The organism is Paenibacillus xerothermodurans (genome assembly GCF_002220865.2).
Classification (GTDB): Bacteria; Bacillota; Bacilli; order Paenibacillales; family NBRC-103111; genus Paenibacillus_S; species Paenibacillus_S xerothermodurans.
Genome location: NZ_NHRJ02000003.1, coordinates 114,561 through 172,231 on the forward strand (window position 1 = coordinate 114,561; position 57,671 = coordinate 172,231).

General features: G+C 51.2%; 54 protein-coding genes and 1 riboswitch (1 of these 55 only partly in view). Of the genes, 40 read left to right on the forward strand and 14 right to left on the reverse strand.

The window, feature by feature from the left end:
* From CBW46_RS07900 to CBW46_RS07945, 10 genes are all read left to right on the forward strand, one after another.
* A protein-coding gene (locus CBW46_RS07900; RefSeq protein WP_089199478.1) for a transglutaminase domain-containing protein crosses the window boundary here: on the forward strand, positions 1-570 show its 3' end. The gene continues 591 nt to the left of window position 1, outside the view; only the last 570 of its 1,161 coding nucleotides appear in the window; its start codon lies off the left edge, out of view; it ends in the stop codon at positions 568-570.
* An 81-nt stretch (positions 571-651) separates the two neighbouring features.
* On the forward strand, positions 652-2,676 hold the full coding sequence (locus tag CBW46_RS07905; RefSeq protein WP_089199718.1) for a peptidoglycan D,D-transpeptidase FtsI family protein: 2,025 nt from the start codon (positions 652-654) through the stop codon (positions 2,674-2,676).
* A 239-nt stretch (positions 2,677-2,915) separates the two neighbouring features.
* Complete coding sequence (asnB, locus tag CBW46_RS07910; RefSeq protein WP_089199479.1) at positions 2,916-4,793, forward strand: asparagine synthase (glutamine-hydrolyzing); 1,878 nt, start codon at positions 2,916-2,918, stop codon at positions 4,791-4,793.
* Positions 4,794-4,812: 19 nt separating this feature from the next.
* Entirely contained in the window at positions 4,813-5,547 is a 735-nt protein-coding gene (locus CBW46_RS07915; RefSeq protein ID WP_089199480.1) for a Cof-type HAD-IIB family hydrolase, read from the forward strand.
* Positions 5,548-5,640: 93 nt separating this feature from the next.
* A complete protein-coding gene (locus CBW46_RS07920; protein WP_089199481.1) occupies positions 5,641-6,120 on the forward strand; it encodes a DUF456 domain-containing protein in 480 nt (159 codons plus the stop codon).
* 26 nt (positions 6,121-6,146) lie between these two features.
* Positions 6,147-7,835, forward strand: a complete 1,689-nt coding sequence (locus tag CBW46_RS07925; RefSeq protein ID WP_089199482.1) for a putative polysaccharide biosynthesis protein — start codon at positions 6,147-6,149, stop codon at positions 7,833-7,835.
* Positions 7,836-8,309: 474 nt separating this feature from the next.
* Complete coding sequence (locus CBW46_RS07930) at positions 8,310-9,908, forward strand: extracellular solute-binding protein (protein WP_243633223.1); 1,599 nt, start codon at positions 8,310-8,312, stop codon at positions 9,906-9,908.
* 75 nt (positions 9,909-9,983) lie between these two features.
* Positions 9,984-10,949: an ABC transporter permease gene (locus CBW46_RS07935; protein ID WP_089199483.1), complete on the forward strand. Its 966-nt coding sequence runs from the start codon at positions 9,984-9,986 to the stop codon at positions 10,947-10,949.
* An 18-nt stretch (positions 10,950-10,967) separates the two neighbouring features.
* The gene (locus CBW46_RS07940) at positions 10,968-11,849 is read left to right on the forward strand and encodes a carbohydrate ABC transporter permease (protein WP_089199484.1); all 882 of its coding nucleotides are present in this window, start codon (positions 10,968-10,970) and stop codon (positions 11,847-11,849) included.
* Positions 11,850-11,942: 93 nt separating this feature from the next.
* Positions 11,943-14,315: an AraC family transcriptional regulator gene (locus CBW46_RS07945; RefSeq protein WP_089199485.1), complete on the forward strand. Its 2,373-nt coding sequence runs from the start codon at positions 11,943-11,945 to the stop codon at positions 14,313-14,315.
* 119 nt (positions 14,316-14,434) lie between these two features.
* On the opposite strand, the gene CBW46_RS07950 is transcribed toward CBW46_RS07945, so the two are convergent.
* Positions 14,435-14,872 carry a small multi-drug export protein gene (locus CBW46_RS07950; protein ID WP_089199486.1) on the reverse strand — a complete coding sequence of 146 codons (438 nt, stop codon included), beginning with the start codon at positions 14,870-14,872 and terminating at the stop codon, positions 14,435-14,437.
* 145 nt (positions 14,873-15,017) lie between these two features.
* Here CBW46_RS07950 and CBW46_RS07955 point away from each other — a divergent pair, with 145 nt between their 5' ends.
* Positions 15,018-15,803 (forward strand): Cof-type HAD-IIB family hydrolase, encoded by a 786-nt coding sequence (locus CBW46_RS07955; protein WP_133253942.1) that lies wholly within the window; start codon positions 15,018-15,020, stop codon positions 15,801-15,803.
* Positions 15,804-15,914: 111 nt separating this feature from the next.
* Positions 15,915-16,454, forward strand: coding sequence for a hypothetical protein (locus tag CBW46_RS07960; protein ID WP_089199488.1), 540 nt, complete (start codon positions 15,915-15,917; stop codon positions 16,452-16,454).
* 458 nt (positions 16,455-16,912) lie between these two features.
* Here CBW46_RS07960 and CBW46_RS07970 read toward each other — a convergent pair whose 3' ends face one another.
* The gene (locus CBW46_RS07970) at positions 16,913-17,134 is read right to left on the reverse strand and encodes a cold-inducible protein YdjO-related protein (protein ID WP_089199720.1); all 222 of its coding nucleotides are present in this window, start codon (positions 17,132-17,134) and stop codon (positions 16,913-16,915) included.
* Positions 17,135-17,183: 49 nt separating this feature from the next.
* Positions 17,184-18,461: a DUF2515 domain-containing protein gene (locus CBW46_RS07975; protein ID WP_243633224.1), complete on the reverse strand. Its 1,278-nt coding sequence runs from the start codon at positions 18,459-18,461 to the stop codon at positions 17,184-17,186.
* 159 nt (positions 18,462-18,620) lie between these two features.
* On the opposite strand from CBW46_RS07975, the gene CBW46_RS07980 reads away from it, so the two are divergent.
* Positions 18,621-20,198 carry a copper amine oxidase N-terminal domain-containing protein gene (locus CBW46_RS07980; protein WP_089199490.1) on the forward strand — a complete coding sequence of 526 codons (1,578 nt, stop codon included), beginning with the start codon at positions 18,621-18,623 and terminating at the stop codon, positions 20,196-20,198.
* Between the two features lie 474 nt (positions 20,199-20,672).
* Here CBW46_RS07980 and CBW46_RS07990 read toward each other — a convergent pair whose 3' ends face one another.
* Both CBW46_RS07990 and CBW46_RS07995 read right to left on the reverse strand, forming a co-directional pair.
* A complete protein-coding gene (locus CBW46_RS07990) occupies positions 20,673-20,870 on the reverse strand; it encodes a type II toxin-antitoxin system antitoxin (protein WP_089199492.1) in 198 nt (65 codons plus the stop codon).
* Positions 20,871-20,877: 7 nt separating this feature from the next.
* Positions 20,878-21,720, reverse strand: a complete 843-nt coding sequence (locus tag CBW46_RS07995; RefSeq protein ID WP_089199493.1) for an SPFH domain-containing protein — start codon at positions 21,718-21,720, stop codon at positions 20,878-20,880.
* A 127-nt stretch (positions 21,721-21,847) separates the two neighbouring features.
* Here CBW46_RS07995 and CBW46_RS08000 point away from each other — a divergent pair, with 127 nt between their 5' ends.
* From CBW46_RS08000 to CBW46_RS08020, 5 genes are all read left to right on the forward strand, one after another.
* The gene (locus tag CBW46_RS08000; protein ID WP_279386460.1) at positions 21,848-22,273 is read left to right on the forward strand and encodes a thioredoxin family protein; all 426 of its coding nucleotides are present in this window, start codon (positions 21,848-21,850) and stop codon (positions 22,271-22,273) included.
* A 350-nt stretch (positions 22,274-22,623) separates the two neighbouring features.
* Positions 22,624-23,553 (forward strand): COX15/CtaA family protein, encoded by a 930-nt coding sequence (locus tag CBW46_RS08005; RefSeq protein WP_089199495.1) that lies wholly within the window; start codon positions 22,624-22,626, stop codon positions 23,551-23,553.
* A 139-nt stretch (positions 23,554-23,692) separates the two neighbouring features.
* A complete protein-coding gene (locus CBW46_RS08010) occupies positions 23,693-25,462 on the forward strand; it encodes a UbiD family decarboxylase (RefSeq protein WP_089199496.1) in 1,770 nt (589 codons plus the stop codon).
* Positions 25,463-25,832: 370 nt separating this feature from the next.
* Positions 25,833-26,549, forward strand: coding sequence for a Cthe_2314 family HEPN domain-containing protein (locus CBW46_RS08015; protein WP_089199497.1), 717 nt, complete (start codon positions 25,833-25,835; stop codon positions 26,547-26,549).
* Between the two features lie 133 nt (positions 26,550-26,682).
* On the forward strand, positions 26,683-27,468 hold the full coding sequence (locus CBW46_RS08020; RefSeq protein ID WP_089199498.1) for an SDR family oxidoreductase: 786 nt from the start codon (positions 26,683-26,685) through the stop codon (positions 27,466-27,468).
* A 117-nt stretch (positions 27,469-27,585) separates the two neighbouring features.
* Here CBW46_RS08020 and CBW46_RS08025 read toward each other — a convergent pair whose 3' ends face one another.
* Positions 27,586-27,831: a NifU family protein gene (locus tag CBW46_RS08025; protein ID WP_089199499.1), complete on the reverse strand. Its 246-nt coding sequence runs from the start codon at positions 27,829-27,831 to the stop codon at positions 27,586-27,588.
* 79 nt (positions 27,832-27,910) lie between these two features.
* On the opposite strand from CBW46_RS08025, the gene CBW46_RS08030 reads away from it, so the two are divergent.
* Positions 27,911-28,165, forward strand: a complete 255-nt coding sequence (locus tag CBW46_RS08030) for a YuzB family protein (RefSeq protein ID WP_089199500.1) — start codon at positions 27,911-27,913, stop codon at positions 28,163-28,165.
* A gap of 4 nt (positions 28,166-28,169) precedes the next feature.
* On the opposite strand, the gene CBW46_RS08035 is transcribed toward CBW46_RS08030, so the two are convergent.
* The 3 genes from CBW46_RS08035 to mqnE (CBW46_RS08045) all read right to left on the reverse strand — a co-directional run bounded on the left by CBW46_RS08035 (position 28,170) and on the right by mqnE (CBW46_RS08045) (position 31,576).
* Positions 28,170-29,234, reverse strand: a complete 1,065-nt coding sequence (locus CBW46_RS08035) for an NAD(P)/FAD-dependent oxidoreductase (RefSeq protein WP_089199722.1) — start codon at positions 29,232-29,234, stop codon at positions 28,170-28,172.
* A gap of 76 nt (positions 29,235-29,310) precedes the next feature.
* Complete coding sequence (gene mqnE / locus CBW46_RS08040) at positions 29,311-30,411, reverse strand: aminofutalosine synthase MqnE (protein WP_089199501.1); 1,101 nt, start codon at positions 30,409-30,411, stop codon at positions 29,311-29,313.
* Positions 30,412-30,469: 58 nt separating this feature from the next.
* The gene (mqnE, locus tag CBW46_RS08045; protein WP_089199502.1) at positions 30,470-31,576 is read right to left on the reverse strand and encodes an aminofutalosine synthase MqnE; all 1,107 of its coding nucleotides are present in this window, start codon (positions 31,574-31,576) and stop codon (positions 30,470-30,472) included.
* Positions 31,577-31,786: 210 nt separating this feature from the next.
* On the opposite strand from mqnE (CBW46_RS08045), the gene CBW46_RS08050 reads away from it, so the two are divergent.
* The 3 genes from CBW46_RS08050 (at position 31,787) to sda (ending at position 33,468) form a co-directional block, all read left to right on the forward strand.
* The gene (locus CBW46_RS08050; protein WP_089199503.1) at positions 31,787-31,987 is read left to right on the forward strand and encodes an aspartyl-phosphate phosphatase Spo0E family protein; all 201 of its coding nucleotides are present in this window, start codon (positions 31,787-31,789) and stop codon (positions 31,985-31,987) included.
* 95 nt (positions 31,988-32,082) lie between these two features.
* Positions 32,083-32,454: an iron-sulfur cluster insertion protein ErpA gene (erpA, locus tag CBW46_RS08055; protein ID WP_089199504.1), complete on the forward strand. Its 372-nt coding sequence runs from the start codon at positions 32,083-32,085 to the stop codon at positions 32,452-32,454.
* An 870-nt stretch (positions 32,455-33,324) separates the two neighbouring features.
* Positions 33,325-33,468, forward strand: coding sequence for a sporulation histidine kinase inhibitor Sda (sda, locus tag CBW46_RS08065; protein ID WP_424446118.1), 144 nt, complete (start codon positions 33,325-33,327; stop codon positions 33,466-33,468).
* Positions 33,469-33,562: 94 nt separating this feature from the next.
* On the opposite strand, the gene CBW46_RS08070 is transcribed toward sda, so the two are convergent.
* The gene (locus CBW46_RS08070) at positions 33,563-34,549 is read right to left on the reverse strand and encodes an NAD(P)/FAD-dependent oxidoreductase (protein WP_089199507.1); all 987 of its coding nucleotides are present in this window, start codon (positions 34,547-34,549) and stop codon (positions 33,563-33,565) included.
* Positions 34,550-34,974: 425 nt separating this feature from the next.
* On the opposite strand from CBW46_RS08070, the gene CBW46_RS08075 reads away from it, so the two are divergent.
* From CBW46_RS08075 to CBW46_RS08105, 7 genes are all read left to right on the forward strand, one after another.
* Positions 34,975-36,165: an NAD(P)/FAD-dependent oxidoreductase gene (locus CBW46_RS08075; protein ID WP_089199508.1), complete on the forward strand. Its 1,191-nt coding sequence runs from the start codon at positions 34,975-34,977 to the stop codon at positions 36,163-36,165.
* Positions 36,166-36,167: 2 nt separating this feature from the next.
* Positions 36,168-36,440: a hypothetical protein gene (locus CBW46_RS08080; protein ID WP_089199509.1), complete on the forward strand. Its 273-nt coding sequence runs from the start codon at positions 36,168-36,170 to the stop codon at positions 36,438-36,440.
* Between the two features lie 283 nt (positions 36,441-36,723).
* Positions 36,724-37,509, forward strand: a complete 786-nt coding sequence (locus CBW46_RS08085; protein ID WP_089199510.1) for a hypothetical protein — start codon at positions 36,724-36,726, stop codon at positions 37,507-37,509.
* Between the two features lie 3 nt (positions 37,510-37,512).
* On the forward strand, positions 37,513-37,881 hold the full coding sequence (locus tag CBW46_RS08090; protein WP_089199511.1) for a GntR family transcriptional regulator: 369 nt from the start codon (positions 37,513-37,515) through the stop codon (positions 37,879-37,881).
* An 18-nt stretch (positions 37,882-37,899) separates the two neighbouring features.
* The gene (locus CBW46_RS08095) at positions 37,900-38,613 is read left to right on the forward strand and encodes an ABC transporter ATP-binding protein (RefSeq protein ID WP_089199512.1); all 714 of its coding nucleotides are present in this window, start codon (positions 37,900-37,902) and stop codon (positions 38,611-38,613) included.
* 66 nt (positions 38,614-38,679) lie between these two features.
* The gene (gene sppA, locus CBW46_RS08100; protein ID WP_089199513.1) at positions 38,680-39,660 is read left to right on the forward strand and encodes a signal peptide peptidase SppA; all 981 of its coding nucleotides are present in this window, start codon (positions 38,680-38,682) and stop codon (positions 39,658-39,660) included.
* A gap of 66 nt (positions 39,661-39,726) precedes the next feature.
* Positions 39,727-40,197 carry an RDD family protein gene (locus CBW46_RS08105; RefSeq protein WP_165842231.1) on the forward strand — a complete coding sequence of 157 codons (471 nt, stop codon included), beginning with the start codon at positions 39,727-39,729 and terminating at the stop codon, positions 40,195-40,197.
* A 335-nt stretch (positions 40,198-40,532) separates the two neighbouring features.
* Here CBW46_RS08105 and hemQ read toward each other — a convergent pair whose 3' ends face one another.
* On the reverse strand, positions 40,533-41,279 hold the full coding sequence (gene hemQ / locus CBW46_RS08110) for a hydrogen peroxide-dependent heme synthase (RefSeq protein ID WP_089199515.1): 747 nt from the start codon (positions 41,277-41,279) through the stop codon (positions 40,533-40,535).
* A gap of 180 nt (positions 41,280-41,459) precedes the next feature.
* Here hemQ and CBW46_RS08115 point away from each other — a divergent pair, with 180 nt between their 5' ends.
* From CBW46_RS08115 to dnaI, 4 genes are all read left to right on the forward strand, one after another.
* A complete protein-coding gene (locus CBW46_RS08115; RefSeq protein WP_207802260.1) occupies positions 41,460-41,744 on the forward strand; it encodes a YuiB family protein in 285 nt (94 codons plus the stop codon).
* Positions 41,745-41,795: 51 nt separating this feature from the next.
* Positions 41,796-41,993, forward strand: a complete 198-nt coding sequence (locus tag CBW46_RS08120) for a YwbE family protein (RefSeq protein ID WP_089199517.1) — start codon at positions 41,796-41,798, stop codon at positions 41,991-41,993.
* Positions 41,994-42,553: 560 nt separating this feature from the next.
* Positions 42,554-44,050, forward strand: a complete 1,497-nt coding sequence (locus CBW46_RS08125) for a replication initiation and membrane attachment family protein (RefSeq protein WP_089199518.1) — start codon at positions 42,554-42,556, stop codon at positions 44,048-44,050.
* A gap of 211 nt (positions 44,051-44,261) precedes the next feature.
* A complete protein-coding gene (dnaI, locus tag CBW46_RS08130) occupies positions 44,262-45,212 on the forward strand; it encodes a primosomal protein DnaI (RefSeq protein WP_089199519.1) in 951 nt (316 codons plus the stop codon).
* A 130-nt stretch (positions 45,213-45,342) separates the two neighbouring features.
* Here dnaI and CBW46_RS08135 read toward each other — a convergent pair whose 3' ends face one another.
* Positions 45,343-45,489: a YqzM family protein gene (locus CBW46_RS08135; protein ID WP_165842232.1), complete on the reverse strand. Its 147-nt coding sequence runs from the start codon at positions 45,487-45,489 to the stop codon at positions 45,343-45,345.
* 305 nt (positions 45,490-45,794) lie between these two features.
* On the opposite strand from CBW46_RS08135, the gene trxA reads away from it, so the two are divergent.
* On the forward strand, positions 45,795-46,112 hold the full coding sequence (trxA, locus tag CBW46_RS08140; RefSeq protein WP_089199521.1) for a thioredoxin: 318 nt from the start codon (positions 45,795-45,797) through the stop codon (positions 46,110-46,112).
* 151 nt (positions 46,113-46,263) lie between these two features.
* On the forward strand, positions 46,264-48,522 hold the full coding sequence (uvrC, locus tag CBW46_RS08145) for an excinuclease ABC subunit UvrC (protein WP_089199522.1): 2,259 nt from the start codon (positions 46,264-46,266) through the stop codon (positions 48,520-48,522).
* Positions 48,523-48,809: 287 nt separating this feature from the next.
* On the opposite strand, the gene CBW46_RS08150 is transcribed toward uvrC, so the two are convergent.
* Positions 48,810-50,471: a CPBP family intramembrane glutamic endopeptidase gene (locus CBW46_RS08150; protein ID WP_089199523.1), complete on the reverse strand. Its 1,662-nt coding sequence runs from the start codon at positions 50,469-50,471 to the stop codon at positions 48,810-48,812.
* Positions 50,472-50,710: 239 nt separating this feature from the next.
* Positions 50,711-50,860: riboswitch (cyclic di-AMP (ydaO/yuaA leader) on the forward strand.
* A gap of 65 nt (positions 50,861-50,925) precedes the next feature.
* On the opposite strand from CBW46_RS08150, the gene CBW46_RS08155 reads away from it, so the two are divergent.
* Together CBW46_RS08155 and CBW46_RS08160 are read left to right on the forward strand one after the other, a co-directional pair.
* Positions 50,926-52,281 (forward strand): TrkH family potassium uptake protein, encoded by a 1,356-nt coding sequence (locus tag CBW46_RS08155; protein WP_089199524.1) that lies wholly within the window; start codon positions 50,926-50,928, stop codon positions 52,279-52,281.
* 13 nt (positions 52,282-52,294) lie between these two features.
* Positions 52,295-52,957: a potassium channel family protein gene (locus tag CBW46_RS08160; protein WP_089199525.1), complete on the forward strand. Its 663-nt coding sequence runs from the start codon at positions 52,295-52,297 to the stop codon at positions 52,955-52,957.
* A 64-nt stretch (positions 52,958-53,021) separates the two neighbouring features.
* On the opposite strand, the gene CBW46_RS08165 is transcribed toward CBW46_RS08160, so the two are convergent.
* A complete protein-coding gene (locus CBW46_RS08165; protein WP_089199526.1) occupies positions 53,022-53,927 on the reverse strand; it encodes a LysR family transcriptional regulator in 906 nt (301 codons plus the stop codon).
* A gap of 307 nt (positions 53,928-54,234) precedes the next feature.
* Between CBW46_RS08165 and CBW46_RS08170 the strand changes: the two genes are divergently transcribed.
* From CBW46_RS08170 to sdhB, 3 genes are read left to right on the forward strand one after another with little or no spacing between them, the layout of a single operon-like run.
* Positions 54,235-54,888: a succinate dehydrogenase cytochrome b558 subunit gene (locus CBW46_RS08170; RefSeq protein ID WP_089199527.1), complete on the forward strand. Its 654-nt coding sequence runs from the start codon at positions 54,235-54,237 to the stop codon at positions 54,886-54,888.
* Positions 54,889-54,904: 16 nt separating this feature from the next.
* Positions 54,905-56,662, forward strand: coding sequence for a succinate dehydrogenase flavoprotein subunit (gene sdhA / locus CBW46_RS08175; RefSeq protein ID WP_089199528.1), 1,758 nt, complete (start codon positions 54,905-54,907; stop codon positions 56,660-56,662).
* A gap of 2 nt (positions 56,663-56,664) precedes the next feature.
* Positions 56,665-57,429 carry a succinate dehydrogenase iron-sulfur subunit gene (sdhB, locus tag CBW46_RS08180; protein ID WP_089199529.1) on the forward strand — a complete coding sequence of 255 codons (765 nt, stop codon included), beginning with the start codon at positions 56,665-56,667 and terminating at the stop codon, positions 57,427-57,429.
* Positions 57,430-57,671: the final 242 nt, after the last annotated feature.

Genomic DNA, 57,671 nt, shown 5'->3' on the forward strand with positions numbered 1-57,671 from the left:
CTATATCAGAAAGGTGCAGACGAGGTTATCAAGCCTGTCACCGGTGATTTTATAACCGCTCAGCTGCCTGTGTTCACCAAAGCTGCCGAACAAGAATTCATGAACATTCTGCAGCGGAAATATGAGGTTGTGGACGCGCACGTACCGAAAGACATTGCTGCGGCTGCCCAAGAAGTGACAGCCGAAGGAGACACTGATGAGGAAAAGGCGAAGCTGTTGTATAGCTGGGTTGGCAGCCGAGTGAAGTATGATTGGGAGAAAGTGAGGCTGTATGAGGAGCAGCGGATCTGGAAGGAGCAAACCCCGGAGGAGACATTTGCGACCAGGCAGGGAGTTTGCATTGATTATTCAAGATTGTATGCGGTAATGGCCCGTTCTATAGGACTTGATGTAAAAGTGGTCACCGGACTTGGCTATGACGGCAAGGGCAGCTACGGCCCGCATGCTTGGAATGAAGTGTATCTCGCTGACCAACACAAATGGGTGCCTCTTGATTCCACCTGGGTCGCAAGCGGTGGCAACTGGTTCAATCCTCCGAACTTCAATGAGACACACATCAGGGAAGCCTAACGAACATACCTCGGCGGCCGCCCGAATATCAGCATGGATCAAAGGAGCTGGACTGCAGTGAAATTTAGAAAGACAACGTCGATGGACGATCCGTCGCAGCAGGAGACCACCAAACGGCGTCATTTTACATTGCGTATTAATCTGTTATTTTTCATTGTGTTTATTATGTTTTCAGTATTAATAGTCAGGTTAGCGATTCTCCAGTTTGTGGAGGGCCAGCAGTTGAAGGCTGCAGAGGCCCAGACTACCAAACGCGATTCGCCTATCGCGCCGATACGGGGGAATATATACGACAGCAACGGGGTTCCGCTGGCCTACACGTCTTCAGCCCAGACGCTCTATTTCCGGATGGAGTCCGGCCAGGACAAGGACGCGGTTATCGCGCTCGCATATGAACTGGAAAAGCTGTTCAAGGAATATGGAGATCCAAGCAAAGCTCCTATGACGGCAGCCGAGATTATAGAGGCGATGGATGTTGGTTATGATTTGACCAAGGAACGAACGAACGCACCCAGCTATTCTTTTGTGCCTCGACGAATTAAGTCGGGGTTATCTCCCGAGGAGATCGCCTATTTGTCCGAGCACCGTGACGTGTTTAAGTGGCTGGAGATTATGGAGGAGAGCATCCGTACTTACGATCCAAGCAATGTAGCTGTGCAGCTGATCGGTTATATGCGGCCTTTCTCCCGGGGCCGAGAGCCGAATCACGGACTTGATTTTTACCAAAACAAAGAAAACACGCAGGGTTACCTGGACACGGAGGATGTTGGCTACGACGGCATTGAACTGATGTATCAGGAACAGCTGCGCGGGAAAAACGGATATAAGTCGTACCCGGTGAATGCGTCCCAGAAGATCATCGGCAGAGTGGAAATCCAGCCGCCGACGAAAGGGCACAACCTGTTTTTGACCATCGATAAGGAAGTGCAGCAGGTCACCGAGCAAGCTGTTATGGATCAGCTGGAGTACGCAAAATCGCCGGCAGCGCGTGCCAGCCGGTACGGCTACGCGCCGAATGCCAAGGCCGGCTATGCCGTCGCGATGGAAGTGGATACGGGACGCGTAGTGGCCATGGCAAGTATGCCGGACTACAATCCGAGCATCTGGCGTGAGGGTCTGTCAACAGCTGAGTATAACCAGATTCAACCGTTCATCAATAACGGTACCATTACGACGGCATACCCGGATTACCCGGACAACGAGTTGAAAAACCATCCGACTTCGATAGTATACGTTGGGTCCATCATTAAGCCGTTATCGGTATTGATCGGATTAAACGAAGGCTTATTTGGCATCAATACGACCTACAATGACACGGGGGTGTTCACCTTTGGCCGGGGCAATAGTGCACGGCTTACTAACTCCGACCGCAAGGCGTACGGACCCATCAATGGATCCGACGCGATCTGGCACTCCTCCAATACATTTATGTCGGCGATGATCGGTAATAAATTATATGAGCGTAATGGCGCTAAGGCAGTGGAAATCTGGGAGTCATACTTAAATAAATTCGGGCTTGGCGTGTTGACGGGCAGCGGCCTGCACCGTGAAAACCCGGGTCTCAGTGAGTTTAAGACTAATACGCGTGAGACGCTTCAATCGCGGATGGTGTACGCTTCCTGGGGACAGAACGAGAAATACACGACTCTGCAAATGGCACAGTATGCTACAACATTGGCGACCCGCGGCAAGAAGCTAAGACCGCTCTTGGTAGACAAGATAGAGACTTATGAAGGCCAGCTGGTGAAAACGATGACGCCGGAAATTCTGGAGGCTACCGAATTTCCCAAGCCGTATTGGGACAGCGTGATTGAAGGCATGCAGAAGGTTTCCGTGCGGGGCTTTGAAGACTTCCCTTACAGCTTTGCGCGCAAAACGGGCACCTCAACGCAATCGGTTGGCGGAAAGCTCATCGATAACGCCGTGTTTATCGCCTTTGCACCGGTTGAAAATCCGAAGCTGGCGGTGGCGGTTGTCATGCCGGAAGGCGGATTCGGTGCGTGGAACGCAGCGCCGATCGCAAGAAAGATGTTCGACGCATATGATCAACAATACGGGTTGGACGGTGTGCCGAAAGGCACGAAAGCCGAAACACCGGCGCCGTAAATATTGGTTGGCACCGCGCCCTCGGCATAACACTCAGCATGCAAGTTTGCATCTGTCCCTCTTTTGGTATGCCGGTGTGATCAGGGACTCCCTGCTGGGGGGTCCTTTCATTTTACCCATGTTTTGGGTGGAACAGGGTGGCTGATTAACTGCTCGCGACGCTAATATGTTATACTGTTGTATCGTATTTATTTTTAAGACCAGCATCATGGACGTTTTCTGAGGAGGAAATATAATTTATGTGCGGAATCACAGGGGCAATGTACTTTGAAGATAGAGAGCCGTCGCAGACCATGCTGAAGGCCATGACTGATTGCATCGTACACCGGGGACCCAACGATTTTGGGTTCTGGGGCGAGAACCGCATCGGGTTAGGCTTTCGCCGACTGTCCATTATCGATATTCAGGAAGGCCATCAACCACTGGCTAACGAAGATGATAGCGTTTGGATCGTATTTAATGGAGAAATTTACAATTATAAATACCTGCGGCATGAGCTTCAGGAAAAAGGACATCAATTTAAAACTCACAGTGATACCGAGGTCATTGTTCATCTGTATGAGGAATACGGTGAGGATTGTGTGACGCGGCTGCGCGGGATGTTCGGTTTTGTTATTTGGGATCGTCGCAAAAAACTGCTGTTCGGCGCACGCGACCATTTCGGCATCAAGCCGTTCTACTACTACAAGGATGACAAGCAGTTCGTGTTTGGTTCCGAGTTGAAAAGCGTGCTCGCAGCGGACGGAATCGGCCGGACAGTTGACACAGAAAGCCTGTTGAATTATTTGACATTCCAGTATGTTCCTGAGCCGGACACCATGTTTCGCGGTATCAGTAAACTGCCCCCGGGCCACTACATAACACTGAGCTATGACGGGGACATGCAAATCCGCCGCTATTGGGATCCCATGTTCGAGCCGGAAGAGCGTCCGTTCGAGGAATATGTCGAGCGTATCCGCGAGGGATTGAAGGATTCGGTCATTCATCATATGCAGAGCGACGTGGAGCGGGGCTGCTTCTTGTCGAGCGGCATAGATTCCACAGCGATCGCCACGCATATGAGGGCGGTTGAGCCGATTCGGACCTTTTCGGTCGGCTTCGAAGGGCCTAACAATGAAACGCAGATCGCCCATCAGACCGCGGCGGCTCTGGACACGGAGCATTATTCCAAGATCATCACGCAAAATGACTTTTTTGCCGCAGTGCCTAAAGCTGTCTGGCACCAAGATGAACCGGTCGCCGATCCTTCAGCTATCGCGCTGTATCACGTGGCGAAGCTTGCGCGTGAACACGTGACCGTGGTGCTGTCGGGCGAAGGAGCGGACGAGCTGTTCGGCGGTTACCGCATTTACCGTGAACCGCATTCGCTGCGTGCAATCGAACGCCTGCCTCTGCCGCTCAAGCAGCTGCTGCACGCTGTGGCGCGAATGCTGCCGCAGGGTGTCTACGGGAGAAACTATCTGCTGCGGGGCACCACTCCGCTCGAGCAGCGTTTTCTCGGCAATGCTAAGATCTTCACGGAAGACATGAAAGCGGAGGTTGTCCGCATCGATCAGGAAACGCTCGGCAGATACCGCAATCCGTGGCAAATTGCAGGGCAATTCTACGAGAAAACGGTACACCAGGATCCGGTGACACGCATGCAGTATATTGATATGAATCTGTGGCTGCCGGGTGACATTTTGATGAAAGCTGACAAAATGACGATGGCGAATTCGCTCGAGCTCCGGGTGCCTTTTCTGGATGTTGAATTGTATGAAATCGCACGTAAAATTCCAGCCCGCTACAGACTGGCAGAGGGCACAACGAAATATATTTTCCGTAAGGCGATGGAAGGGATTATTCCCGACTTTATCCTGAATCGGCCTAAGCTCGGCTTTCCGGTGCCTCTCCGGGATTGGCTCAAGGGCAATATGGGCACAGTGATTATGGAACAGATTGAAGCGAGCGGCATCGATGGATACATTCAAATGGATACGGTCCGCCGCATGGTAGCCAACCACCGGAACGGCCAGGGAGATTACGCCCGCCGACTGTGGACCATCTATATGTTCGCGCTTTGGCATGCGACGTACATGGAGGAAATGCCGCAGCCGTCATTGGCTGCCGCTTTATAACAAAGAGAGGTGGATCCTATTGGGCAATTACAGACTGATTGCGCTGGATATGGACGGAACTTTGCTCACCGAAGATAAGACCGTGTCGAAGGAGAATCGTGCCGCGCTCGAAGCAGCGGCTGCTGCCGGTGTCACAGTGATGCTGGCGACCGGACGAGGGATTCAGAATGTCATGCCCTATCTGGAGGAGCTGGAGTTGAACTCGCCGATTGTCACTGTGAATGGCAGTGAAGTGTGGGCTTCGCCTGGAACGCTGCATCACCGCACGCTAATGGATTCCAAGCTGATACGGGATATGCACTCGATAGCAGAGGAATATGATACATGGTATTGGGCCTATGCCGTCGGCGACATTTTCAATAAGGACAAATGGGTGGACAGCTATGATAACCATCAGTGGCTGAAATTCGGCTATTATTATGAGGATGCCGAACGGCTGCGGGCGATCCGTGACAAACTGGCGGCCTGGGACTTATTCGAAGTCACCAATTCTCATCCGTTTAATATCGAGCTGAATCCGAAAGGCGTCAACAAAGCCAGCGGAATTCGGCAGGTGTGCGAACTGCTCGGCATCGATATGTCGCAAGTTATCGCCATGGGAGACAGCTTGAACGATGAGTCCATGATTCGGGCTGCCGGGCTTGGTGTAGCGATGGGCAATGCGCAGGACGAGGTGAAGCGGTTCGCAGATGTTGTTACTGCTACGAACGAGGAGCACGGTGTGGCACGGATCATCGAACAGTATATTTTGTAACATGGGCTGCGGTCAACTGGTACAAGTCCGGTCTCGCGGGTAAGAACTAAGCGAAGCAGTTCGACTGGCAAAAACGTTAAGGAGGGCAAAACAATGATCATAACAGCTTGGATCATCGTCATCGTGCTCTTTATTGTCGGAATGATCGGAGCGGTGTACCCGGTGTTTCCCGGCGCAGTAGCTATCTACGCAGCATTTTTCGTGTATGGCTTCATGGTGGGATTCGAGCCATTTGACCTCTGGTTCTGGCTGATCCAGAGCACCATATTCGTCGTGCTGCTGGTCGCAGATTACGCGGTGAGTGCGTTGGGCGTAAAAAAGTTCGGGGGTACCCGGGCATCTGTCATCGGCAGCACGATCGGCTTGATCGTCGGCCCCTTCGTCATCCCGGTAGCCGGCCTTCTGATAGGACCTTTTCTTGGTGCGGTGATTGGAGAGATGATAGCCGGAGCCGAATGGAGACAGTCCGTTCGCGCCGGTGTCGGAGCATTAGTCGGTTTTTTCTCAAGTGTGGTCGTCAAATTGCTGCTGCAAACCGCAATGATTATTCTATTTTTCATTTGGGTGCTGTAGTATCCAGGTAGCAGGAAGAAGGGAACATCTTGTCTAAAGATTCGTTGGTGAAAGGCACGTTTATTCTGACCGTGGCGGCACTGATTGCTCGGCTGTTAGGTGTGGTCCAGAGGATTCCATTGATCGTCTTGCTGGGCGACCTGGGTATGGCCGCATACGGTGTCGCGTTTAATCTGTATGCGATGCTGCTGGTAATAGCAACCGCGGGCATTCCGAGCGCGCTCAGTAAAATGATTTCAGAACGGACTGCGCTCGGGCAGCACGCCGAGGCCAACCGTATCTATCGTGCAGCACTGCTGTTTGCGGCGGCGGCGGGAGTGGTGATGACACTACTCTTGTATGTGTTTGCGCCTTACTACGCCGACGGTACGGCGAACCCGCAAGCGGTGCTGCCGATTCAAGCGCTTGCTCCCGCATTATTGCTGTTCCCGCTAATCGCTATCATGCGCGGATATTTTCAGGGCCGTCGCATGATGATGCCGAACGGCTTGTCCCAAATCATTGAACAGATCTTCCGTGTCGGTGCATCCGTTGGCTTGGCCTATGTGCTGCTGGATTACAGCCTGGATTGGGCGGTGGCCGGCGCGTCCTTTGGCGGCGTCGTCGGGAGCGTTGCCGCAGCGGCGGTGATGGTCTATTACTCCTTGAAGCTGCGGCGCACTGACCGTGCAGAAGGCTTACTCGCCGGTGCAGCCGACACTTGGGTGAGCCCGAGCACAGCCCGCTCAAATCCGCTTACGTACAAATCTATTTATGCCCAGCTGTTCAAGATTTCGATTCCTATCGTTATTTTCTCGCTCACGGTGACCTTGATTTATACAATTGATTCTTCCATAGTGACCTTGCTGCTTATGGGGCAGTTGGGCCAGGCTCAAGCTCAAGAGATTCTTGGTATCTTGCTGGGGCGCGCACAGTCGCTGGCCGGTATCCCGATCATTCTGGCTGTTGCCCTGAGCCAATCGGTGGTCCCGATCATTTCCGCCGCGTATTCGCGCGGTGATATGTCTCAGGTTTCGCAGCACACGAGCAAAGTGCTTCAGTTGTCGCTGCTCACAGGAATTCCAATGGCACTGATCATCTGTGTGGCGGCCGGCCCTATCGATGCTCTAGTATTCGGCAACGACAGGGGTTCTGTGATCGTTGACCAATTCGCCGCACCGATCATTATTGTTCTCACCATCAGCTCCATCTTTCAGATTGTGATGCAGACGTCCGGGGCTGTGCTGATGGGAATGGGCAAAATGAAGCCGCTCATGCTTCATGTAGCGGTCGGGATCGCTGTCAAACTCATCGGCAGCTATTTGCTGGCACCGGTGCTAGGCATCTACGGGATCATTGCAGCAACGGGCCTCTGCTTTATAGTGATGACGGTTCTGAATTTACGGGTGCTGCGCCAAGTCGTTTCATTCCGGGTACTCGGACGCCGGCGTTGGACAGGCTTGATTGTCGTCACATCTGTCATAACGGCAATCGGTGCTGTATTGAACTGGGTGACTGGCACGTACATCCAACCATTTGGTCATCCGCGTGCGGATGCATTCGTGCAAACGGTGATCCTTTGCCTCACCGCGGGGGGATTGTATCCGCTGCTGCTATTCATAACGCGCACGGTGAGCGTGGCAGATATTCAGCATATGCCGGGGCCGGTGCAGAGGCTGATCGGCCGAGTCGCGCCGCGCTTGTTAAGAGCAAGACAAGAAAGTACTAATACGTGAACAAAAGCGCATTCAGCGGGTCGTGCTGCCAGCGGTTGTCAAAGCGGCCCGAGCTGCACCTTTACAGCAGATCTCGCTCTGCTTGACCGCGGCCATCACCGCCGCAGGGCGAACAAAAATAGCACCTCGTACACGGGCATCCAGCCTACGTGCGAGGTGTTTTTTTGCTGCGCTACCGTAAGGTTGCTCATGTGACTGGGTCCACCGAAAAACAACGGAACCGATCTGCAGCTGGCTATGGCTTTATACCCTTCAGCTCATCACATTGCATGTTATCATCGAAAAACTGATCATCAATGTTAAATTTAATTAGGATATGAGAAAAAATGTATACCCGGCAGCAGAACAAAAGGCGGCCTTTCCGTAAAGTCAGCAGTGTAACGCAGTGGCTGAAATGCGTATTATCGGTTAACAAAGATGCGCACGCGGCATCCTGATGAAACCCAAGTTACGAAATAAAGGAGGCGCTTTCATTTGGTAAAAAAGTGGAGAAGGATATCTGTACTCTCGCTTACAGCGGTGTTGACTGGCACGGCATGTATGGCGGGCTGCTCAGACCAACCGGACACTGGAGGGAATACATCGGAGGAAGGCGGCAAATTGACGAGCCTGACGTATTGGACAACGATGACGGGTCAGGCTGCCGTGAGCATGAAGAGCTATGGGGAGATGGAAGTGTACAAGGGAATTGAGAGCATAACTGGCGTCAAGGTCAATTTTCAGCATCCGCCGCAGGGACAGGACGCCGAGCAGTTTAACTTGATGCTCACATCGGGGCAACTGCCGGATGTCATCGAATACCATTGGACCAGCTTCCCGGGCGGTCCCGAGAAAGCCGTCAAGGATGGCAGAATTATAAAGCTCAATGAGTTGATCGATCAGCATGCCCCGAATCTGAAAAAGGTACTCGAATCCAATCCCGAATGGAAAAAGCAGGTGACCACCGATGACGGCAGTATCGTAGGATTTCCTTTTTTGCGGGGTGATAAAAAACTGCAAGTATATAAGGGCGTGACAGTGCGAAAAGACTGGCTCGATAAACTCGGTTTGCAAATGCCCACGACCATTGATGAATGGCATACGGTTTTGAAAGCGTTTAAAGAGCAGGATCCAAACGGCAACGGTCAAGCGGATGAGATCCCAATCATTATTACACTGGGTGAGTTGAATGGCTCGCACGCGTTTATTGGAGCGTTCGGTATCACAAACGGATTTTTCCAAGATGCAGGTAAAGTCAAGTACGGGCCGCTTCAGCCACAGTACAAGGAGTTCCTCACTTTAATGAATCAATGGTATAAAGAAGGCCTGTTGGATAAAGATTATGCCGCCACTGACGGAAAATTGTTGGATGCCAAAGTTACCGGTCATCAGATCGGCGCTTTGATTACGAACACGGGTGGAGGCATAGGCAAATACATGGGGCTGATGGCGGGCAAAGATAATCATTTCACACTGTCGCCCGCACCATATCCGACGCTCAACAAAGGAGAGAAGCCTGAGTTAGGGCAGATGGACTTTACCTTTAACGGTCGGGGGGCCGCTATCTCTACGAGCAACAAAAATCCGGTGGAAACGGTGAAATGGCTGGATGTCGGCTACAGCGAAGAGGGGCATATGCTGTTTAATTTCGGCAAAGAGGGGATTAGCTACAATTTGATTAACGGCTACCCGAAATACACAGAAATGATTACGAAGAATCCAGACGGGCTGCCGATGCAGCAGGCTATGGCTCGTCACAACCGGGCGGGCTGGGACGGTCCGTTCGTGCAAGATGTTCGTTATATCGAGCAGTACGCCGCCATTCCGGAACAGCAGGAATCATTGACCGCATGGGCGGAACCGACGAATGAGAAGCTGATGCCGCTGATCACGCCAACCAAAGAGGAAAGCGGCACATACGCGTCGATCATGGCGGATATCAACACTTATAAGGACGAGATGTTCCACAAATTCGTCATGGGTGCGGAGCCGCTTTCCAACTTTGATGCATTTACTGCCACATTGAAGAGCATGGGGATCGACGAGGCGCTGGAAATACAGCAAGCCGCGTTGGAACGTTACAACAAACGGTAAAAGGCCGGCGGGGGATGCATGCATCACGCATCTCCTCAACGGTTCCGATCAACGCAGAAAAGGAAGTGAAGCATAATGTCTCTACTGCCGACGGACGCGCAGACACGAAGCGGAGTACTATCCCGCGGCGCCGAATTGCGCCAGAGGGTGCGAAAAGACTTGCTGCGCAACAAGTATATTTATCTGATGGCGCTGCCGGTCCTGGCCTACTATGCCATTTTTCACTATGGGCCCATGTACGGCCTGCTCATTGCCTTCAAAGATTTTAGCCCGGCTCTTGGCATTTGGGGGAGTCCCTGGGTCGGCTTCGACCACTTCAAGGAATTTTTTCAAAGCCATTACTTCTGGAGATTGATTCGAAACACAGTGCTTATTAACATTTACGAGCTGCTGTTCGCGTTTCCTGCCTCGATCCTACTTGCGCTGCTGCTGAATGAAATCCGCAGCAGTGTATTCAAAAGAGCCGTGCAGACCGTTTCGTATCTGCCCCACTTTATCTCCATCGTCGTCGTTGTCGGTATGATGGTGGACTTCCTGGCGAGAGACGGGCTAGTCAACCAGGTTCTGGGTCTGCTCGGGATGGAGTCCATCGCGTTCCTGCGCGAGCCCGACTGGTTCCGCTTCTTGTATGTGTCGTCGGGAATTTGGCAGGGCATCGGTTGGGGCTCGATCATTTATTTGGCAGCGATCTCCAACATTGACCCAACACTGTATGAAGCGGCGAAGATGGACGGAGCGGGGCGGTGGAAGCAAGCACTGAATATTACGATCCCGGGCATCATGCCGACTATCGTTATATTGCTCATCCTGACGATGGGCTCCATGCTGAACGTGGGCAGCGAGAAGGTGCTTCTCATGTATAATCCCCTCACGTATGAAACGGCCGACGTCATATCCACTTATGTGTACCGCAAAGGGATATTGGAGGCAAACTACGGTTACACCACGGCGGTGGGACTGTTTAATTCAGTGATCAGCTTTATCTTGATTGTAGTGGCCAATGGGATCAGCAAGCGGGTTAGTGAAAATAAATTGTGGTGACAAGGAGGGACACGTCTAATGCCTAATCGCTTAACGGCGGGTGAAAGTGTGTTCAGCCTCGCTAATACGATCCTTATGCTCATGCTGTGTTTTGTTACGTTGTATCCGTTTTTGTACGTACTGTTTTCGTCGCTCAGTGACCCCACCCTGCTCGCTCAGAGCCGTGGTCTGCTGTTTAAGCCGCTGGGGTTCAGCACGGCCGCGTACTCGGCGGTGTTCGACAATCCAATGATCGGAAAAGGCTATCAAAATACTCTGCTTTATGTGTCGGTCGGCACAGCGCTCAATCTTTTCATGACTGGTTTAGGTGCATATGTGCTTTCACGGAAAAACGTGCTTTTCGGCAACTTCATCATGTTCGCGATCGTGATTACGATGGTTTTTAGCGGTGGTCTGATTCCCTCCTACATCGTTGTCACCAAGCTGGGAATGTTAAACACCCCATTGGCAATTATCGTGCCGGGCTTAATTAACACCTTCAATATGATCATTATGCGTACGGCATTTCAATCCGTTCCCGTGAGCTTGGAAGAATCCGCTCGAATGGATGGCGCCAACGACTTCACGATCCTCTTCCGCGTCATTGTGCCTCTCTCCATGCCCGTGATCGCTGTCATGGTCCTCTGGTATGCTGTCGGGCACTGGAATTCTTACTTCAGCGCGTTGATCTATTTGCGTGACCGGGAGCTCTACCCGCTGCAGCTGATATTGCGCGAAATCCTCATTACGAACAGCACCGACAACATGATGACCGGCACCTCCATGGGCGACAAAATGCCTATCGGCGAGACGATCAAGTATGCGACCATTATCGTGTCAACACTGCCCATCTTATGTTTGTATCCCTTTTTGCAAAAATATTTCGTGAAGGGCGTAATGATCGGAGCTATCAAGGAGTAGTTTGTTTTTTCTGAATATTTATTTTTTTCAGAGGTAGAAGTAAGGGCTTTCACGAATATGTTATAGAAAAGATTACGTGGAGGTTCTACCATAATGTCAAGTCTCCGACAGATGCTCCGATTTCAAGGGTTCAAACGGAAAAGCGTGTTCGTCAAGCTGCTCGCTTCCAATGTGTTCATCCTGCTGATGCCGATGATCATAGGCGTAGTATTGTACGCTAAGGTAGAGCAGTTCATAACCGATAACGTGAAAAGGTACAATCTAGGCATGTTGGAGCAGCTTAAGCAAAGCATGGACGCGCGGTTGAAGGAAGTAGAACAGCTGGCCCAGCAGATCAGTCTGAATCCCAAGCTGAACGGTTTACTGGGTGACGGAGGCTCCCAGTTGAATAGTGATTACAAATATATTGAGTTTGCCCGCCACTATTTGGAACGCCATAAGCTTATGACGAGTGACTTTATCTATGATTACTACCTCTACTTTGCCGGCACGGACACAATTCTAAAGCAGGGGGTGAAGACAGACTCTCGCACGTTTTACAAGTACTATTACCAATATGCGCATCTAAGCTACACAGACTGGATGGAGAACATATTAAACGGCTATCACAGCACAACGTATTTGCCATCGTCCGAACTGATGCGTCGGCCGGGACTTCCCGTGGCTGCATCCTCCCTGCCGGGTAACCCTTCCGGCAGGGTCATCACGTACGTTCAGTCTCTGCCGATCGGCAGCTCGACGGAGGCGAGAGGCACACTTGTCGTGTTGATCGAGGAAGCCAAGATCACGGAGATGATCCGCCAAATTGAATCAGTCAACCAGAGTTCTGTTTTAATCGTGAACAACTCAGGCGAGATCATCATGGGCAACTCGAAGCCTGTGGTACGGCGGCTTTCCGTTCTCCAGAATCTTGCTTCGACGTCAGGCTTGATTGACGGCAACGTAATCGGTAAAGATCTGATGATGTCGTACATCTCCTCCGATCGCACAGATTGGAAATATGTAACGATAACGCCCACGGGCGTGTTCCTGCAGCATGTGGACAAGGTTAAAGAGGCGGCGCTGTGGTTGTTTCTGTGCTGTCTGGCCGGTGGTGCCGCAGCCGCGTATTTCACAGCATATCGCAATTATGCTCCGCTGAGGCTGATCATCAAAGGGATAACCAAAGGGGGCACACCTGCTCAGCAGCCCAGCAATAACGAGTATGAGCTGCTCCAGGAGACGATTCAAGAATCACTGGCGGAAGGACATAATTTGCGGCAAATCATTCATCGTCAAATGCCTGTGCTCCAAGCGAACTTTTTGACACGTTTAATTCGCGGACAGGTCGACGATTCCACGGACACGGGGGATGCGGCACAATTTTTGAATATACGATTTGTATCGGACAGCTTCGCCGTGATCTTGGTCGACATCGATGACACAACGGGATTCGTGGCCAGACCCAGCGAGCGGCAATGGGCGACGATACGGTTCATTTTAACCAACGTGATGACTGAGCTAGCGCAGCAATATCACTCTGTTTACAGTGTAGCGTTAGACAGGGACCGTCTTGCCCTGCTGCTGAATCTGCATGACAACCGCTCTACGGAGGCATGGGAAGACGTGAAAGCCGCGGCCGTACGACTAAAGGAATGGATTGAGATATACTATCGCATCATCATATCCGTGTCGGTGAGCGATATTCACCAAGGCGTCACCGAAATTCGCACGTGCTATGCGGAAGCGGTGCAAGCGGCGGATTACAAAATTGTGCGCGATCCGGGAGAAATTTTGTATTACCGGGATATTCGGCAAGATGAGCAAGGTTTTGATTATCCGATCGAGACGGAAATTCAATTGATGAATTTGGTGAAAAGCGGTGATTTTACGCAAGTGGAAGTCATTCTAGAACGAATCTATCAAACGAATTTTCTATCCAAGCGCCTTAGTCCCGACATAGGACGGTGCCTCTTTTTTAACATCACCGGGACCCTTTTAAAAATATTGAACTCGTCTCTTATTCGAAACACGGATCAGATGCAGCGAATGTTCGATTCGATCAAGCACATTCTTGCTGCCAAAACGGCGGAAAGCATGCATTTGAAGACGAAGGGAATCTTCCGTATGTTGACCGAAGCCATACGCGAAGAGAGAACCGATCACGGACAGCAGCTGTTGGAGAAGGTGAGAGGGCTGGTAGAGAACAACTTAACGAACCCAAATATGGGTTTGGCCCTTTTGGCCGAGCAGCTGAACATGTCCCCACAGTATTTGTCCACCTTTTTCAAAAAAGCGCAAGGTGAAAATTTGACGGACTTCATCCTTAAGAAACGAGTGGAGTATGCCAAACAACTCATGGAAGATAAAACGTTGACCAATACTCGTGTCGCCCAACTCGTGGGTTACTCCAATGACATTGTGTTTATCCGTGCGTTCAAAAAAATGGAAGGGATTACACCAGGGAAGTACAGGGAGAGCTTGTAACGATCCACGCACAACTCGCCGGCCGCGAAAAAAGCCGCCGAGAACATTGATGAGAGGCCACCTGGAGAGCACTGAATTCGCATCAGTGCTCTCGAAGTGGCCTTTTTGTGCGCGATCCATTACATGTAGGCTTTGAACGACATCATGCCTAGGGCGGCGGCCGCCGTTAATATGGCACTCCAAACGACGATACCGATCGTCATCCAGAGCATCAATTTCCGGGGCTCAGCGCCGAACGCAATGCCGATCGCCGCGCCCAGTGGTGCTCCGGTGATAAGCGGGGATAAGAAACCTAAGCCCACAATGCCGTATTTTTTCCACACCCTTGCCATTCTGCTTTCTTTGCGTGCGTTCTTGCGCTCAAAGCGCTGTACGAGCCAATTGCGCAGCGACTTACCAAAGAAGATAACGATCGCCGCACTCACAGCAGCCCCGAGTGCACTTAGCAGACCGGTCACAAGCGGAGACAGGTTCAATGCAAGTCCCAATGGAATAGCTGCCCATAGTTCCAACACGCCTGCGCCGATTACAGTCAACCCAGCCCATACACTATCCATCACATTCACCACAACCTGTCCAACTATGTTTTTTTCTCGAAGTTTTCATAGCACAGCTTCCTTTCCGTCCGATGATTTTGAGCAGCTAACTATTCCTACGTATTGGAGTGTATAATAGGTGCAGAAAAATAGCGAGGTGAACATCATGATTAAATTAGTGGCATTCGATGTAGACGGCACATTGCGTGACCGCGAGTACCTGCCGAAATCTACGCGCAGGGCGTTACATACACTGAAGGAGCATGGCATCACGCTTGCGTTGTGCACAGGCCGCAGCGAATACGAGATGAAGGCTTTATGGACGGAGCTCGAAATTGACTGGGCGGTCACTTGCAACGGCAGCCACATCGGACACCAGGGCAAAACCGTTTTCGACAACCCGTTTTCCCGCGAAACCGTGCAGGATTGGCTTGAACTGGCCGAACGGTTGAATCACACCCTTCTGCTGTACGGCGCGGAACTGATGTTCACGAATCGGGCGAATGATCCGCATTTTCTTCAGGCTCAAAAGGAGATCGGCTTTATGGAGCCAGTACTGCTCAAAGACGGAGACGAGGTACCCAACATATATCAATGTATCGTGTTTTGCAACGAAGAAGACGAAGCACACTACGTGAAGGGAGAACGAAGCCGGTATTACATACACAGATGGCGACCTTGGGCGGTCGATATCAATCCTAACGGGATGCATAAGGCGCTTGGGCTGCAAAAGCTGCTTGACCATCTGAATCTGATGCCGCAGGAAGTGGCGGCGTTCGGCGACGGACTCAATGATCTGGAGCTTTTAGAATCAGTTGGAATGGGGATTGCTATGGGCAATGGAGGAGAACTGTTGAAGAAAAAAGCGAGGTTTGTCACGAAGCCGCTGCGGGAAGATGGTATCGAATACGCGGTACACAAATGGATTATCGCACCTGGTGGTGAGCTTTAGAACCTTAGACATTTAGAATGGGCCCCAGTGCTTCAACGCTGCTGAATAAATCCACGCGGAACGCAGACGCTATGTTGGAGCATTACACGCACGCATGATCGGAGGCCCCTGATGAATCAAACGATGTATCGCATTGAAGAAATGTTAGAGACCGCGTTACAGCTAAGTGATCGCATTTCAGCCGCTATGCAGCAAACTCCAAGCCCGATTGCGGGGGTACGGGAAAGTGTGGCAAATTTACTTGCGAATTATAAAGAGTCAACATCGCTGCCGAATCGACCGGGACAAGCCAACGACCTTCGTTCCGGCATCGCCGTTATACGACACGAAATCCACCAATGTCGGCGGGTGCTGGAACAATTAACGAGCGACAGCGCACAATTGTACCGCGAACTAATTGGTGATGACAAGGACGCTTTTGAACGAATGACGCCCAAGCAGCAGCAGAGAAAACATCCGACAGCCTTTCATGCGAAGCAAACGTTCCACAGCTTGTCCCAACTCGAAGAAGCGCTTGCGCTGACAACATCCGCATTGATGACATTGAGCGGAGACCTGGAACACAATATGTTAGAACACCTGGAGGTGCCTGACGTCGGTCATTTCAAAGTTGAGGATAATACGCCGGTCAGGCCTACCCTGGCGCCGTAAAATCATCAGTACCCTGAATACTATTGACCCCGCCTACGTCTTGAAAGAAACAGCATAAATCCGGTAAAAATAAAGCTGCTCGACAAAAGTCCACAGAAAGGCGGGGCAGCATGAGTTATACGTGTTATTACTGCAATCAGGTCTCGGAACAAGCCCACAGCATCACTATTTATGACAAGGATGGTGTGGAAGATCGGCTTGAATTACTTTGTGACTCGTGCTATGAGGATTGGCTCCTGGAGCTCAAAGGGTGACGGATTACGCGCAGCAGTGCGGGCCCGCTAATAAGATGCTTGCGCAGGTTGTCCCGTGCGCGCAGGGGCCTGACGGAGGTGCGAGTGTTGCCAGTGTTGCAAGTGTTGCACGCTTTGACGCCGCAAGCTGCATAAACGCAGTCTACAGAAAAAAAGCTGCCCGCCGGGCAGCTTTTCGCATGAACATATAATACCGTTAATACATTACACTTGTACTGGCTCCGCCTGAACTTCAGCTTTTTGCGGGGCCTTGACCTTGTTGACCAGCTTGGGCAAATGCTTGATACTGCGTATCATCTCCCCTTTGCACAAGGGGCATCCGGGAGAATCGCCCGAAACCATTTCTTCCCTAATCCAGGTTTTGCATTCTCTGTTTCGGCAGCGCAAAATCGGCACAGGGGACACTTTCGGCGTTGTATCATCCATTGGCACGCAAATACACCTCCCATCTTTAAACTGCCCCAACTTCGCCCGTTTATTGCACTAGATCACCCGTTAGCACGGCCAGTTCGATCTTTTTCAGCCCAAAACAATACTCATGAGTCATCTCAAATGCAAAAGGCGGCTCCACCGGGCTAAAGTACTGTAAGCATCGGCCTCCGTCATGCACGAACCAATCCCCCGGCTCGGCAGGGGCCATAAGTTGATCCTTCCATGCGTCAGTCAACCGTGGGCTGTACAATGGCGCCGCCTCAGGCATCAGGCTGCAGCCGTCCAGCCATTCCTTCAGCTCGCCTCGTGGCACAGGGGGAGACCTGCGGATGGAGGCGAACAGATGCGGCCAGTAGTCCGCCCTGGATCCGGTGTGCCGTAGGCCCGCGGCAAAATGGGTTGCTCCATGGAACACTGCTGGTATGCCGAACAATATTGCATACAGCTTTCTGCCCACCTGGATGCGCTCATGCAGATCCCTGAAATTCTCTATGATCAAACCCGCCAACCGCACACGGCCTTCATGCTCGTATGGCAAGATCACCTGGTTCAACTGAAGCAGCGATTGCACGCTGAAAAATAATGTGTCGAGCACAAGCTCGCGGTATGCGGCATGCTCGATCACACGCTTTTGAATATAATTCTGTTCGTTGATGATGAGCGCCGTGGTTAGCAGTCCGGAATCGCCTCGCGCAAAAAATATCTCCCACACCGGCCTCATGAAACCGGAGACTCCTAGCCGGGGCAGCAGATGGAAAAATGAACGGCCACGCCGACGGCTTATGTCATACAGCAGGAGCTGCGCATATGCGTCGTGAAAAATGAGGGCATTAGACCGCTCCAGCATACCGAAGACCGACAGCCGTGTATCTGTGCGCAGCAGATAGGGCAGCAGTTCCCCTTTCAAATCGGTAATATTCCAACCCCCGTTGCGCGAGACCATGTGGGCAAGGAAAGCCCAATGCAGCTCCGGGTGCCGCCGATACATCTGCCAATACGCTTGTGTACGGCTTATATTGTTCCGGTTCAATTGTTCCGTGCGTTCCCGGATGCTTGCAATCATAGCTTTCTCGTCATCCGACATGGGGGCTTCGGCAACGACAGTCGGGTTCGTGCTGCTCGGCGGTGTTTTTGACAGGGACAGGCGCAGCTCCTCTACATGTTTCCAATTGATCTGCATCTGCGAAATGGTATCCAGGTGCGATTGTTCGAAGGATAAGGTGCTGATCTTACCTTTCAACCATTGAGTGACCTCGTAAGGGGTGGCGGCCAGCTTTTGCAGCAAATCCCAGCCGTTCCAGCGAAATTTTCCGTTGCCCACCGCGTTTTCACCTCCGCCCAGCTTATGTGCCGCCGGATCTACCTACCAACAGACTTTAGAACTATTTTTTTCCAGATATAGAAACTAAAATATTACTTACGACGTCTATGTTTTATATGGCATTTTGCGTTGATATATTTTTACAAATGGAGGTACACGATGAAAATTAGAGCGAACAGAACATGGTTGTCATGGGCACTGGTCGTAGTGCTCTTCGTACTGGCGGGTTGTGAGCCGGTTGGCGGATTGGATTTCAACAAAGTGTTCGTGAATGCAGCGAGCGTGAAATCTGTGGAAGGCACACAGGCACTGTCGTTAGAGCTTGTTGCTAATCCAGCGGCGAAACCGACCTTGGAAGAACAGAGAATGCTGGATCTTTTCAGTAACGTACAGCTGCGGATAACCGAGCTGAAGCAGCAGGATCTCACTAACCTTTTTGCTAAAGGAGAGTTCGTGTATAAGCAGGCGGAGATTCCATTCCAGCTTTGGCTGCAGGATCAGAACTATGTATTTCAGCTCGAAGGCGCAAAAAAGCCGATCGTGCTGCGGACAGGCGCAGCGCCCTCGGATACGTTGAATCCGGCTATGTCTGAGAAACTACAGGATCAGATTAATCAGCAATCCGAAAAAATCGCACAGCCCATGCCATCGTTGCTCTCTTACTTCATAGGTTGGGCTCCAAATCCGCAAACGATCACGGCTTTTGAGCATTCCGAGCATGTGCATCTGGAAAAGGTCACAGGCCAAAAGGTACATATCGAAATTAAAGGCAATGAGCTGGCTGGGCTTGTGAAGGGCTTTTTAACAAATTTATTAGCTGACGAGCAAGGTTTGAAGGATCTGCTCGGTGTTATATATGATTTGTATGCTCCGATCATGCAGCAGGCTATGCAGGAGAGCGGCGATAACGGGCATTCGACGAACGATGCAATCTCATCATATTTGACGAATAAGCCCCTGGCAGTTGAATTTGCCTACACTTACATCACGCAAAGCCTGAAGAAGCTGCTCGAAAACTACGATCAATCCATGCAGCAGCTCATGAGCGCACCGGACGGATCACAGGCCGCGAAAGCCATTTTCAACGACTCCAGTTATATGAAAATGGATGTGCTCGTCGACAGTAACTTGATGCCGCGAAAAACGGATATGGAAATGATGGTAACTTCATTTGATGCTTCAAGTGCTATAAAATCGTTTAAGTTGACATCAACCAGCCAGATGTGGAATCACAATCAGCCCGTCACGGTAGATCCGGTCGACTCTACCGGCGCGCTGGAGCTCACCGCATTCCAATCTCCCGCGAGAGTCATATCAGTGATCGATCCACAGTCTGAGTTGTATCAGTTGTTGAAGCATGATCTTAAGATCACGAAGCAAGAAATCACAATGATTATGGACGAAAAGAGCCCGCAAGCCAGCTCGCTGAAACCGTATAACCGGAATGGCACAGTGATGGTTCCCATCCGGTTTGTGGTCGAGCAGCTGGACGCGGATGTGGAATGGGAACAGGCGATCCAGAGAGTGACGGTGACCGACCCGCTGAGCGGCGCGGTGATCAAACTGAACGTGGGCAGTAAGCAGGCCACTGTAAACGGTATGATCAAGCCGTTGGAGACGGAGGCGGAGCTCCTGCATGGATCCACTTTTGTGCCGGTACGTTTCATCGCGGAAAGTATGGGCGCTAAAGTCGAATGGGATCAAGACACGATGATGGTGACCATTACCCGGGATTAGTATAGCCTCCGGTGCAACATGTTACACAAACCATGCAAAAAAGCCTGATTCCGCCGGATCAGGCTTTTTTTGCATGGCGGCTGTGGAGCTACCACGCCGAGCAGTCGCGTGTACATGTCGAGCGCCGTGGCGCTGCGTCGGCCTGCACCGCCGCTCAGCGGTCTTCGCTGCGCGTTGGCGCGTACGCCGGGCTCACCGCGCTGCGTGGTCGTCCGCCACGTAGTGGAACGTACGTTAGCCGCAGCGCGCGATGCGCATCCGCCGTACAGTGGCGCGTACGCTACTGCACCACGCTGAGCGGTCTCCGCGCAGCCTGTACGCCTCCGCGCGGAGACGTCGCTGCCTTCGCCTTCGCACAAAAGTTGCACGCGCGGTCTCTATCGCACCGTCGTGGTGCCGATATGGCTGCGTATGCCACGCCACCGCGTGCCGCGAGCAGTCGCTGCGTTCTGCGCGGGGGCAGCTCGGCACATCTCACTCTTCGGGCGGCGTGGGGCTATCCGCCGGGCCTGGAGGGCGCGGTCCGGACAGCCTTCCCGCCCGAAGCGCCGCCTCGCGCAGCAGAAACTCGATATGCCCGTTCACACTGCGCAACTCATCGTTAGCCCATCGCTCCAATGCCTCGTATAGTTTGGGATCAAGCCGAAGGGCGAAGTTTTTTTTCCCTGCCATAATTTAGTCAGTACAAGCTGCCAGTGTTAATGATGGGATTAGCGGACCGGTCAGAGACAATGGCAACGAGTAAATTGTTGATCATTGCGGCCTTACGTTCTTCATCCAGTTGAATCACGCCGTCTTGTTCGAGCTGGGCAATGGCGAGCTGAACCATGCCTACCGCGCCTTCCACGATCTTCGACCGGGCGGATATGATGGCTGTCGCCTGTTGGCGCTGCAGCATGGCACTAGCGATTTCTGTCGAGTAGGCAAGATGGGTCAATCTTGCTTCGAGCACCTCAACGCCGGCCACGGACAACCGCTCCTGCAGTTCACGGCTTAATTCCAAAGCGATCTCTTCCGAATTGCCGCGCAGGGAGTAGCCAGCCTCGGTGTACACATCGTAGGGATATTTAGTGGCTACATGGCGTAAAGCGGTCTCGCTTTGAATTTCTACAAATTGCTCATATTTATCTACATCGAACGTTGCTTTGGCAGAGTCCACCACCCGGAACACCACCACAGCGGCAATCTCAATCGGGTTCCCCTCCACATCGTTGACCTTTAGCTTCACGCTATTAAAATTGCGCACGCGAAGCGACACATTCGTCCTCACCGATAAGGGTACCGTCAACCAGAACCCGCCCTCCCGGATCGTGCCAACATATCTGCCGAAAAACGTGACAACCGCGGCTTGGTTTGGCTGCACCACCGTGACGCCGCTAACCAGCACAGCCGCAGCGGCAAGCAGGATGATGCCGGGGATGAAGCTTTCCTGAATGAGCAATGCGACGCCGCCGCCAATCAGTGCTGCGGTTAATAACGACCCGATAAATCCATTTAATGCCCAAGCTTTTTGTTCTTTCACAGGTCCCACTCCTTTTGAGAAGATACATATCGTTTTGATATTTAGATGATATCACTTTTCTCAATAAATGTAAATCCTATTTGGCATTAAATTTATTGTTCGTTTGACACCTAACTAGCGGCATGCTATAAGTTGTTGTAAGCGAGCCCTATGCACACTAGCGGAAGCTCTTCAAAATCATCTCAACAATAAAAGGCGGTGCCTATATATGGAACAGGTGAAAACCGAACAGGAATTCCAGCGAAGAATTGAGTCTGACAAACCAACGATCGCCGTATTCAAAGCAGAATGGTGCAAGGATTGCCACTTTATCGAGCCCTTCATGCCGGCTGTGGTGGAAGCTTACCAAGACCGGTTGAATTTTATTGAGTTGGACCGGGACGAAGTGCCGGATTTATGCGAAAAGCTGAACATTCTCGGCATTCCGAGCTTCATAGCTTTCCGCGAAGGGCAAGAGCTTGTGCGGTTTGTGAGCAAATTGCGCAAAACAAGAGAAGAAATCGAGCAGTTTCTAGACCGGGCGCTGGCTGTGGCAGACGCAACGCGGAAGTGACCTATCTTAAATTAGGCTAATTAAACGTAGAGAGCCTGCACGTATGGTAGCTGTGAAAGCTGATGCCCATGGTTGGCGCGGTAACGCCATGCTGTGGCTGTCAGCTTTTTCTGTTTGATAGCCGGGAGCACGGTGCCAATCCGTTGCCACTCCGGGCAGGTAATCTGCCGCCTGTGTCCGCAGACTAACCGGAGGTGCCAGTCCTTTTTGTACATGATTGATGCCGGTTTCAACGCTTTGTAACAATTGCGCGTAGCTTTACGCCGGCTTTCCCGATATAATGATACTTGGGCGTTTCGACTTATCTCGACGCTTGTCAAGTTTTATTATAAAGTAGGTGACTCCGGCTCATGTCTTCGTTTCAATTGCTGAAACGCTTTTCGTTTGCGAGTATGTACGGCATGTTTCTGATTCTGGTCATGGGCGCGCTTGTCACCAAGACGGAATCCGGACGGGGCTGCGGTGATGATTGGCCGTTGTGCAACGGCAGATTCATACCGGCTTACACGATTGAATCTTTCATAGAATATAGCCACCGTTTTGTGGTAGGCGTCGTGGGTGTGATACTTCTCATAACCACAGTGTTAGTTTTTTTGATCGGTAAAAGAGCAGACGCAAAATGGTACGTATCAGGTGCGATGTTCTTTACGGTTCTCCAAGCGATACTCGGTGCGATGGCCGTTGTGTGGCCGCAATCGTCTGCCGTGTTAGCGCTGCATTTTGGGTTTTCGCTTATATCTTTTGCATTCACGCTGCTGCTGGCTCTGGTGTATACTCGGCTCGGCAGTACCATGACAGGTGCGAAGGGCGCCTTATCCGGTCGGACTCGCGGCGCAGTGTACTTAACCGCGGCATACAGCTATGCAGTTGTTTATCTTGGGGCCTTTGTCCGCCACACGGAGTCATCCGGCGGCTGTATGGGATGGCCGCTGTGCAACGGCCAGTTTATACCCGAGCTCAATGGAGCCACGGGGATTGTGTTTGTACATAGGGTGGGCGCTGTTTTGTTGTTTGTGATGATCGCCGGGCTGTTCTTGTTGATTCGTGCGGATCATCATCCTGAAGATAATGTTTACCAAGCGGCCAAATGGTCGCTGATATTAATTGCGCTCCAAATTTTGAGCGGTGCGTTCGTCACGTTCTCACTGGGGTACGATTTATATCTGGTCGCAAGCTTGCTTCATGCGGTTCTCATATCATGTTTGTTTGGTGTGTTGTGTTATCTATGTGTACTCGCCTTGCAGTCGACTAAGGCTAATGGACAGGCTTACGCAGCTTAGCTGTGTGAGCCTGGTCTTATATTGCAGTGCGGTTTTATTTTAGTGCGTCTGTTTCTTCGGTAGGTAGCCGCGCTTCCACGGACTAAGGGTGGTTGGCAGCGGCTGTAGTTTTTAATGAGTGGAAAAGGGGGAGATGGTGATGGTTCATCCGAACTTACGTGCTTTTTTGGACGTGCTGCGCCAAGAAAAGCAGCTGATAGAAATAAATGCTCCGGTTGATCCCAATTTGGAGCTTGCTGAAATACATCGCAGAGTGATAGATGAAGGCGGGCCCGCACTTTTGTTCACGAATGTAAAAGGGAGTGCGTTTCCCGTGGTGACTAATCTATTCGGCACAAGCCGCAGGGTGGATCTGGCATTCGGCCCGAAGCCTGAGCAGTTTATGAAACAGATCATCCAGGCGACGGACACGCTCGTGCCTCCCACGCCAAGGGCATTATGGAATGAGCGGGGACTAATCGTGGACTTGCTTAAAGTCGGAACAAAAACAGTGCCCGCCGCCGCCGCCCCGGTACTGCAGCATTGCCGCAGGGAGGCCCCTCTGGCCGGCTTGCCCGTGCTCACTTGCTGGCAGGAAGACGGCGGTCCGTTCGTGACCCTGCCGCTTGTTTATACAGAGCATCCGGAGAACGGTCATCATAACTTGGGTATGTACAGAATGCAGGTGTACGATGGCAGCACCACAGGGATGCACTGGCAGATACATAAGGGTGGGGGCTTCCACTATCACGCAGCGGAGAAACGTAATCAATCGCTTCCCGTGACCGTCTTCCTGGGAGGTCCCCCCGCGTTGATCGCATCCGCGATAGCTCCGGTGCCTGAGCATCTGCCTGAGCTGATGCTGGCATCTCTTATCCTTGGGAAAAAGCTGCCCGTTGTGGACAATCCGAACGGTGGACACCGCTTGGTGGCAGAGGCCGAATTCGCCATTTCGGGGACGGTGCCGCCGCATGTTCGCCGACCTGAAGGGCCATTCGGAGACCATTTTGGTTACTACTCGCTCACCCATGATTTCCCGGTATTTAACGTGGATCACGTGTGGCATCGAAAGGACGCCATTTATCCGGCTACGATCGTAGGAAAACCACGGCAGGAGGACTATTATCTGGGCGAATTCCTGCAGCGTCTGCTGTCCCCGGCGTTCCCCATGGCCATGCCGGGAGTGAAGCAACTGTGGACGTATGCAGAGACCGGTTTTCATCCTCTGGCCGCGGCAATTGTACGAGAAAGCTACAGCCGCGAAGCACTTGGCTCTGCCTTCCGCATTCTGGGGGAAGGGCAGCTCACTCTGACAAAGTTTCTTATCGTGACTGATCAAGCCGTGGCGCTCGACCGTTTTGATCGGTTGCTCGAAGCAGTGCTCGAGCGTTTTGACCCGCAGCGGGACTTCTTTATCTTTGGCAATACGTCTCACGATACGCTTGATTACACGGGTGACCGCCTGAACCACGGAAGTAAGGCCGTGCTGCTTGGTGTGGGTGAACCCGTGCGCAGCTTGCCCGGCGCCTATGACGGCGGCAAACTGCCGGATATCGATGACATCGCGGTGTACTGCCGCGGATGTCTCGTTGTGTCGGGCGCTGGTTACGCTGCAGACCCCGGCCTGGCGCAGCGGCTGCTGGACCATGCCGGCGACCGCATCGGCGAATGGCCGCTTGTCCTGCTGGTGGACGATGCCTCGGGCATCGCTGGGGATCAGACCGCGTTCCTGTGGACGGTATTCACGCGATTCAATCCCGCTGCCGACGTGTACGCGCGTGCCGATGTCCGCGGTCACCATCTGGCGTACGAGCTGCCGTTGGTGATCGATGCCCGTATGAAGCCGGGCTACCCGGACGAGCTCTTTCCACGCGAGGATATCGTCGACCTTGTTGATCGTCGGTGGAGCGAATACTTTTCACGCGTGTAACAGCGGATTTCCGTACACGGGGCGTGACGATAGGCGCACAGTCAACGGATAGAGCGCAGCGCATTGCCTTGCACGGGCGGATCGATAGGTGCACCAGTCAACGTATAGAGCGCAGCGGATTGCCGTGCTCGCGGCGCAGCAACAGGCGTAACACGTAACGCTGAACGCGGAGATGCATTAGTATCGTACCCGCTTTTTCGGCAGATACTGAGTTTAAACGTCGCGTCCTCCGGGGCTGCAGCGCACCGCCAAGAAGCGGCAACGGATGTCACACGATCACCACGGAATCCCGGGGGTGCGAACGCAGCGTGAACAGCGATTCATTGCGATCATTTGAATACTGCATTGTGTAAAAGGAGGGTGTGCCGACATGCTGCGAACGATGCTGGGCGAGCCGCGCCGCAAAGACGCCGGCGCCCTATTGGCTGCCAACCAGGCGATATATGCGTATCTTCAGATGCTGGACACGATTCCAACGGCTGAACGGAACCCTCAGGAGCGCCGCTACAACATCTGGGGGCGGAGCTTTTTGCGGGCCGTGGACGAGCTGGAGCAAAGTCAATACGCGGCCATCCGTTTTGGCAACGGCGTCAACAGAGTCTACATAGACGAGATGTCCGAGGACGAAAGAGACGACTACCACCGGCATCTATACTTTTATAAAAACGCAATCGTGCGCATGTTCGCGATATTGGACAAAATGGGGCACTTCATGAACGAGCGTTTCCGGCTGCGGACGGAAGACGTTAAGAAGCGCTTTTCATACTTTACGGTGCTGCGGAACATGCATGACAACCGGCTGTATGCCGAAGTGGAAGAGCAGCTGTTCGAATTAAAAAACAAGTACGAAGAGCCGGTAAAACGGCTGCGCACCGCGCGCAATATGGAAATTCATACGATTGATGCGGATCTGCTGGATGATCTGATCAACGCGGCAGAGTCTCTGCATTCGCAGCAGCGCATTCGCACCGAAAACATCAAAGAGCAGTTAAGTGACTTAGGTTTTGGCTGCGAGATGGCGTTTACCGCCGTTCACATATTGTTCTCTTACCTGCATAAACTCGCTCATACCGGTTCGGGCAAATAGGTGAACCACACACACTGCGGGCGGAAGCGCTAGCCGGCCTACTCAGGCCGAGTTGATATTCGAGTTGAATCGGCGGATAGGTTCCTCTATACTTTACAGTAGAAAAGTAAGAGGTACCCGGGGAGGGGCGGGCATGACCCAGCGGCGAAAAACGGCGCTCATCACTGGCAGCGCCAAAGGATTGGGTAAAATGACAGCGCTGCGGCTTGCCGATTCCGGCTGCGATGTCGTCATTAACTATGTTCATAGCGAAACGGAGGCGCGGGAGCTGTGCCAACATATTCAAGCGAAAGGCGTCAACTGCCTGGCTTTGCAAGGCGATGTGGCGCGTGCAGACGACATGCGGAAGCTGGTAGAGACGGCGGCGGAACAACTGGGTGGCATTGACATTTTAATAAACAACGCAGGCCCGTTTGTTAGGGAGCGCAAGCTGTTCCTCGAGTATAGCGAGGAGGACATTGACTACCTAATGCATGGCAACTTGCTTGGCGTCATGCGCCTGGATCATCTGGCGCTGCCAATGATGCGGCGCCAGCAGTGGGGCCGAATCATACATTTTGGGTTTGGTCATGCGGCGGAAGCGAGGGGTTGGCCGCATCGGGCGGTGTATGCCGCCGCTAAGGTCGGGTTGGTGTCCTTCACGAAGACGTTGGCCGTCGAAGAGGCACCGCATGGCATAACAGTTAACATGATTTGCCCAGGCGACATCCGCGGCGCCAACAAGGAAAAGTCTATCGCTGAGGTCGAGCATCTAACAGACATTGAATCTCCACGCGGCCGACCGGGAGCTGGGGAAGACATTGCCAGAGTGATCGAGTTCCTATGTGCAGAGCGGTCCGATTTCATTACCGGTAACGTTATGGATGTGTCCGGTGGGCTTGACCCGATTCGCAATATCGCAGGCTCTCCAGTTCAGTAGCGGCAGCTCTGCTCATTCATACTAACAAAAAAGACCCCGAGCGCCGGAACAGGGCGGAGATCCGCCCGTCCAGCATGCACAGGGTCTTTTCAATCCGTCGTCATAAATTAGACGAAATTAGAACACTTGAACAACCTCTTGCACGCCTTCCACTTCTTCGAGCAGAGCGCGTTCGATACCGGCCTTCAGCGTAATAGTGGAGCTAGGGCAGCTGCCGCAAGCACCCATCAATTTCAGCTTCACAATGCCGTCTTCAACGTCTACCAGCTCAACGTCACCGCCATCGCGCTGCAAAAATGGGCGAAGCTTATCTAGAACCTCCAGTACCTCATCGTACATGGTGCTGCTAACTTGTTCACTCATTTGCTTCAACTCCTTTCTATCCCTTATTATATTACAATGAGAGCAAAAATAAAATGGTTGACAAGGTGGTGCCTCAAACATGAGACCGATCATCGAATTTTGCACAAACAATATGCACCATGGCACCGATAAAGTAATGAAGCGGCTGGAAGCCAATCCTGATTACGATGTCATTGAGTACGGCTGTCTCGGCAATTGTGGCGAGTGCTTCACGTTTCCGTATGCGCTCGTGAACGGCGAGATCGTTTCCGCCCCCACGGCGGACGAGCTGCAGCAGCGAATCGACGATAAAATAAAAGAGATTGAAGACATGTTCAATCTCCTAGGTGAATGAAGCTTTATCCGAAATGATGCTTGGACATCCACAGGACGCCGCTTTTTAGGGCTCGGGCGATTTTGCCTGTCATGATTGTACGTCTGCCCATCATGCCGAAGCCCGCCTTTTTACCCAGCGAACCAAGAACCCCTTTAAGCTTGATTTTCCCTAGCTTGGGGGTTTCATTTTTCCACATGGCTCTGATCACTTCTGCAATCTGTTTGCCTTGGCTTTCCGCGGCCTGTGCACTGGGCGAGAACGGCAGGGAAGCGCAGTCTCCGACAACGAAGATGTCCGTGAAATCGGGAATCTGGTGGTATTCGTTCACCACAAGGCGGCCTTGCGGGTCTTTAGGGAGCTGCAAGTTCTGCACAATAGGACTCGGTTGAATCCCCGCTGTCCAAATCGCGACATCCGTGTGGATCAATTGTTTCGCATCATACAGCAATCCGCTTTCCAAGCGCGTCAAATTGATGTGTGATCTTAGTTCGATGTCGTGGTCCATCATCCATTCCGTGACATACAGCTGCAGCTTCTGAGGGAACGCTGACAGCACGCTCGCCCCACGGTCCAGTATCCGTATGTTCAAATCCGGCCGACTTTCCCGCAGCTCGGATGCCATTTCAACGCCGCTCAGACCGCCGCCCACAATGGTGACTTGCCCATACGGCACTGTGTCATTCACCGCCTGAAATGCTTTGCGGGTGGAAGACAAGGTTTGGATGCTTTCGGAGAATTCCGCCGCACCCGCAATGCTATGGTACTTGTCCACACAGCCGAGGCCGATGACCAGCCAATCGTAGGTCAACGGCTCGTCATTCTCAAACAACACCTGCTTCTTTATCGGATCAACGGCAGCGACCTCGCCATATTTCAGAATGAGCCGAGGGTCAACCGGAAAGGAAACGCGTATTTCCGTGTCTGCGACCGTGCCGGAAGCCAGCGCATAGTATTCAGTTTTGAGCCCTTGGTACGGCATGCGATCAACAAGTACAAGCAGCGTATCGGATGGTAAATCTTTTTCCAGCAGCTCGTTCGCAATGGTGAGTCCGCCGTACCCTCCGCCGAGTATAACCAGTTTCTTCATCATGAAAAATCCCTTTCTATAACGGGACGGAGATCCCTAGCAGAATAAGTAGGACGTAAGAAGGACAAAATTCGTTCTAGTACACCTGAATCTCATTGTAAAAAGTGTCTCGTTCAACAGGAATTCGGCCTGCGCCTTTCACAAGCCACACCAACTCGTCGCGCGTTAATCCTTGTGGTGAAAGTGCACCTGCAGCATGGCTGATACGCTCTTGCACAATCGTGCCGTGTACGTCTGAAGCCCCGAAGGTCAGCGCGATCTGCGTCAGCTGCGTGCCAAGATTGATAAAGTAGGCCTTAATATGCGGAATGTTATCCACCATCAAGCGGCTGATCGCGATGGTTTTCAGGTCGTCGAATGCTGCTACGCGCCGCTTGATACCGGCGTTGACGCTCGCAGGCTGTACGGCGTTGGGTATGAATACCATAAAACCGTTCGTATCATCCTGAACCTCACGCAGGTAGATCATGTGCTGCACGCGTTCTTCCAGCGTTTCTATGGAACCATACAGCATGGTTGCATGTGTCTTCATGCCTAATCCATGTGCCACGCGTTGGACTTCCAGCCATTGATCGGTGGTCGCTTTGCCGACGCCCATTTTTTGACGGTAGCGCTCGGACAAGATCTCTGCGCCCCCGCCGGTCAACGTACTTAACCCCGCATCTAGCAGAGCTTGTAGGACCTCCCGGTAACTCAACCCGCTCAGCCGCGAAAAAAACTCTATCTCTGCAGCAGTGTGCGCTTTGATAGTGACGTCAGGGTAACGCTGCTTGAGTGCTCGGATTGAATTCAAGTAGTAATCGAAGGTGACGTTCGCATTGTGGCCGCCGGTGATGTGGAACTCTCGCACGCCTGGGTGATAATGCTTATCGATATATTCGAACATCTGTTCCGGCGTCAAGGTGTAGGCTCCGTCTTCGCCTTCGTCACGGCGGAAATGACAGAATGCACAGTGTGCTTCACACACGTTGGTGAAATACAAGCTCATGTTTTCGATAAAATACACGTTCTTGCCGTTCATCCGCAGATTCACTTGGTTCGCCAGCTGGCCGATTGTCAGCAGATCGTCGGATTCATACAAAAACACACCGTCTTCGAATGAGAGTCGCTCTCCATGCTTCACTTTGTCGGCGATTTCCGCCATTCTTTGATCAGGATTGCTTATTACAATACTCATGAGTCCACCTCCATATAATTGCTTGAATCAGAGTTTTCGCGAGAGGACCTTCCGTTACTCAGAAGGTGCGCAAGATGTTATATAGTGTGTCTCTCTCAACGGGAACACGGCCTGCTTCTCGAATCATATTAATGAACGTTTCCTTCGGCGTCATTTGCACAGACTCGTTGCCTGCGGCATGGACGATCTGCTCCTCCATCACGGTGCCGTCCATATCGTCGACTCCGAAATTGAGCGCCACTTGAGCCAGCTTCAGCCCGATCATCATCCAGAACGCGCGGATGTGCGGCACATTGTCCAACATTAGCCGGGCCACAGCTAACAGCTTCAGATCGTATAGTCCGGTGGTCTCGCCGGAGAGTTTGTATTCTTCAGCCAGCTTCGTGTTTTCGGGATGAAATGCGAATGCGAAAAATGCTTGAAATCCGCCGGTCTCATCCTGCAGTTCACGTATCCGGATCAGGTGATCGATCACGTGCTCAGGCTTTTCAATGTGCCCATACAGAATCGACGCATTGGATTTCATTCCCAGGGAGTGAGTTTTGCGATGGATCTGGAACCAGCGGTCGGAATCGGTTTTGTGTCCCGAGATAATCTCGCGGATCTCCGGATCGAATATTTCGCCGCCGCCGCCCAGAATGGAGCCCAGCCCAGTTTCCCTCAGGCGATCTATCGCTTCCTCTACCGTGAGCTTCGCGACACGTGCGATATAATCTATCTCCACAGCTGTGAAAGCTTGCACATGGATGTCCGGAAGATGACGCTTTGCCAGACGGATCATGTCCTCGTAATAGGAAAAAGGCAGCTTTGCATTAACGCCGCCTACTATGTGTAATTCTGTGAAGCCCTTCCCCACCATGGCTTTGAACTTTTCTTCCAATTGTTCGAGTGACATCGTGTACGAGCGCGGATTGTCAGGCTTCAAGCCGAACGCGCAGAGTTTGCAGTCCAGATAGCAAACATTAGTATAATTCAAGTGAGTGTTCACGATAAAATAAACATTATCTCCGTTCTTGCGTTGACGGACCAGGTCGGCCATTTGCCCGATTTCCAAAATATTAGGAGAATTTAACAAGCGAACGCCGTCTTCGAACGTCAATCTCTCACCAGCAATGACCTTTTGCCTGATATCTTCCAACGCAGCGGACTGTACCGTTAGATTCATATATGTATGTCTCCTTATGACAGGAATAAGTGAACAGTACTTCCTATTATAAACGTGATGCTAGGGTGGGGCAACACACAATTCGACAAAACCTTCCCTGCCTCGCGTATCCTGCAAAAAAAGGTATAATAATCTATTTTAATTGTAGGAATCTTCCTGTATACTAAAAAACTGTAATTCCTTACGGCAGGCGGTGACCATTTCTTTGTCATGTTACCCACTTCGGACAAGCTTTCGGAACTTTCCGCTGAAATAGAACAAGTCAGGACACAATTGGTAGAGTCGGCAGTCGAATTAGGATTCATGCACCCCCAAGTGCAGCAGACCAGCAAGCGGCTGGATACATTATTGCTGCGCTATTATGAAATCAATAAAAACAAGAAGGCGCCGTTGAGCATTGATCTCTCTTGAGGTGTATGCTTATTAGGAGTATACTGAATACTAAGATGCTTTATGAAAAGCATTTTGTACGCCTGCAACTCAATACCGTAAGGAGGTACTGACTCATGATTAAAATAAGCGAATCGGCAAGCGATAAAATCAAGGAACTTCTGGCCAACGAGGAGACGCCGGATCTGTTTCTCCGTTTGAGCGTGAAAGCCGGTGGGTGCAGCGGTTTTTCCTACGGCATGGGTTTCGATGACAAGCTTGCTGACACAGATAAATTTTTCGAACTAAACGGTCTGCGTGTCGTAGTCGACGAGGAAAGTGCGAGATACTTGTACGGTGTGGAAATTGACTTCAAAGACACGGGGATGGGCGGAGGCTTCACCATCGAGAATCCTAACGCGGTAGCGACCTGCGGCTGCGGATCGTCCTTTAAGATGAAGGACGAAGAGGGCGTCGTTGAGAAGTGTGATGACAAAGTCGAAGTTTAATGCGCGGCCCTCGCTCTCACAGCGTGTGTGAATTACTCTCGCTGCTATGGGCAGTCTCGAGGAGATCACGTACAAAACTCTCCATGCTTATGTACAACTCGTACATTTGCCTGGGGAGTTTTTTTCGTTCAGCACTGACGACAGATCATTCTACTGGTAACAAAACACGAGGTCTTGCACAGCACCAGGTCTCGCCGGTACGCACACCGGTGCTCGCGGGATCATGGTTTTTCCGCTGACGCTGGTTGATCATGATGTTTGTTGGTTTTTTAGTAAATTTTTCATAAATCTACACAGCGCACCGCCTTTGGGGAAAAGTGTTTTTGTTCACAGAATTATCAATCCTCAACCCGTTTTCAACATGTTTCGCTATGGACAAGCCGGATACTACGGGGTAAATTATTATTTGGTAAAACAGACGCAGATTGTTATATGTGGATTTTACGATATTATTTACCTAATTTTGTTACACGTCTTTACTCAAAAACGGTTATCGTTTACCGGAACTGCCACGCTTGAACAAACATCCCTCGCAAAATGATAAATATTTCGGTCGCTAGCAGTTCATTTTCCCACAAAAGCGGTTAATTAGATGTATAACGAAAAACCAGCTGCCATCCGCCGACTCTTGATAGAACGAAGGTGATGCTACAAATAAAAAATATTTTTTCTTTTGTTTATCGCTGTTCCAGCTGTGTATAATTGTATCCACAATATTCACTGCATAGGTTGGCCGAGTTAGAAGGTTATTAACAGGATACACACAGGTTGTTCACAAACTCTTGTGGATAACCGAACGCTTGTTCTAATTCTATAGGCATGTTAATATACTTATACATTAAAAGAAGTTAGGTGATTTTAATGAGACTTATGAGTAATGAAATTTTGATTGATTCCTATTACAAAGCTTTGGACCTCAAGTTGGAAGTGGAATTTATCGAGCTGCTAAGAGAAGAAATCAGACGTCGTAAGCTAAATTTGGACTTTTTGCACAAAGAGGCGCAGGTCAGTTGACACGCCTTTTTTTTCTGCGCAAAAAATAAGAGTGTTCCGCCTGGATCACCGGACGAACACTCTTTTGTTTGTGGATAACCTAGCATGACAATAGTTACAGTTTCATATTACTGCTGTGGCCTGGGGACAGCTTGGCCGTTGGATCGATGTATACTTTCGCGTTGTTGATCGCGGTTGGAGCTTCTCCAAAACCCACTGCGATGAGCTTTAGTTTACCTGGATAAGTGGTGATGTCGCCGGCAGCGAAAATACCGGGAATGCTTGTCTCCATGCGGGAGTCGGTCACGATCGAGCCGCCTTCGATGTCAAAGCCCCACTCAGCGATCGGCCCAAGAGAAGACACGAAGCCAAAGTTTACGATTACCGCATCAACATCCACGTCGGTGGTTTCACCGGATTTGATGTCAGCCAGTGTGACCCTATTGATCATGTCCTCGCCGTGCAACGCTTTGATTTCCTTCGGTGTCAGAACCTCAACCTTGGACTTCATCAGGTTTTCCACGCTGTGCTCGTGAGCACGGAATTTATCTCTGCGATGGATCAGCGTGACTTTCTCAGCGATAGGCTCGAGCATAAGCGCCCAATCCACTGCGGAGTCGCCGCCGCCGCTGATAAGCACTTTTTGCCCTTTGAAACGGTTGAGATCATTAACAAAATAATGCAGGTTTTTCTTCTCGTATTGTGCAGCTTCCGGCAGCTCCAGACGTCTAGGTTCAAATGCGCCGACCCCGCCTGTGATGATGACCGCCTTCGACAGATGCACGCCTTTGTCGGTTGTCACTTCAAACAAACGCTCGTCCTTCTTAGTAACTTGCAGCACTTTCTCTTCCAGCCGGACATCGACAGGAAAATGCTTCATCTGCTGCTCCAGGTTGTTAACAAGCTCCTGCGCCGTAATCTTCGGGAAGCCCGCCACATCATAGATGTGCTTTTCCGGGTATAATGCCGCGAGCTGGCCGCCCAATTGCGGCATGCTTTCAATAACTTTTACCGATGTTTGCCGCATGCCGCCGTAAAATGCCGCGAACATACCCGCAGGACCACCGCCCACGATAATAATGTCTACCATTTCATGTTGCATATCTCTTCAACGCACCTCCGCTGCTTAATAACTTTGAATTATATTACAAACATGCTTAGATGAAAAGTAATTTTATCGGAATGTAGTAGATTATATTCTAGCGTGAAATACTGTAAACGTTTACGGAGGGGAATTTTAGTAATCCTTAGCGAATATGAATATACATAGATCAGTACCCGTTTTTTCCGGTAATTTTAACCAAAATAAAACTTGCCATTTACCAATTCCCATTATATTATGTCTTGAGAAACTGGTTGGAATTGAGTTATCTGCCGGAAAGTTGTTAGCGCTATCCTGGAGCGCGCTGTCGCAGCTTATTATTTCACAGTTATTACCGCAGTAGTCCCGCTTAGTATGTGTAAATTTTCACAACCGGCAAGGGCAAATACACACCGAAATCAACGGGATGGAAGGGATTTTTAACCATGAGTCGAATACCGAGAATAGTCATATTGGGAGCGGGGTATGGCGGGATTGTGACGGCTATTCGTTTGCAAAAAGAGTTGAACTATAACGAAGCCGATGTGACGCTCGTCAACAAGCACGATTATCATTATATCACAACACATCTGCATATGCCGGCGGCTGGTACGGATAACCCGGAGAACGCTCGGGTGAACATCCTTAGGTTAATCGACGAATTCAAAATTGACTTTGTCAAATCCACGGTGACTCAGATCCGTCCTCAAGAAAAAAAAGTGCTTTTAGAGGAAGGTGCACTTTCTTACGATTATCTGGTTGTTGGTTTGGGAGGAGAGCCCGAGACTTTCGGAATTCCCGGTATGAAGGAGTACGCGCTCAGTATTCGCAGTATTAACAGCGTACGATTTATCCGAGAACATATAGAGTATCAATTCGCCAGATTTAAGCGTGAACCTAACAGGAAAGATTACTTGACCTTTATCGTCGGAGGAGCGGGATTTACCGGAATCGAGTTTGTTGGTGAGCTTGCGGACCGCATTCCTCCGCTGTGCAAAGAATTCGACGTGGACCCGTCTCTCGTAAAAATATATAACATTGAAGCGGCGCCGACCGCACTGCCGGGTTTTGATCCCGAATTGGTTGAGTACGCGATGAACGTGCTGCGGAACAAGGGAGTCACCTTCAGAATCTCCACCGCGATCAAAGAGTGTACCCCGGACGGAGTGATTTTGGCTACGGGAGAACAGTTGAAAGCAGCAACTGTAGTATGGACCGGCGGGGTTCGCGGTAACCATATGCTCGATGAGGCGGGTTTTGAAACGATGCGCGGACGAATTAAGGTCGACGCTAAGCTGCGCGCACCCGGCTACGATAATGTGTATGTGCTTGGCGATTGCTCAATCGTCATGAACCCGGAGGGCCGACCGTATCCGCCGACCGCACAAATCTCTATGCAGCAGGCCGGCGTGTGCGCACATAATTTGGTTGCGTCTATTCGCGGTGAACGATTGAAAGACTTCGAATACAAGAGCAAGGGTACAGTCGCATCTCTCGGTCGGGGCGAAGCGATTGGCATCGTTGGTACCCGCAAAATCAAAGGGAGTGTCGCAGCGGTCATGAAAAAGGTCATCGACGTGAGGTACCTTTATACCATCGGCGGTCTGCCGCTGGTGCTCAGGAAAGGTCGATTTTAGCCATGCGCCACTGCAGCGTACAGGTACGCGGATTATTGACGCGCCACGAATTGGACCGCTATAACGCGCTGATGGACGTGGGGCATTTCTTGGAACAACAATTGCGCTACGATCTGGTCTATACGGTACAAAAGGAAATAGACATCCTCATTCTTCCGGCTATCGAACGGTTGAAGGAGAAATCCCGGCAGCGTGACCGGGACACGGAAGCTTATCTAGCGCAGAAGGGTAGAGGTGACGCCAGATTCGCCTATGACGATGCTGATGAGGAATGAGAGCACGATAGCGGACAGATGCGTGCGCATGCATGAGAATGCATGAGAATGCTAGACTGGGTGACCTTTATCAGAACTCGGGTGCAATGATGCCCAGCGTCAATTAAGTTAAGCCTTACCAAATCTACATGATCCTGTGGAAGTCGGACGACCCGGCGGACACAGGTTTTTTTTCGATTACCAGTGCCGGTGCACAGACCCAAAGGAAAAGATTGACACTACCAACGAGCTAGTGTACTATTCGACTAGAACACTAACTCATTTCGGAATGAGCGAGCAAGCATTGAACGCTGGTTGGAATCTTTTAAAGAAAGAGCTTGCGTTTGGGATCAGGCTGTTCGCAGCTCCTAAGATATACGTGTGGATTGTTCTCATTCTAGGAGCTTTGTCCGTATACCTGGCGCACCGTTTTCAAACAGGCGCCGTGAGCCACATATGGCTCGCCGTCATATACCTGCATGCGCTCAGTCCATCGATCTTCATGCTGCTTAGTCTCCGGAAGGAGCGTGAACACTCCCCGCTGTGGCTGCAGCTGCCCTTGCCGGGTTGGAAACTGCTGCTCGCGAAATACGCGGCTGCCGCAGCGGCATTCGTCGCCGGATTGCTCACATCAAGCACCTTATTGCTTTTGACGTATACGCTGGAGTACCCCAATCGAGCACAGTATCTTGCAGGGAGTGTCGAGCAGCCTTTCATCGAGAACGAATTTCGGCTGTTCCTTGGTTTTCTGCAGGGCAAGCAGATGACTCTGATCATTGAGTTTGTCTCAGTTTCGATCGGGCTGTCTGTGACCTTGGTTCTGATGTATCTCATCGCGGCTGCATTTCAGCACCGCATCGGACGTTGGAGCTGGCCCGCGGCTGTGGCGATCATAACTGCGGTCACCACACTTGAATATCTGTTTGAGGAAAGCTCCGCCTATCGATTTCTGTTCGGGTGGGGCGACATCGACGTGAGCGGTACGGATGCTGTTTTTTTTGCTGTCGGCCATTATGTTTGGTTTTGGATTAATTTAGCGATCTGTTTTTATGTATCTTCTTGGTTGTTGGATCGTATGGTGGAGGTGTAGGCCATGGTTGAGCCGTTTTCCAACGCGCAGCCGATTTATGTGCAGCTCGTGCAGCGTATCTGCCGCCAAATCGTGAGCCGTGAGGTTCAGCCTGGCGACAAACTGCCCTCAGTCCGGAATCTGGCAGTGCAGTTCGGGGTGAACCCTAACACGATACAGCGGGTAAATATGGAGTTGGAGCGGATGGGAGTTGTGGAAAGCAGGAGAGGGCAGGGGATCTACGTGACTGAGGATACATCGCGCTTAACTTTGCTGCGGGCACAGCTGAAGGAAGAGCAAATCACACGATTTACAAATGAAATGCGGGAGCTGGGCTATACCGGGGAGGAAATCGTGGCAGGCGTGCAAGCGTTTGTGAACGCGCAGCGATAAGGGACAGGAGCTACCGGGATGCAAAACGAGACACAGGAATGGGCTGCGGGACAGGAGCCGATTATTGTTTTTGAACAGGTGAGCAAAAAATTTCCCGGCAAAACAGCCTTGAGATACGTGAGTTTTACAATTCCGAGAGGAGAAATCATCGGAGTCATAGGAACGAACGGCAGCGGCAAATCAACCCTCTTAAAGCTCATGGCCGGATTGCACCGGCCCAGCACAGGGCGGGTGCTTGTTGATGGAGTGTCCGCAGGCCGGCTGAGCTGCAGGGATGTGGTGTTTTTATCGGAGCGGGATGTGTATTATCCAATGTATTCAGTGGAGAAATCCGTGAATTTTTACAGCAGCTTATACGCAGATTTTGATCCGCAGAAGGCGATGGACCTAGTGCGAGCGTTCGATTTGGATCCGGCACAGCATTTGGATAACATGTCAAAAGGACACCGCTCCCGCTTGAAAATAGCATTGGCTCTCGCGCGGCAAGTTCCGTTAATCGTAATGGATGAACCGCTGTCCGGTCTCGATCCGTTGGTGCGGGAGTCTATCATTCGAACTCTAATTTCGTTTATTGATATGGAAAAACAAACGCTTGTGATGACTACACATGAAGTGGATGAAATCGAGCCGCTGCTAGACCGGGTGATACTGGTGCGAGAAGGTGAGCTCATTGCTTTTCAGAGAGTCGAACACATTCATGCCGAAAATGGTATGAAATTGGTAGTTGGATGAAAAAAATGGTTTAATAACCACTTGTTATATAAAAAAATGTTTTTATAATGAAAAGGGGAACTCCATATGGGAAGAAAAGGTGTAGCTTGGATAATCATTGGGGTGTTGATCACGACGTTGATAGGACTCATTGTGATAAAATCCGACTCTTTCATCAGTGCAAACTCACTCGGGGGCAGCGAACATCGCAAATGGAATGAAGAATCATTGAAAGGCCACGGCACGGACAAGATAGTTCAACTTACCATGGAGGGTGTGATAGCAGAACAGACCGGTGGTTTAATGGGCGGCGGAGGGCTGAATGCAGCCGACTTCATCAGCCAGCTGGAGCAAACACGCCTGGATGAGGACGTGAAGGCAGTAGTGATTCGCGTGAATAGTCCGGGAGGCGAGGTTGTGGCGTCTGACGAGATTCATTCGAAAATTCTGGAGCTAAAGCAAGCGGGCAAGCCCGTGATTGTCAGCATGGGCTCGGTAGCGGCTTCAGGCGGGTACTATATTTCGGCTCCGGCGGACTACATCTTTGCGAATCCTGCCACAATGACTGGCAGCTTGGGTGTTATTTTCTCGGTCGGCAACTATGAGAAGGCAGCAGACTGGCTCGGCTACACAGAAAACACGATTAAAAGCGGAGCGTACAAAGACATTGGCAGCCCTCTGCGTGAAATGACACCTGAGGAGCAGCAAATATTACAGACCCTGGTGGATGAAAGCTATCAACAGTTTGTTACAATCATCGAAAAAGGTCGTAATTTGCCGCGGGAAAAGGTACTTCAGATTGCCGACGGGCGTATTTATACCGGTCAGCAGGCAAAGGCGTTAGGTTTGGTGGATGAATTTGGCACACTGGAGACGGCCACCAATCACGCAGCTAAAAAAGCGGGAGTACAAGAGTACGAGCTGGTGCGCTATTCTAAGGAGCCCTCTTTCTCTGATCTATTCAGCGGAGCGATGGTGAAATCCGCTAACCCGGGCGCCGAAATGTTGAAAGAGATTTTGCCTGATGCTTCCATCGGACCTAAATTAATGTACTTATATCAGTCCTGATTCATAAACATTTATATAGCTCACCTGTTTGATTGTAAGAAAAAAAGACGGAGTGTGATGCAGGCTATGGAAAGACCTAACGACAATGAACCATTAGCACCGATGGGGAATGTCCCATTCACCGGAATGCGACCGGCGGTCGAACAAAGATATGCAGGGTTTTGGATTCGCTTTGCGGCATTGATACTGGATGTCATTGCTCTTCAAATCGTGTTCATAGTGATGAACCTGCTGCTTGGTGAGGACTTATTGGAGCCGTCGACAGGCGTATCACTGTTTCAATCGCTGCTCTCGTTGGTTTATTACATTGTCATGACGGTGGTGTATGGTCAGACGGTAGGCAAGATGGCTACGGGCATTAAGGTGGTCCGTGCGGATGGCGGAGCGAATACTTGGGGAAGCATTATCCTGAGAGAGCTGCCGGGTAAGCTGGTGTCAAGCATCATTCTGTGCATCGGCTACATGATGGCAGGCTGGGATCGTGAGAAGCGTGCGCTGCACGACCGTATGGCAAGCACTCGAGTAGTGAAAATTTAAACACGATTTTCTAGCGGACCCTACGTGCATACGACGTGGGGTCTTAGATTTTCAGCGCTTATCCCGTCCGCACGCAGCCATGCTCGTTATGCAGGAGGGACAGACAACAGGCGATCGTGCGAGCGACTCCTCCAGCGCGATTGCTGGCAACTGCCAATCTAAAGAACAATGGGTGGTGTGCGTCCTGAGCGGGGGGAGCGCTGGCTGACATCGACCTATCGCTTCGCTATTCCAGTCGGCACTTAGTTATACTCCGGAGTTATGAACTGCACTCTGCGGCAATAAAAGACCCTGCGTGCGGCGAGGCCGCGCAGGGTCTAATATTTATGCCGAAATTATAGCTTCAGCATCGCTTGCATTTTCTCGCGATCCAACAGGTTGCCCACGTAGAAATCGCCAAATTCGCCGAACCGTGCGCTGGTTTCATCGAAGCGCATCTCGTGGACGATTTTTTTGAACTGCAGGGCATCATCCGCGAACAGGGTCACGCCCCACTCCCAGTCGTCCAACCCCATGGAGCCAGTAATGATCTGCTTGATTTTACCTGCGTAGTTGCGGCCGATCATGCCGTGGTTGCGCATAAATGCACGCCGCTCCTCGACAGAAAGCATGTACCAGTTGTCATTGCCCTCGCGGCGCTTGTTCATCGGATAGAAGCAGACGTGCTTCGCCTTCGGCAGGGTAGGCTTCAAACGTGCCACAATCTCCGGGTCCTGCATCGGATCCTCGCCGGGCTTAGCCATATAGGAGCCCAGCTCTACGATCGAGACATAGGAGTAAGTAGGGATGGACACTTGTCCGAACAGAGATTTGTTGAACACGGTCTCCAGCTCATTCAGCTCTTCCAGCGTTTCACGCAGGTGCATGAACATAAAGTCCGCTTTTTGTCCTACGATGCTGTAGAAAGCAGTGCTGCCCTGTTTTTCATCCTCGGTCCTCTGGTATTTGGCCAGCAAATCGTACAGCTCGTCCTCCGCGCGGTTCCTCTCTTGTTGAGACAAGTTTCTCCACGCCGCCCAATCGATAGCGCGAAAATCATTCAACGCGTACCAGCCTTCTAATGTCTGCATTGCTTCACTCATCAGGCACAACTCCCTTTATAGATGTTGGAAATATCGTCTAATTCGTTTCATTGTAACGAAATCGGGATGAAAGGGCAAATTACGCGGGTTCATCAAGCATTCACTTTACCGGACAGGCAGTTTTCTATAAAATATAGTATGCAATAGATTATATTCGGGTATCAAAAGGAGTTGGCGGTTGTGCTGCAGCTGATCATTGTTACCGTGTTGCTGTTCGTATTATTTTTCGGCCTCGGATTTATATTAAACATGCTGATGAAAACGACCTGGTTTCCCATCTACGGTTACATCGCGCTTGTGATTGGTCTGGTCATTTACTGGGGTTGGGGGACAGGCTCTCTGGCGTCGAATTTGGCGGAATACTACATAGTGGATTATATCCCGGCGCTTGGTGGACTGATCGGGGCCATATTGAGCGGTTCTACTATTAAAATGCTGCGCACGAAGGGCTATCAAATGTTCTAGCATCCGGATGCAGGCTGATGGCTCACTCCGCAGCGGAAAGAGAGTGAAGCGATGAACGGTCAATCGCGCAAAGATATTGTGCCTGGCATCAAGGTGCAAATTGTACAGAAGCAGGATCAGCGATCCGGCAAACTCACGGCGGGTGTTGTAAAAGATATTTTGACCAATTCACCCAGCCATCCGCATGGTATTAAGGTGAGGTTAACCGACGGCACGGTGGGCAGAGTGAAGCAAATCGTCACCGACTGAGGCGTAGGGTGAGCGGCGGTAGACGGTGAAGCGCAACGGTGTGGGCACGCGGCAAGCGACCGCGGCGGTGGACGGCGAAGCGCGCCGTGTGGACACGCGGCAAGTGACCGCGGCGGGTGGACGGTGAAGCGCACCGAGCGGACACGCGGCAAGTGACCGCGGCGGTGGACGGTGAAGCGCACCGTGCGGACACGCGGCAAGGACCGCGGCGGTGGACGGTGAAGCGCACCGTGCGGACACGCGGCAAGGACCGCGGCGGTGGACGGTGAAGCGCACCGTGTGGGCACGCGGCAAGCGACCGCCCCGGCAGACGGCGAAGGCACCGTGTCGGCCAGTGGCGAGCTACCGTGGCGGTAGACGTCACGGCCGTCTGCGCGCAAGACAGTGTGGACTGCATGCTCGCCTAGCTCGGTGCAGGCGGGCTAGTGCAGCCCAGAAGATCATGACTGCTAATGTATAAGGCGGTCATGATTTTTTCATATGTTTTCATGCCCCAGCGTGTCGATTTGTGTGGTAATATGGAGTTTAGCACGTTAGAACATAGATAGGATTTGAAGCTTATGCGGATAACAAATATGCTGCATTTCTCTGAGTATCACCGTTTTTACGTGGTGCGGGATTTCTCATTGAGCAGCTTGGATATGAAGATGTTGTCTACCCTGTATCAGCCGATGGTCGGTGCTTTTGCGATAAGCCTGTACCATACGCTGTTTCTGCAGCTTCCTTCTGACAAAGTCGGCCATTCGCCGATCGAACAACAGCGCAAGCTGTTTCTTGGATTGGAGCTGGAATCGGGGGAGAGGGGACGCAAGTATTTTATTGAGCAAACGTCAAAGTTGGAGGCCGTAGGCCTGCTCAGCACAAACCGCAAATTTGCTGCCGCTTCCGACGACTATGTGTATGAATACATACTTTCTCCGCCGTTGTCGCCTAATGAATTTTTCAAAAATCAGCATTTAACCCTGCTTTTGCATGACAAGGTGGGAAAATATATGGTGTTTGCGCTGCGTGACGAGATGGTGCTGCCGCAGCTGGAGGAGATGAATGACACCAATACAGAGAATCTTTCAGTACCGTTCTATGAGCTGTTTCATCTAAATTCTCAGGTGATGGACGTCGAGCTGGAGCAGGCGTTCTTCGAAGCCGCGGCGGCAAAACCGTCCGGTTCCAAGCCTGAAGCGGCGAACAAAGGCTATGAGTATGCCGATATCATCAGGCATTTTCCACGAGAATCGGTGAATAGAGTGTTTGTCGAGCGGCTGAAATATGAATCAGAGCAGATGACTCAAATCAACTTCGTCGCTAAAAAATACGGCCTTTACCTGACCGACATATGCAGACTGCTGGATGAGGAAGGGGTATTCGATGCACAGGGGGTCCTCATGCTCGAACTGATGCAGCACAAGGCCAACATGGTGTTTCGTCAGGACAAGAAGCGCAGTGAAGAGCGCACCCGGTATCTGGCCAAGCTGGAACAGGACCGGACCGGCCCATCGGCTCGTACCGGCGGCGCCGGGTCCGGGTCTGAGGAACAAACGGTAGAGATGGAGTACTATCTCGAGGTGCCGGATATTTTCCAAGGTGAATGCAACCAGCATCAATATAATTATATTTTGCGGAATGAGCCTTACACGTATCTGCTTGAAAAAATTTTCTCAAGAGGTACTGTTCCCGACGGGCTCCTGGATACACTGGCGAAGGTAGACCTGAATTATGGGTTGGACGAGGCTGTGATCAACGTACTTATTCATTATATATACGTAAACAAACGTTCATGGTCGAAGGGCTCTATTGAATTCAGCGTGACGGACATGCTGGCTAAGCAGGTCAGCACATACGAACAGGCGGTGCAATATATACGCGAGCAAGCCAAATACAAAGAAGGCAGGAGCACCGCGCGAGGAACCGGTAGTCGCTCAGGAGCTGGCGGGCGCGGGATTAAACAAAAGCCGATGCTTCCGATCGTGGAAGACAAGGCAAGCTCACCGATGTCACGCACCGCAGAAGAACGCGAAGCAATGCGCCGCCGTGCGCAGCTGCTCGACGGTAAGATGTAGCTGGCGGCACACGTCACCACGACGCTACCTCATAGGAGAAACGAAGTGTTCGCCTTTTTGTCCGTTTGTTGCCACCACTGACTTGGTCTTATATAATGAGACAACACAACAGCGATCGGAGAAATTTGCAAGAGACCGCAGCTGGTCTCGCAATCGACTGTAGTTGTCCGCCGCCGCTCGGTTCATCGATCTACTTAAGGAGGTGCGACCCTTGGAATCCCTCGCCGACATTTTAAAATCACTGCCCAACCAAAAGTACCGGCAGCAGGCCGAGCATAGGGCCAGAGAAATATTAGCGGATCCGCTAGTGCAGAAGCTGCGTGCAAAGTATCCGACATTGGATGATTACACAGTAAAAATCAACATTAACAAATTGTATCAATATGTAACCGAACATCGGAACTGCTCCGAATGCCCCGGGCTCGACCGCTGTCCGAATGATTTTACCGGGCATTACACGATGATCGCGGTGGAAAACGACAATGGCAAGACCGACATGTATGACTACAAAGTCACATGCAAAAAGCAGCTCGCTCAGCAGACGCAAGAGGCCATTCGCAGCCGGATCCGCAGCTTTTATGTCGATGAACGTGCTCTGTCGCAAGGTTACTCCTCCACGGAGATTTTTGATAAAGACCCGCATCGGGAGGAAGCGGTGGACCGGCTAATCAGCTATATTCTGACAACCAGGCAAGAAGGGCTGCAAAAGAATGGACTGTATTTGGCCGGTAGCTTCGGTACGGGAAAAACGTTTTTGATGTGTTACATGCTGCATGAATTAGCCAAAAGCGGATATACGGGTGCGATTGTGTATATGCCTGATTTTGCCGAGGATTTGAAAGCCATGTTCCAAGACCCCCGGAAGCTGAAAGAAACCATCGACGTGCTAAAAGAAACCGACTTGCTCGTGTTCGATGATATCGGCGCGGAAAACCTCAATCCATGGCTGCGTGATCATGTGATGGGCGCGATACTGAACTATCGCATGAATCGCAAGCCGACGTTCTTCACGTCCAATCACGATTTGACCGCGCTCCAGCAGCATTTTAGCTTCACCAGCAAGGATGGGGATGAAGAATTTAAGGGGCGGCGCATCATGGATCGGATACGTCCTTTCGTAGATGTGTTGCTCGTCAACGGCTATAACAAACGTGGTGTTTAAAAAAACGAGTCTGCTGTGGTCCGATTTATGTGCTAGACAAGCGTAGTCCGGGTCACGTGGCATTGAGCGCGATAAAAAAGCCCGCCCCGTGTAAGTCACGGAACGAGCCTTTGCACATTTGGTTCATGAATTAACGAATCGCCAGGGAGATCACCGTGGCCACCACTGCGATTAGCAGCAGAAAGCCGAAAAATGCGCCAAAGCCAATGGCCGTATCCAGAAAATCATTGCTGGGTTCTTCGTTAATATGCAGCTCAGGATGTTTCACGTCGTTCATGATAGATCCTCCTTACAAGGCTTCGTTTATTCACGCTTTCATAAATAAGTAACACGGAATGTATTGCAAGAGTATGTATTTACCGGTTACTGCTAGTATACCCAACTTTTCAAACTATTGTAAAGGCAGCGAAAGTGACAATTATGCGACGGTTTGACATGTGCCACTGCAGTAGATGGCAGCAACGTCACTCACAGTCACGGCAGGTAACATTTGGCTAAACGCCGGCGCGGTTGAAAATAGGGTGCGATGTGGTATACTTTACATGTTGACTACATTTTACCGTGCGAAAGGAGAACGTTATAATGGCTATCGTAAATGTCACGGACCAATCTTTTCAGAATGAAGTGGAAGGATCAGGTACGGTTTTGGTTGACTTCTGGGCCCCATGGTGTGGACCTTGCAAAATGATTGCTCCTGTCTTGGAAGAGTTGGACAAGGAGCTCGGGGATAATTTGAAAATTGCAAAGGTGAACGTGGATGATAATCCGGAATCGGCATCCCGTTTTGGCGTGATGAGCATCCCTACGCTGATCGTATTCAAAGACGGTCAACCGGTGGATAAAGTGGTAGGCTTCCAGTCCAAGGATGCGTTGAAGAACGTCGTCAGCAAACATCAATAAATTATTCGCGATTTTGCGTCTGTGAGCAGCTGCGTGAAGTGAATCTATAACGAATAGGTGTGCTTCCGAAAACTCACAGATGAGAAAAAGCTCTTTTTCTGCTATGCTGGAAAAGGAGCTTTTTTGCCGTGTTGAAAGGAGAGGAGCAGCAATGGCATCGCACGACGAGGAGCAGGTACGCAAGCAGCGGGCTGAAGCGATACGCAACAAGCTGGCGCTGCTGCCAGAGCAACCGGGCTGCTACCTGATGAAGAATAAAGACGACATTGTCATTTACGTCGGTAAGGCAAAAGTGCTGCGCAATCGCGTGCGCTCCTATTTCACCGGGAGCCACAGCGCAAAAACGCAAGCGCTAGTTAACGAAATTGCCGACTTTGAATATATAGTTACAACCAGCAATGTGGAAGCGCTGATACTTGAATGTAATCTGATTAAAAAATATAATCCGCGCTATAATGTGCTTTTAAAGGACGACAAATCGTTCCCATACATCAAAATCACCAATGAAAAACATCCTCGGCTGGAGGTGACGCGGCGGGTAGTCAAGGATAAAGCAAAATATTTCGGACCCTACCCGAACGCTTTCGCAGCCCAACAGACCAAGAAACTGCTTGACCGCCTTTACCCGCTTCGCAAATGTAAGACGATGCCGGAGCGAGTGTGCCTATATTATCATTTGGGACAGTGTTTGGCACCATGTGAGTATAACGTGGAGCAGGAAACATACGAGCAGATGGTGTTGGAAATCACTCGGTTTCTCAACGGCGGCCACGACGAAATCAAGCAAGACCTGACCCGCAAGATGGAAGAAGCTTCGGAAGAGCTGAACTTCGAGCGTGCTAAGGAGCTGCGGGATCAGATCGTTCACATAGATGCGGTCATGCAAAAACAGAACATCACCACTTTGGACGCTGTTGACCGGGATGTGTTTGGTTTTGCCGTCGACAAGGGCTGGATGTGCGTACAAATCCTATACATGCGCCAAGGAAAGCTGATTGAGCGGCATGCTTCGATGTTTCCGTTTTACGGTGACCCCTATGAGGACTTCATCAGCTTTGTTACACAGTACTACAGTGAAAACCCGGCGTTGCCGAAAGAGATCTTTTTGCCGGCGGATGCCGAAGAGCTGCCCTCCGCAGACCTAGCGTCCGTACCGAACGCAGCGGCTACAGCTGACCATGATGCTGCGCCAGTCGAGGCGCAAAGCGGGGTGGATGACTCAGAACGGCAGAATCGCGCGCTAGCTGCTGCCGCTACAGGAGCTATGGACGATGGGCAGCGTGACGAGCAGCAAGATGTACCGCACATACATGCTCAAGCTGCATTGGATTCTGACGCGACCGGAGACCACAACACGAGTGCAGCGGCCGCCGACACAGGCAGCATTAAGACCGACGTGAAGGAAGCTTTGGAGAGCTGGTTGAAGGTGAAGGTCCACATCCCAAGGAGAGGTGCCAAGAAAAGTATGGTGGCGATGGCGTGCGACAATGCCCGTGTGGGGCTGGAGGAAAAGTTCCGGCTGATCGAGCGTGATGAGAGTCGCACGGTTAAAGCCGTGGAGAACCTCGGTGAATGGCTTGGCACGGGCATGATCCACCGCATCGAAGCGTTCGATAACTCCAATATCCAAGGCTCCGATCCGGTGTCGGCGATGGTCGTCTTCACAGACGGCAAACCGGACCGTAAGGAATACCGCAAATACAAGATCCGCACGGTGCAAGGACCGGACGACTATGAAACGATGAGGGAAGTCGTTAGACGCCGGTATGAGCGCGTGCTCAAAGAAGGCCTGCAGCTTCCGGATCTGATCGTGATCGATGGCGGCAGAGGCCAAATATCTGCAGCAACCGACGTACTGGAGAATGAGCTGGGATTGTACATTCCTGTGTGCGGACTTGTGAAGGACGCCAAGCACAAAACCTCCCAGCTCATGATCGGTGATCCCCCAGAAGTCGTGCCTTTGGCCCGAGACAGCCAGGAATTTTATCTGCTGCAGCGCATACAGGATGAGGTGCACCGATTCGCAATCACATTCCATAGGGAAACGCGTGCGAAATCCATGATTGTGTCGCAGCTGGATTCCATACCCGGTGTTGGCGAGAAACGACGCAAAGCGCTGTTGAAGCACTTTGGCTCACTCAAAAAAATCAAAGAGGCCGCTATTGAGGACTTCCGTCCTCTCGGGATCGGGGAGAAGCTGGCAGCGCGAATTATGCGAGCATTGCATGGCGAACCGGATGAGGTGCCTGAGGCGGACAGCACTGCAGGGGAGCTGCCGCATGGAGCACCGGCGGCGGAGCAGTCCGCAACTGGACTGCTGCCGGATGTGCCCGCTGCGGATCACGCCGCAGCCGTGCATACCGAGCGCCAACACAGCGTTCCTGCGATTGAGCCGGACGCTCGGCATTGAGCACCTCGGCAGTGGGCGGAGCTCGCTAAATGCGCTGATATCATACTAAAGAAAAGACGAGTGCCGGTTTGGCATCTCGTCTTTTTTAGTTGGCGCAGGTCAGGTGAACCCACAGTGTGCTGAGCTGAGCGGAGCATCTTGCCCGTCAGTGCGCTGAGCTGAGCGGAGCGGCTTGCCGTGAGTGTGCTCAGCTGAGCGCAGCGGCTTGCCCGTCCGTGTGTTGAGCTGAGCGGAGCATCTTGCCCGGCAGTCAGCTAAGATCAGCAAGCAGGTAGCCCTGCTGTGCGCTATGAGGAGGTGGGCTGTGGGTCTCGTCTTTTTGTCACGCGATGCAACCATGATAAGATCCAGCCGACCAATGCAGGGAAGACCAAATAGAAAGTGCCGATCACATCCTGAGTGCCATCGCCCGTATCGATCAACGTCACGCCCATCAAAATGCTGTCCATGGTAGCGTGCGCGAAGAGCACGGTAAGGAAGCCGTATCGCAAGAAAAAGAAGCCGAAGATCAAACCGATGATACTCACTTCCACCAATCTCGTGTACACGGGGTAGATCGGGTACTGTGTGTGGCTCATGGCCCATACGATGCTTGGCAGCAGTACAGCTAAAAACCGGTTACGCACCAGTGCGAGGAAGAATGCGATCCCGAACAATCGGTAGATCGCTTCTTCCGAGATCGCTGCCGCCCACGCCAGCAGTGGGAATATGCCGGGCACCAGCATGTTCAGGACGGACTGGGAAGGATCGCTCACCGACCACACGTCAAAATACTGGCTGCCGATAAAGTACATTCCCTGCTGTACGCCGAGAATGAACAGGCACAGCAGATAGCCCCGCCCCGTGGCTGTCATCACCTGGCTTCCGAAATCCCGGTCATGCCATTCGGCCACCGGGTCCCATCCCTGCCGCCTCCATAGGAATGTTCCGGCCAGCAGCGAAAAATAGACACTCACTGCCATCAATACGGCCAAAGCGGTGACGAAACACAAGTAAACAATGGCCTGCAGCTGCGACGGCCCCGCACCATGAGCGGCCCGCAAAGCGGGCAGCATGTTGATATTGTTCGTAACATATATGGCAAGGAACACCAAGCTCAGCAGCCAACCGCGCCGGAAAGAGATCTCCTTCCGATAACGGATGATAATGTACAGCGCGGTGATGGTCATCGCTAATGATACGCCCATACTGATATTCGTCATCAGAGCAGCTTTGGCATCCTGCTGCTCCTGCCACGACAAGAACGCAGCGGGGATGTTGAACACGGGATGAAACGACACGACCGCACCGTTGGCTACCGACAAGGTCAAGTGTAGCGTGGCTTCTCCAATCCGTTCGTCCCGGCTCTCGTATAAATAGCGAGTGCCCACGGCCGGTCTTGGTCTGTCTCTACGTTCGGGCGCCGTGACGTTAGGCTCCTCCCGCACCCTGGTGAATTCTTCAAGCTCAAAGCCTTGCTCAATTATTGCTTGCTCTGCGAGCTGCAGCGGCTCGGTAGCAGCCGTGGCGGCCGCCCGCTGTCTGAGTGCAGGCGTGGTGTACGCTTCCCAACCGATGATGCGTTGATTGGAATAATCCACATCAATGTAATATGTAGCTCTTTTCGCAGCATCATTGATCTCTACCTCAAAATAGTTCAGAGGCAGATTCTCAAAGTGTTTCACATACTCATCGTGCAGCTCCGCGTCTTCCAGGTAGGCGTGACGGACGGTGTAGGATTGGTGAAGTACACTGGTGCGGTAGTCGTCAGAGAGACCAAACCGCTGCTGGACAAATTGTGCCGCAGCCTCAGCCGCCTCTTGTTTGGTGATGGCCGGGTCGTCTGCGCCCGTATCCGCAGCTGCACCAGGAGTTTGAAGATATACCGAGCCAATAATCACTGCTAGATACAGAACAATGCCGATCACTGCTAGCAGCAGTAGAGGGGGGTTGCTTCGCCGATTCGCCATGCGTTCTCTCCTTTGTTCACTGTGGTGCCGAGATTTGTTTTCCACAATATACTACCTTACCCTAGCATACATGCCTTGCGAAAATCCAATGAAATAAAGAGCATGCGGTGGGAAACCGCAGATAAGCAGAGAAAACACTCTCACTCGTAGTGCCAGTAGTTAAAAAAATAGGTTTCCACTCCCTTTTCCGACCGAAAGCGACTTTGTGCTGCCTCTGAAAGAGGCTTATAATTCATATCAATTGAATACGGCCGAATTTCTTTTGTGAAAACGGGGGAACCACTGTTTGTTTATAGGGGTGAATTCATCGCCATCTTAGCATGGAATGATAGGGTACCTGTAAAACCCGAATCCGTCAGCTAACCCCGTAGGCTTATCACAGGAACCTAGAATGAGGCATTGGGTTTCCAGTGTCTTTTTTTCGTGCGTTGACGGCCGAGTTAGGGGTTAATTTATGAAACTTGCATTGAAAAAAACCAATCTAACGCCCCCACAAATTCTGGTAATTGGCTTTGCCGTGATGATCAGCCTTGGCGCCACACTGCTGTCTTTGCCGATTGCGTCGGCGTCAGGGCAGCCACTTCCTTTTCTGGACGCGTTGTTCACAGCCACATCGGCGGCTTGCGTGACAGGGCTGGTCGTGGTTGACACGGGCTCCACATTTACCGTCTTTGGGCATATGGTTATCATTTTACTCATTCAAATCGGTGGACTTGGCTTTATGACGATGGCGACATTGTTCTCCTTCGTGTTAAAAAAGCGCATTTCTCTGAAAGAGCGCCTGATTTTGCAGGAGGCGATGAATCAGAGCAGTATGGAGGGCATTGTCCGTCTCATCAAACGGGTGCTGCAATATGCGCTCACAATTGAACTAGTGGCTGCTATTATCTTCTCCATTCGCTGGTCATTTGATTTTGGGCTTGCAAAAGGGATCTATTTGGGCGTGTTTCATGCGGTCTCCTTTTTCAATAATGCGGGCTTTGATCTGTTTGGTCCGATAACCGGGCCGTTCAGCAGTCTTACCTCGTATGCCTCGGATCCGATCATTAATATTGTTTCTATGGCGCTGATCATTTTAGGCGGTATCGGCTTTATCGTGCTGTCGGACTTGCTTGATTGGAAAGTAAATAAGCGACGGCTTTCGCTGCATTCCAAAGTTGTGTTAAGTGCTACCGGCTTTTTAATCGTATGTGGAGCTCTGGTCATCTTTATGTTCGAATTTACTAACACCAAAACTTTAGGGACGCTAGACTGGCAAGGCAAAATATTAGCGGCATTTTTTCAGTCGGTATCCCCCAGAACCGCCGGAGCGAACTCACTCGACATTGCTGGTATGAGACAGGCTTCGCAATTTTTTATCATTGTGCTGATGTTTATCGGTGCTTCTCCCGGCTCGACAGGCGGCGGTATCAAAACCACGACTTTTACCACGCTGATCGGTGCAATGATCACTATGGTGCGCGGCAAAGAAGACATTGTGCTGTTCCATTACCGGCTTGGCAAGGACCGTATCCTGAAGGCTACCACCATTACATTGCTTGCATTGGGACTGGTGATCTTCGTCTCGATGGTGTTGTCTACCACGGAGGATTATCCTCTCCTGATGATATTGTTTGAAGTCACGTCGGCTTTCGCTACGGTCGGTTTATCTATGGGCTTGACTCCTAATTTGACCGATGTCGGCCAGATCATGATTATTATAATGATGTTTATTGGACGCCTGGGCCCGCTCACATTGGCTTACGCACTTGGACCAAAAGTAGAAAAGGAATTATACAGACACCCGGAAGGAAAAATTACAATCGGATAGGGGAACAGCACACATGAAACGCGGTCAATATGTCGTCATCGGTCTTGGGAGATTCGGTTCGAGTTTGGCAAAAGAATTAATCGAATTAGGATATGAGGTGCTGGGTCTCGATAAGGATGAAGAGGCCGTGGACGAAATGAGCGAGATGCTGACTCACGTGGTGGCGGCAGATTCTACGGATGAGGAAGTGCTGAGATCGCTCGGAATTCGCAATTTCGACTGCGCTGTAGTCGCTATCGGCGATGACATACAGGCTAGCGTTCTAACTGTGATACTGCTGAAGGATATCGGCGTCAAGCAGGTGGTAGCAAAGGCCCTTTCTGAGCTGCATGGTAAGGTGCTTGAGAAAATTGGGGCGGACCGGGTCATTTTTCCGGAGCGGGACATGGGTATTCGCGTAGCCCACCAGCTGGTATCACCAAATCTGCTTGACTATATCGAACTGTCCAGAGATTACACAATCGCCGAGCTGCAGGTGCCTAAAAGGCTGTGCGGACGTTCACTGAAGGACCTGGATCCCCGTGCCAGATACGGCTGCAGCGTGGTTGCTATTAATAAGAAGAACAGCGTGATTATCGCCCCTACTGCAGAAGACACATTGGACGATCAGGACGTAATGGTAGTGATCGGCACCAATGAGCAGATCGAATCGTTCGAGAACGCGGTCATCGGTTAAGGGGAGCGGCTTCGCGTGAGCTTGCCACGGAAGCAGCACCCAGCGTGCAGCCCTAGTCGGCTGGTCATTGGCCGGTTTTGCCGGTAAAATAATTTCTCGCCTTCTCTATAAACTGCTGTGCCGACGGATGATGAACGGCCTCTTCTGTGAATAACAGGGAGGTCGTTCTTGTTGTTTGCTCCAGTGCCGGTATGAATCGTACGTGCAATTCATTCTCTTCTATATAATGTCGGCGCAAATAAGATTCGGGCAGCAGCGTAGCTGTTTGGCAGGTGGACACCAGGCGGATGATCGCCTCGAATGAATCGATTTCCATCCTAACGTCGGGCTGGATAGCATAGCGGTGAAACAGTTCGTCCATCAGGACACGGTACCAGGTGCCGCGGGAGAAAAGAATCATAGGCAGTTCGTGCAGATCGCTGATTTCAATCGAAGCTTTATCCACAAACGGATGGCCACTTGGCAGTACTACACACAGGTGATCGTCGAACAAAGGGATGCACTGCAGCCCAGGGTGCTCGATTTTGGATGCGACCAGGCCGATATCCACTTTGCGTTCCTTTACCATGGGCACGATCTCATGGGTTTTGCCTGTCACCGCTTTAATGTCGGTGTTCGGATAATCCTTCGCATAGATCGTGATCAGATCAGGAAGAGTGGACTGCAATGTCGTAAGACTGGCCCCTATAATGATGCTCGAGGGTTTCTCCGTAGTCTTGAATTGCTCCAGCTCCCGCTGGAGCTTTCGTTCGAGATGCCGCTGCTCCAAAGCATATGAATAGCAAATCTGCCCGGCTTGTGTCAGTTCGAGTCGTTTTCCCTTGCGCCGAAACAGCTCCACGCCCAGCTCTTGTTCCAAACGCATAATTTTGCGGGACAGCGCCGGCTGTGAAATATTCAGGCTGTGAGAAGCCTTATTCAAGCTTTCCATTTCCACGACAACGGCGAAGATATCTATGTTTTCTAGCAAAATGCTCCCCTTCTCTCCTAAAATTCGCTAGATTATGGGCTGGTGCAGCTTATGCAAAAATGGCATAACTGATTATAAAGAATCAGCACTTCCATTATAAGTGATAAAGCAGTACTATGTATATGTCACTTGTTGTTCACATTTTTATCAATCGAATATGCATAAAAAAATGTCGATTCATGGAAAAAGGCGCAGCTAATTTTGTTGACGCTTGTTTGAGGCGGGAGTACAATGAAATCTGTCTGTCAACATGTGATCATGCTAAGCACTCAAGTAGTGCCCATTTTTAAGGGGGGAAAGGAATTCAATGGCTCGTAATTCGTATTTTTCTCGCAAGCTGCACTCATTGCTCGGTGTCATTCCGGTCGGCTTTTTTCTGGTCGAGCATCTGATCACCAACTATAAGGCGTTCCAAGGCGGGCATGAAGCGTTCCTGGAAGAAGTACACTGGCTGCATCAGTTGCCATTGGTATTGGCACTCGAGATTTTTGGGATCTGGCTGCCGCTGCTGTATCACGCAGTATACGGTCTGTATGTTGCTTATACCGCACGTAATAACGTTTCCAATTACGGTTATTTCCGCAATCAGATGTTTTTTCTGCAGCGGGTGACGGGCGTTATTACATTCTTGTTCGTTGCTTGGCATTTCTTTGAAACACGTTTTCAGATCACATTGGGTTTACCGCAGGATGAAATTGGTGTCCGTATGCATGAAATCGCTACAAATCCAATTAACTTTGTGCTGTACTGTATCGGGATCGTGGCTGCCGTGTTCCATTTCAGCAACGGAATGTGGTCGTTTCTGGTCAGCTGGGGCATTACGGTTGGACCGAAATCGCAGCGTGTGTCGACCTATGTATGGATGGGCGTATTTGTAATCATGACTGTTATGTTTATTCTGTCGTTGACTGCATTCGTCGATCCGGATTTCCAATCTGTGCCGGAAATGGCGCAAGGTTAAGGGGGAGTGAGCAGCAATGGCTAATTCAAAAGTAATCGTAGTTGGCGGAGGCCTGGCAGGCTTGATGGCTACTATCAAAGCCGCAGAAGCCGGGGTTCACGTTAACCTGTTTTCCTTAGTACCCGTGAAACGTTCCCACTCCGTATGTGCCCAAGGAGGAATCAACGGAGCTGTAAATACAAAAGGTGAAGGCGACTCTACATGGGAGCATTTTGACGACACCGTGTACGGAGGCGACTTTCTTGCCAATCAACCGCCGGTCAAGGCGATGTGTGACGCCGCCCCAGGTATAATCCACTTGATGGACCGCATGGGCGTTATGTTTAACCGTACGCCGGAGGGCTTGCTCGATTTCCGCCGGTTCGGGGGTACACAGTATCACCGTACGGCTTTCGCCGGTGCCACTACCGGTCAACAGCTGTTGTATGCGTTGGATGAGCAGGTGCGGCGTTGGGAGACTGCCGGTCTTGTCACAAAATATGAGCATTACGAGTTTATGGGCGCCGTGTTGGATGACGATGGCGTATGCCGTGGTGTATCCGCGCAGGATCTGCGTTCTATGGAGGTCAAGACGTTGGCTGCAGACGCTGTTATTTTGGCTACCGGCGGCCCTGGTATCATCTTCGGTAAGACAACGAACTCCGTGATCAATACCGGTACGGCCGCAAGTGCTGTATACCAGCAGGGCGTTTATTACGCAAATGGGGAGTTTATCCAAATCCACCCTACAGCGATTCCCGGCGATGACAAGCTGCGCTTGATGTCCGAGTCGGCGCGCGGTGAGGGCGGACGGATTTGGACTTACAAGGACGGCAAACCTTGGTACTTCCTTGAGGAGAAGTATCCTGCGTATGGCAACCTGGTTCCCCGTGACATTGCAACGCGCGAAATTTTCGCTGTCTGCGTCGACCAGAAGCTCGGCATCAACGGCGAGAACATGGTTTATCTTGATTTGTCTCACAAGGATCCGAAGGAGCTTGACGTTAAGCTTGGCGGTATCATTGAGATTTACGAGAAGTTCATGGGGGACGATCCTCGCAAGATCCCTATGAAAATTTTCCCGGCCGTGCATTATTCGATGGGCGGTATGTGGATTGATTTCAACCAAATGACCAACATCCCCGGCCTGTTTGCCTGCGGGGAGTGCGAATATCAGTATCACGGTGCAAACCGTCTGGGCGCGAACTCGCTGTTGTCCGCAATTTACGGCGGTATGGTGACCGGGCCGAAGGCGATCGAGTATATCAAAGGCTTGAGTAAGCATGCCGAAGATATTTCTTCGACTGTGTTCGAGCGAGAGCAGAAGAAACAAACGGACAAGTATGAAAGTCTGCTCAAAATGGACGGCACCGAGAACGCCTACGTTCTACATAAAGAACTGGGTGAGTGGATGACTAACAACATGACGGTGGTACGTTACAACAAAAAGCTGCAGGAAACATTGGACAAAATTAACGAGCTCAAGCAGCGTTACCAGAAAATCAGCATGACCGATACGGCACGTTGGAATAACCAAGGCGTAGCGTTTACCCGACAGCTGTGGAACATGCTGGAGTTATCACAGGCAATGACTTTGGGTGCGTTGCAGCGGAACGAAAGCCGTGGCGCGCATTATAAGCCGGAATTCCCGGAACGTGATGACGAGAATTTCTTGAAAACCACCAAAGCCAAGTGGACTCCGGACGGACCGGTTATCGAGTGGGAAGATGTGGACATCTCGCTGATTAAGCCTCGTAAACGCGACTACTCCACAGACAAGAAAGGAGGACATTAATCATGGCTGAAACAACTGCTGCTAACAAAAAGGTCAAATTCATCGTGACTCGTCAGGAGTCGCCTGAAAGCAAGCCGTACACGGAAGAGTTCGAAATCCCGTACCGGCCGAACATGAATGTGATCAGCGCACTGATGGAGGTTCAGCGCAATCCGGTTAACGCGAACGGGAATAAGACAACGCCGGTATGCTGGGAATCCAACTGCTTGGAGGAAGTCTGCGGAGCATGTTCCATGGTGATCAACGGCAAGCCCCGCCAAGCTTGTTCCGCTCTGATCGATAAACTGGAACAGCCGGTTCGTATTGCTCCTATGAGCACATTCCCGGTCGTGCGCGACCTTGTGATTAACCGCGAACGGATGTTTAACGCGCTGAAGAAAGTCAAAGCGTGGATTCCGATCGACGGCACATATGATCTTGGTCCTGGTCCTCGCATGGCCGAGTCGAAGCGCCAGTGGGCGTATGAATTGTCCAAATGTATGACATGCGGAGTATGCCTTGAGTCCTGTCCTAACGTGAACGACAAAACCGACTTTATCGGACCTGCGGCGATTTCTCAAGTTCGTTTGTTCAATGCACACCCTACCGGGGAGATGAACGCAGAGGAGCGTCTGGATGCACTAATGACGGACGGCGGAATTGAAGGCTGCGGTAACTCGCAGAACTGCGTAAGTTCGTGTCCGAAGGGCATTCCATTGACCACATCGATTGCAGCAATGAACAAGGATACCACCAAGCACTTATTCAAAAAATGGTTGGGAATGTGAGATAAACAATCCTCGTACAGTCCCGGCTTGTCCGGCTGCGCGAGGATTTTTGTTTGGTAACAGATTGGTGCGCGCTCTTGGCTGTATTAGATGTGTAACATATGAATAACAAACTATTAAGTTTAGCTGGTGGTTAAATGAGGGCGGGGCTTTCTCACGTGAATACAACAACTCCCCCAGTCATCAACTCGCATGTTGATGACTGGGGGAGCTTTGTGTTCGATGTGGGGACTTTGCGTGAC

What these genes read in the sequence shown, in the direction of transcription:
- CBW46_RS07920 (WP_089199481.1), top strand. Translation starts at nt 5,641, where the DNA reads ATGATCATAACAGCTTGGATCATCGTCATCGTGCTCTTTATTGTCGGA.
- CBW46_RS07980 (WP_089199490.1), top strand. Translation starts at nt 18,621, where the DNA reads ATGAAAATTAGAGCGAACAGAACATGGTTGTCATGGGCACTGGTCGTA.
- CBW46_RS08020 (WP_089199498.1), top strand. Translation starts at nt 26,683, where the DNA reads ATGACCCAGCGGCGAAAAACGGCGCTCATCACTGGCAGCGCCAAAGGA.
- CBW46_RS08030 (WP_089199500.1), top strand. Translation starts at nt 27,911, where the DNA reads ATGAGACCGATCATCGAATTTTGCACAAACAATATGCACCATGGCACC.
- CBW46_RS08170 (WP_089199527.1), top strand. Translation starts at nt 54,235, where the DNA reads ATGGCTCGTAATTCGTATTTTTCTCGCAAGCTGCACTCATTGCTCGGT.
- CBW46_RS07960 (WP_089199488.1), top strand. Translation starts at nt 15,915, where the DNA reads ATGAATCAAACGATGTATCGCATTGAAGAAATGTTAGAGACCGCGTTA.
- CBW46_RS08035 (WP_089199722.1), bottom strand. Translation starts at nt 29,234, where the DNA reads ATGAAGAAACTGGTTATACTCGGCGGAGGGTACGGCGGACTCACCATT.
- CBW46_RS08050 (WP_089199503.1), top strand. Translation starts at nt 31,787, where the DNA reads ATGTTACCCACTTCGGACAAGCTTTCGGAACTTTCCGCTGAAATAGAA.
- CBW46_RS08005 (WP_089199495.1), top strand. Translation starts at nt 22,624, where the DNA reads ATGTCTTCGTTTCAATTGCTGAAACGCTTTTCGTTTGCGAGTATGTAC.
- uvrC (WP_089199522.1), top strand. Translation starts at nt 46,264, where the DNA reads ATGGCATCGCACGACGAGGAGCAGGTACGCAAGCAGCGGGCTGAAGCG.
- CBW46_RS07905 (WP_089199718.1), top strand. Translation starts at nt 652, where the DNA reads ATGGACGATCCGTCGCAGCAGGAGACCACCAAACGGCGTCATTTTACA.
- CBW46_RS07940 (WP_089199484.1), top strand. Translation starts at nt 10,968, where the DNA reads ATGCCTAATCGCTTAACGGCGGGTGAAAGTGTGTTCAGCCTCGCTAAT.
- sppA (WP_089199513.1), top strand. Translation starts at nt 38,680, where the DNA reads ATGGGAAGAAAAGGTGTAGCTTGGATAATCATTGGGGTGTTGATCACG.
- CBW46_RS08155 (WP_089199524.1), top strand. Translation starts at nt 50,926, where the DNA reads ATGAAACTTGCATTGAAAAAAACCAATCTAACGCCCCCACAAATTCTG.
- CBW46_RS08090 (WP_089199511.1), top strand. Translation starts at nt 37,513, where the DNA reads ATGGTTGAGCCGTTTTCCAACGCGCAGCCGATTTATGTGCAGCTCGTG.
- CBW46_RS08075 (WP_089199508.1), top strand. Translation starts at nt 34,975, where the DNA reads ATGAGTCGAATACCGAGAATAGTCATATTGGGAGCGGGGTATGGCGGG.
- CBW46_RS07935 (WP_089199483.1), top strand. Translation starts at nt 9,984, where the DNA reads ATGTCTCTACTGCCGACGGACGCGCAGACACGAAGCGGAGTACTATCC.
- CBW46_RS08080 (WP_089199509.1), top strand. Translation starts at nt 36,168, where the DNA reads ATGCGCCACTGCAGCGTACAGGTACGCGGATTATTGACGCGCCACGAA.
- asnB (WP_089199479.1), top strand. Translation starts at nt 2,916, where the DNA reads ATGTGCGGAATCACAGGGGCAATGTACTTTGAAGATAGAGAGCCGTCG.
- CBW46_RS08070 (WP_089199507.1), bottom strand. Translation starts at nt 34,549, where the DNA reads ATGCAACATGAAATGGTAGACATTATTATCGTGGGCGGTGGTCCTGCG.
- sda (WP_424446118.1), top strand. Translation starts at nt 33,325, where the DNA reads ATGAGTAATGAAATTTTGATTGATTCCTATTACAAAGCTTTGGACCTC.
- CBW46_RS08105 (WP_165842231.1), top strand. Translation starts at nt 39,727, where the DNA reads ATGGAAAGACCTAACGACAATGAACCATTAGCACCGATGGGGAATGTC.
- CBW46_RS07950 (WP_089199486.1), bottom strand. Translation starts at nt 14,872, where the DNA reads ATGGATAGTGTATGGGCTGGGTTGACTGTAATCGGCGCAGGCGTGTTG.
- sdhB (WP_089199529.1), top strand. Translation starts at nt 56,665, where the DNA reads ATGGCTGAAACAACTGCTGCTAACAAAAAGGTCAAATTCATCGTGACT.
- trxA (WP_089199521.1), top strand. Translation starts at nt 45,795, where the DNA reads ATGGCTATCGTAAATGTCACGGACCAATCTTTTCAGAATGAAGTGGAA.
- erpA (WP_089199504.1), top strand. Translation starts at nt 32,083, where the DNA reads ATGATTAAAATAAGCGAATCGGCAAGCGATAAAATCAAGGAACTTCTG.
- CBW46_RS08160 (WP_089199525.1), top strand. Translation starts at nt 52,295, where the DNA reads ATGAAACGCGGTCAATATGTCGTCATCGGTCTTGGGAGATTCGGTTCG.
- CBW46_RS08135 (WP_165842232.1), bottom strand. Translation starts at nt 45,489, where the DNA reads ATGAACGACGTGAAACATCCTGAGCTGCATATTAACGAAGAACCCAGC.
- CBW46_RS08095 (WP_089199512.1), top strand. Translation starts at nt 37,900, where the DNA reads ATGCAAAACGAGACACAGGAATGGGCTGCGGGACAGGAGCCGATTATT.
- hemQ (WP_089199515.1), bottom strand. Translation starts at nt 41,279, where the DNA reads ATGAGTGAAGCAATGCAGACATTAGAAGGCTGGTACGCGTTGAATGAT.
- CBW46_RS07955 (WP_133253942.1), top strand. Translation starts at nt 15,018, where the DNA reads ATGATTAAATTAGTGGCATTCGATGTAGACGGCACATTGCGTGACCGC.
- CBW46_RS08025 (WP_089199499.1), bottom strand. Translation starts at nt 27,831, where the DNA reads ATGAGTGAACAAGTTAGCAGCACCATGTACGATGAGGTACTGGAGGTT.
- CBW46_RS08015 (WP_089199497.1), top strand. Translation starts at nt 25,833, where the DNA reads ATGCTGCGAACGATGCTGGGCGAGCCGCGCCGCAAAGACGCCGGCGCC.
- sdhA (WP_089199528.1), top strand. Translation starts at nt 54,905, where the DNA reads ATGGCTAATTCAAAAGTAATCGTAGTTGGCGGAGGCCTGGCAGGCTTG.
- mqnE (WP_089199501.1), bottom strand. Translation starts at nt 30,411, where the DNA reads ATGAGTATTGTAATAAGCAATCCTGATCAAAGAATGGCGGAAATCGCC.
- CBW46_RS08010 (WP_089199496.1), top strand. Translation starts at nt 23,693, where the DNA reads ATGGTTCATCCGAACTTACGTGCTTTTTTGGACGTGCTGCGCCAAGAA.
- CBW46_RS08125 (WP_089199518.1), top strand. Translation starts at nt 42,554, where the DNA reads ATGCGGATAACAAATATGCTGCATTTCTCTGAGTATCACCGTTTTTAC.
- CBW46_RS07990 (WP_089199492.1), bottom strand. Translation starts at nt 20,870, where the DNA reads ATGGCAGGGAAAAAAAACTTCGCCCTTCGGCTTGATCCCAAACTATAC.
- CBW46_RS07945 (WP_089199485.1), top strand. Translation starts at nt 11,943, where the DNA reads ATGTCAAGTCTCCGACAGATGCTCCGATTTCAAGGGTTCAAACGGAAA.
- mqnE (WP_089199502.1), bottom strand. Translation starts at nt 31,576, where the DNA reads ATGAATCTAACGGTACAGTCCGCTGCGTTGGAAGATATCAGGCAAAAG.
- CBW46_RS08120 (WP_089199517.1), top strand. Translation starts at nt 41,796, where the DNA reads ATGAACGGTCAATCGCGCAAAGATATTGTGCCTGGCATCAAGGTGCAA.
- CBW46_RS07970 (WP_089199720.1), bottom strand. Translation starts at nt 17,134, where the DNA reads ATGGATGATACAACGCCGAAAGTGTCCCCTGTGCCGATTTTGCGCTGC.
- CBW46_RS08150 (WP_089199523.1), bottom strand. Translation starts at nt 50,471, where the DNA reads ATGGCGAATCGGCGAAGCAACCCCCCTCTACTGCTGCTAGCAGTGATC.